Here is a 56763-nt window from a genome sequence, read left to right as displayed (position 1 = left end):
TCCCGCAAGCCCTGCAGGCGGAGTACTGCTTTCGCCCGGGCCAGCATCTGACGCTAAAAGCCCGTCTGGGCGGCGAAGAACTGCGCCGCTGTTACTCCATTTGTCGCAGCCGCACGCCAGGCGAAATTAGCGTCGCGGTCAAAGCCATCGACGGCGGGCGCTTCTCGCGCTACGCCCAGCACGATATCCAGCAGGGTATGGAACTGGAGGTGATGGTGCCGCAGGGGCATTTCGGTTATCAACCGCAGGCTGAACGGCAGGGTGAATATCTGGCGATTGCCGCCGGCTCCGGGATCACGCCGATGATGGCGATCATGAGCGCGACGCTGGCGACCGAGCCGCACAGCCGCTTCACGCTGATCTACGGCAACCGCAGCAGCCATAGCATGATGTTCCGCCAGGCGCTGGCCGATTTAAAAGACCGCTATCCGCAGCGCCTGCAGGTGATACACCTGTTTAGCCAGGAGTCGATGGACAGCGATCTGCTACAGGGGCGCATTGACGGCGACAAATTGCGCCAGCTCGCTGACCATCTGCTGGATTTTAGCCGTTTCGACGAGGCTTTTATCTGCGGCCCGGCGGCGATGATGGATGAGGCGGAAGCGGCGTTACGTGAACTTGGCGTAGCGGAGAAATCGATTCATCTCGAACGCTTTAATACCCCAGGCGGCAATGTGAAGCGGGCCGCCGGCGTGCAGGCGGAAGGGCGCACGGTGACCATCCGCCAGGACGGGCGCGATCGGCTTATCGCCCTCAGCGCCGAAGACGACAGCATCCTGGATGCCGCATTGCGTCAGGGCGCCGATCTGCCGTTCGCCTGTAAGGGCGGGGTATGCGCCACCTGTAAATGCAAAGTGCTACGCGGTGAAGTGGCGATGGCCGCCAATTACAGCCTGGAAGCAGATGAGCTGGCGGCGGGATATGTCCTGAGCTGCCAGTCGTTGCCGACCAGCGGCGATGTGGTGGTCGACTTTGACGCGCGGGGGATGGCATGAGTGACCTGCTGATCCACCGTCATGGCCGGGTGCTTCAGTTGACGCTAAACCGCCCGCAGGCCCGCAACGCGCTGAACAATGCCCTCTTAACCCAGATTGCCGAGGCGCTGGAGGTTGCGGCCACTGATGACAGCGTCGGCGTCTGCGTTATCAGCGGCAACCCGCGTTTTTTTGCCGCCGGGGCCGACCTCAATGAGATGGCGGAAAAAGATCTGCCTGCCACCCTGGATGATATTCGCCCACGGTTGTGGGCACGAATTGATGCTTTCACTAAACCGCTCATCGCTTCGGTCAACGGCTACGCGCTTGGCGCCGGCTGCGAGCTGGCCCTGCTGTGTGACCTGATTGTCGCCGGCGACAACGCCCGTTTTGGCCTGCCGGAAATTACCCTCGGCATTATGCCGGGCGCGGGCGGCACCCAGCGGCTGATCCGCAGCGTTGGCAAGGCGCTGGCCAGCCGGATGGTGCTGAGCGGCGAGAGTATTGACGCCCGCCAGGCGCAGCAGGCCGGGCTGGTCAGCGATATCCATCCGGCGGCGTTAACCGATGAGTATGCCCTGAAGCTGGCCGCCACCATCGCCCGCCATTCGCCGCTGGCGCTCCGGGCGGCAAAACAGTCGCTGCGCCTGTCGCAGGAAGTCAGCCTGCAGGCTGGTCTGCAACAGGAGCGTCAGCTGTTTAGCCTGCTGAGCGCCACCGAGGACCGCCGCGAAGGCATCGACGCCTTCTTACAAAAACGTACACCGGACTTTAAAGGACGCTAATCGTGGAAGCTTTCATTCTCAGCGCAGTGGAACAGGGCGTCATGACCATTACCCTCAATCGCCCGGACCGCCTCAACAGTTTTAACGATCTGATGCATCACCAGCTGGCGGAATGTCTGAAGCAGGCCGAGCGCGATGATGGCGTGCGCTGCCTGCTGATCACCGGCGCCGGCCGCGGCTTTTGCGCCGGCCAGGATTTGAACGATCGCAATGTCGACCCCAGCGGCCCACCGCCGGATCTCGGCATGTCGGTAGAACGCTTTTACAACCCGTTAGTGCGCCGTCTGGCGGCGCTGCCGAAGCCGGTTATCTGCGCGGTCAACGGCGTTGCCGCCGGAGCGGGCGCTACCCTGGCGCTGGGCTGCGATATCGTGCTGGCCGCGCGTTCGGCCAAATTTGTGATGGCGTTCAGCAAGCTCGGCCTGGTGCCGGACTGCGGCGGTAGCTGGTTCCTGCCGCGGGTGGCCGGCCGCGCGCGCGCGATGGGGCTGGCGCTGCTGGGCGATAGCCTCAGCGCGGAACAGGCCGCGCAGTGGGGAATGATCTGGCAGCTGGTGGACGATTCAGAACTGGCGGATACCAGTCTGCAGCTGGCGCGCCATCTGGCGGCGCAGCCGACGTTTGGTCTTGGGCTGATTAAAAAGGCGCTGCTGGCTTCTGAAACCAACAGTCTCGATGCGCAGCTGGATCTGGAGCGCGATTATCAGCGCCTGGCCGGACGCAGCGATGATTACCGCGAAGGGGTCAGCGCGTTTCTGGCCAAACGGCCACCACAGTTCAGCGGGAAATAGATGATGACGACATCCTTAGCCAACGTGGCGGTGATCGGCAGCGGCACCATGGGGGCCGGTATTGCCGAAGTAGCCGCTGCCGCCGGACATCCGGTGCTGATTTACGACATCGATCATCAGGCCATTGCCCGGGCGATCGACGGCATTGCCAGGCGTCTGGCATCACGGGTCGAGCGCGGCAAACTGGCGTCAGAGCAGGCCGACGCGCTGCTGGCGCGCCTGCATCCGGCTCACGATTTAGCCGCGCTTGCCGACGCGGATTTAGTGATTGAAGCGGCCTCTGAACGGCTGGAGGTCAAAACGGCGCTGTTCGCGCAGCTGGCGGAGATCTGCGCGCCGTCAACGTTGTTGACCAGTAACACTTCGTCTATTTCGATTACCGCCATCGCCGCCGGGGTCAAAAACCCGGAGCGGGTGGCCGGGCTGCACTTTTTTAATCCGGCGCCGGTGATGAAGCTGGTCGAGGTGGTCAGCGGCCTGGAGACGTCTGCTGAGGTAGTAGAGCAGCTGTGCCAGTGCGTAAGCGGCTGGGGGAAACAGCCGGTACGCTGCCGCTCAACGCCCGGTTTTATCGTTAACCGCGTAGCGCGTCCGTTCTACGCCGAGGCCTGGCGCGCGCTGGAAGAGCAGGTTGCCGCCCCGGAGGTTATCGATGCCGCTTTGCGTGACGGCGGCGGTTTTCCGATGGGACCCCTGGCGCTGACTGATCTGATTGGCCAGGACGTCAATTTCGCCGTGACCTGTTCGGTGTTTAACGCCTTCTGGCAGGACCGCCGCTACCTGCCATCGCTCCTCCAGCAAGAGCTGGCGCTGGCTGGGCGGCTGGGTAAAAAGAGCGGTTACGGCGTCTATCGCTGGCCCGCTGAGACACTGCCGGACGCGGCGTTGCCGCCGGTTGCCAATGGCGCTCAATCCGTGATGACGATAAGTGACAGTGTCACTGAGCTGGACGAACTGCTGTTGCTGGAGACCGAAGGTGAGACCGCGCTGGCGCTAAGCGTTAAGCATCACCGCCCGGTGGTGGTGTATGACCTGTGCGCCAGCGATACGGTGGTGCTGGCCGCAGCGGCGACCAACGCGCCTGCGGCCACTGATAAGGCCGTGCATTACTTCCAACAGCAGGGCAAGAAAGTCCTGCATATTGCCGATTATCCCGGCCTGCTGGTGTGGCGCACGGTGGCGATGCTGATTAACGAAGCGCTGGATGCGCTGCAAAAAGGCGTCGCCAGCCCGCAGGATATCGATACCGCGATGCGCCTTGGCGTCAATTATCCGCACGGCCCGCTGGCATGGGGAGAACGCCTTGGCTGGCGACGGGTGCTGCAACTGCTGGAGAACCTGCAACACCATTATGGCGAGGAGCGCTATCGTCCCTGTTCCCTGTTGCGCCAGAAGGCGCTGATGGAGAAGCACCATGAGCAATGATGCGTGGCGCAACGCGCGCGTGATGTACGAAAAAGATACCTGCGCCAGAAAGATGGGGATCGAACTTATCGAAATGGACGATGGTTTTGCGCAGATGAGCATGACCGTCTCGGCGGACATGCTTAACGGCCATCAAACCTGTCACGGCGGTCAGCTATTTACGCTCGCCGATACCGCTTTCGCTTACGCCTGTAACAGCCAGGGGCTGGCGGCGGTGGCTTCGGCGGCAAATATTGATTTTCTTCGTCCGGCGTTTGCCGGCGACAGGCTGGTCGCCACCGCAAGAGTCAAACAGCAGGGCAAGCTGACCGGCGTCTACGACATCGAAATTGTTAATCAACAGCAAAAGATTGTGGCCCTGTTCCGCGGCAAATCGCACCGTATCGGCGGCACAATCACGGGAGAAGTGTAATGCGCGACGCCTTTATTTGTGACGGGATCCGCACGCCGATTGGCCGCTACGGCGGAGCGCTGGCCGGCGTCCGCGCCGACGATCTGGCGGCGATCCCGCTACGTGAGTTGCTGAGCCGTAACCCCGGGCTCGACCCGGCAGCAATTGATGATGTGATTTTCGGTTGCGCTAACCAGGCCGGTGAAGATAACCGCAACGTGGCGCACATGGCGACGCTATTGGCCGGTTACCCGCATACCGTGCCGGGCACCACGATTAACCGCTTGTGCGGATCGGGTCTGGATGCAATCGGTTTTGCCGCCAGGGCGATCAAAGCCGGCGATGCCGATCTGTTGATTGCCGGCGGCGTGGAATCGATGTCTCGCGCGCCGTTCGTGATGGGAAAAGCCAGCGCGCCTTATCAGCGTCAGGCGGAACTCTTCGATACCACGATTGGCTGGCGTTTTGTGAACCCGCTCATGGCGCAACACTTCGGAACTGACAGCATGCCGGAAACGGCCGAGAATGTAGCTGAATTGTTAAATATCAGCCGGATCGATCAGGACGCTTTCGCCTGGCGCAGCCAGCAGCGTACGGCGCAGGCCCAGCGTGACGGTATTCTGGCGCAGGAGATCGTGCCGGTGCAGATCATCGGCAAGAAAGGGGCGGTCAGCGCGGTACGCGATGATGAGCATCCCCGCCCGGAAACCACGCTTGAGCAGCTGGCGAAACTGAAAGCGCCGTTCCGCCAGGGCGGCGTCATTACCGCGGGCAATGCTTCCGGCGTCAACGATGGCGCCGCGGCGCTGATCATCGCCAGCGAACAGCAGGCCGCTATCCAGGGGCTCACGCCGCGGGCGCGTATCGTGGCGATGGCGACGGCGGGTGTTGAACCGCGCCTGATGGGGCTGGGGCCGGTACCGGCGGTGCGTAAAGTGCTGGAGCGCGCCGGACTCAATATTAACGATATGGATCTGATTGAGCTGAATGAGGCCTTCGCCGCCCAGGCGCTGGGGGTGCTCAGACAACTCGGCGTGCCGGATGATGCGGCGCATGTGAATCCCAACGGCGGCGCCATCGCGTTAGGCCATCCGCTGGGCATGAGCGGCGCGCGGTTAGCGCTGAGCGCCAGCCTTGAGCTGCAACGCCGGGGTGGGCGCTATGCGCTGTGTACGATGTGTATTGGCGTGGGTCAGGGCATTGCCATGATCCTCGAGCGAGTGTGAGCTAATTTACCTGCGAGTACCCTACAATGATAACTACTACAAAATTAGATCCGATTGAAACCGCATCGCGTGACGAACTGCAGGCCCTGCAAACCCAGCGCCTGAAATGGACGCTGAAGCATGCGTATGACAATGTGCCGATGTATCGCCGCAAATTCGACGCCGCCGGCGTGCACCCTGACGACTTTCGGGAATTAAACGATCTGCAAAAATTCCCCTGTACCACCAAACAAGATCTGCGCGACAACTATCCCTTCGATACCTTCGCGGTGCCGATGGAGCAGGTGGTGCGCATTCACGCCTCTTCCGGCACCACCGGCAAACCGACGGTGGTGGGCTACACGCAGAACGATATTGATAACTGGGCCAATATCGTCGCCCGTTCGCTGCGCGCCGCCGGCGGCACGGCGAAAGATAAAATTCACGTCGCCTACGGCTACGGCCTGTTTACCGGCGGCCTTGGCGCGCACTACGGCGCGGAGCGTTTAGGCGCGACGGTGATCCCAATGTCCGGCGGACAGACCGAAAAACAGGCGCAGCTGATCCGCGATTTTCAGCCGGATATGATCATGGTGACGCCGTCCTACTGCCTGAATCTGATTGAAGAGCTTGAGCGCCAGATGGGCGGTGACGCCCGCGGCTGCTCGTTACGCGTCGGCGTGTTTGGCGCCGAGCCGTGGACGCTGGCGATGCGCGCGGAGATCGAGCGCCGCCTGGGGATCACCGCCCTGGATATTTACGGTTTGTCGGAAGTCATGGGGCCGGGCGTAGCGATGGAATGTCTGGAAACCGTTGACGGCCCGACCATCTGGGAAGACCACTTCTTCCCGGAAATCGTCAACCCGGACGACGGTACGCCGCTGGAAGATGGCGAGCATGGCGAACTGCTGTTTACCACGTTGACCAAAGAAGCACTGCCGGTGATCCGCTATCGTACCCGCGATCTGACTCGCCTGCTGCCGGGAACCGCGCGGACCATGCGCCGCATGGATCGCATCAGTGGACGCAGCGACGATATGCTGATTATCCGCGGGGTTAACGTCTTCCCCTCGCAGCTGGAAGAGGAAATCCTCAAGTTTGAACACCTGGCGCCGCACTATCAGTTAGAGGTCAATCGCCGTGGTCATCTTGATTCGTTGGCGGTACGCGTTGAGCTGAAAGAGAGCGGGCTGGCGTTAAGTCATGAACAACGCTGCCAGATTTGTCATCAGTTGCGTCACCGTATTAAGTCGATGGTCGGGATCTCCACCGATATTACTATCGTCAACTGCGGCAGCATTCCTCGCTCTGAAGGGAAAGCCTGTCGGGTATTCGACCTGCGTAAAGCGGTGGTCAGCGGTTAATTCTCTCCCCGGTTACCCGGCTGAGGCCTTTACGCCGTAAGCCGGGAATTTCCTGTGCTATGATTCATAAAGGAAAAAAATAACAACAGAATGAATCAGATGAGTAAACTCGACGCCTTTATTCAACAAGCGGTGACGGCGATGCCGATCAGCGGCACGTCATTAATTGCCTCGCTGTATGGCGACGCTTTATTGCAGCGCGGTGGGGAAGTGTGGCTGGGCAGCGTTGCGGCGCTGCTGGAAGGATTAGGCTTCGGCGAGCGCTTTGTCCGCACCGCGCTATTTCGCCTCAATAAAGAAGAGTGGCTCGATGTCGTCCGTATCGGCCGGCGCAGCTTCTATCGCCTGAGCGATAAAGGGCTGCGCCTGACCCGGCGCGCGGAACATAAAATTTATCGCGCCAGTGCCCCGGAATGGGACGGTACCTGGCTGCTGCTGCTTTCGGAAGGCCTGGAGAAAAATGTGCTCGCCGACGTCAAAAAGCAGCTGCTGTGGCAGGGCTTTGGCGCGCTGGCGCCCAGCCTGCTGGCCTCGCCGTCGCAAAAACTGGCCGATGTCCAGTCGCTGCTCCACGAAGCGGGCGTCGCCGAAAACGTCATCTGTTTTGAAGCCCATTCGCCGCTGGCGCTCTCCCGTGCGGCGCTGCGCAGCCGCGTGGAGGAGTGCTGGCATCTCACTGAACAAAACGAGATGTATGAATCTTTCATCTCGCTATTCCGACCGTTACTGCCGCTGCTGCGCGACTGCGACCCGGCCGAGCTGACGCCTGAGCGCTGTTTCCAGATCCAGCTGCTGCTGATCCATTTTTATCGCCGGGTGGTGCTCAAAGATCCGCTGCTGCCGGAGGAGCTGCTGCCGGCGCACTGGGCGGGGCAAACCGCCCGCCAGCTGTGTATCAATATTTATCAACGCGTGAATCCCGGCGCGCTGGCGTTCGTCAGCGAGAAAGGGGAAAGCTCGGTGGGCGAGCTTCCGGCGCCGGGCCCGCTCTATTATCAGCGCTTTGGCGGTTTGCCGGGCGCATAAGGAGGTTGCATGCCGATTTATCAGATTGATGGGCTGACGCCAGTGGTGCCGGAGGAGAGCTACGTCCACCCAACCGCCGTGCTGATTGGCGACGTGATCCTCGGCAAAGGGGTCTATGTTGGACCCAACGCCAGTCTGCGAGGCGATTTTGGTCGCATCGTGGTCAAAGACGGCGCCAATATTCAGGACAACTGCGTCATGCACGGTTTCCCCGGCCAGGATACGGTGGTGGAAGAGGATGGCCACATCGGTCACGGCGCTATTCTGCACGGCTGCGTGATTGGCCGCAACGCGCTGGTGGGCATGAGCGCGGTGATTATCGACGGGGCGGTCATTGGCGAAAACAGCATTGTCGGCGCTTCGGCCTTTGTCAAAGCCAACGCCGAGATGCCCGCCAACCATCTGATTATCGGCAGCCCGGCAAAAGCGATTCGCACCCTGAGCGAACAGGAGCTGGCGTGGAAAAAACAGGGTACCCGTGAATACCAGGTGCTGGTGGAGCGCTGTAAGCAGACGCTGCATCAGGTGGAGCCATTACGGGAAGTGGAAGCAGGGCGTAAGCGACTGGAGTTTGATGAAAACCTGCGGCCAAAAACGCAGCGCTAACTTTCCAGGGCAACCCGGAGGGGCTCAGTGGATTAGTGCTCAGCCAGTTCACGAAAGAACGCCGGGTTGGCCTGGATAACCGCCAGTACTTTTGCTGCCAGGCCTGTCGGGTTGCGCCGCCTGGACTCCCAGCTTTTGATAGTATCCACGCTGGTACCCAGCGCTTTTGCCATTTCCGCCTGCGAAACATTAAGCTGCGTGCGGATGGCTTTCACATCAGCAACTTCATAGCGCGTCGCTCGGGCTGGGGCCTTGTTGCCGTCTTTGATCTCAACAGCCTCTTCCAGGGACGCTTTAAGCTCGTCGAAGTAACCCATTTCAAACCTCATTTTTTAGTCGCCGGGTCAGTTTCCTGAGTTCGTTTTTTTCCGCTGCGCCCAGGCTCTCTTTGGTGTGCTTGGGGTAGGCTAAGACGAAATAGATGATCTCGCGGGTTGCCAGAAAATAAATCACCCGCACGCCGCCGCTTTTTCCCTGTGAGCCTGTCGCCATTCTTATTTTCCGTAACCCGCCTGTATCCTGGATAAGATCGCCGAAATCCGGATTGCCTATGAGTTGCCTCTGCAGTGCCCTCAGATCTTCATCGCTGGCCAGCTGTTTTATCTGGCGGGTAAATAGCGACGTTTCGATAAATTCAATGGCATGACACACGAAAACGCTCCTTGCTAAGGTACCATGTACACCATCGAGTGTACATAGTACGCACTCCTGTTTTTGACCATGACAACGGTTGCCGTCAGCGACCGGGAGTGAGCCAGATTCGCGCGGCGACAGCCATGGTACAGGCTGGTGGCTTAAGGCGTTGGAATGATGTGTGAATTTACGAGGCGGCTCGTAAAAGGGGGATGGGCGAGGGGAAAAAACACTCCCGCCGGGCGGCGGGAGTGGAAATCTTAGGCTGCAACCACGCTGTCGATGGCCGCTTTGGCATCGGACTGCGCTTTGGCCGCCACTTCCGGGCCGTAAGCGATACCTTCGGCGAACACGAAGTTCACGTCGGTGATGCCGATGAAGCCGAGGAAGGTGGACAGGTACGGGGTGACCAGGTCGGTCGGGGTATCTTTATGGATACCGCCGCGGCTGGTCACGACGACCGCACGTTTACCGTTCACCAGACCTTCCGGCCCTTTCTCGGTGTAGCGGAAGGTGACGCCGGCGCGAGCCACCAGGTCAAAATAGTTTTTCAGCTGCGTCGGGATGTTGAAGTTGTACATCGGCGCAGCGATAACAATCACATCATTGCCTTTCAGTTCGGCGATCAGCTCGTCGGAAAGGGCCAGCGCTTCCTGCTGACGCGGAGTCAGCGGCGCGTCGCTCGGACGCAGGGCGCCAACCAGTTCACCATCCAGAACCGGGATCGGATTAGCGGCCAGGTCACGCACGGTGATCTCGTCGCCCGGGTGTTTTTCCTGCCATTGTTCAACAAAATAGTCGGAAAGCTGACCAGATTGTGAGTACCCTGCCAGAATACTGGATTTCAGAACTAATACTTTGCTCATGAGTGTTTCCTTTTTTAATGTGATTGACGGGTCAATGCCCTGGTGCTTGTTGACACTGTATTCACAATCGCGCCACAGAGATAGCGCAATATATCGAATCCTATGTTCAGATTTTTTGAACAAGGCACGGATGACACAGATGTGGTACTCTAAGGCAATACATCAAAAGAGATTTTCCCGGCAGAGCTCTGCCCGATAACGCTATGACAGAACAACAAAAAATCACCTTCCCCCAGCTTTATCAACAGCTCGACGGCCTGATGCTGCGCGACAAAACGCGCTTCGCCCGCCGTCTGCACGGCGTGAAGAAGGTTAAAAATCCTGAATCGCAACAGGCCATCCTCCAGGAGATGGCGCAGGAGATAAGCCAGGCAGCCGGTAAAGTCCTGCTGCGCGAAGCGGCGCGTCCGGCCATCACCTATCCGGAAAACCTGCCGGTTAGCCAGAAAAAACAAGAGATTCTCGAGGCGGTGCGCGATCACCAGGTGGTGATCGTCGCCGGAGAGACCGGTTCGGGTAAAACCACCCAGCTGCCAAAAATCTGCATGGAGCTGGGCCGCGGGCTGAAAGGGCTGATCGGCCATACCCAGCCGCGTCGTCTGGCCGCGCGAACCGTCGCCAACCGTATCGCCGAGGAGCTGCAAACGGAGCCGGGCGGTTGCATCGGCTATAAAGTCCGCTTTAGCGATCACGTCAGCGACAACACCATGGTCAAGCTGATGACCGACGGTATTCTGCTGGCGGAGATCCAGCAGGATCGCCTGCTGATGCAGTACGACACCATCATTATCGATGAAGCGCACGAGCGCAGTCTGAACATTGATTTTCTGCTCGGCTATCTGAAAGAGCTCCTGCCGCGCCGCCCGGACCTGAAAATCATCATTACCTCGGCGACCATCGACCCGGAACGTTTCTCAAAGCATTTCAATCATGCGCCCATTATCGAAGTCTCCGGGCGGACTTACCCGGTGGAAGTCCGCTACCGGCCGATAGTGGAAGAGGCGGACGACACCGAGCGCGATCAATTACAGGCGATTTTTGATGCGGTTGACGAACTGGGGCGCGAAGGGCCCGGCGATATTCTGATCTTTATGAGCGGTGAGCGGGAAATTCGCGATACCGCTGATGCGCTGAATAAGCTGGATCTGCGCCATACTGAAGTGCTGCCGCTGTATGCCCGCCTGTCCAACAGCGAGCAGAACCGCGTCTTCCAGCCGCACAGCGGACGACGCATCGTGCTGGCGACCAACGTGGCGGAAACTTCGCTGACCGTGCCGGGCATTAAATACGTTATCGATCCCGGTACTGCGCGTATCAGCCGTTACAGCTACCGCACCAAGGTGCAGCGCCTGCCGATCGAGCCGGTTTCCCAGGCGTCCGCCAACCAGCGTAAGGGCCGCTGCGGCCGCGTTTCGGAAGGGATCTGTATTCGTCTTTATTCGGAAGACGATTTCCTGTCGCGCCCGGAGTTTACTGACCCGGAAATTCTGCGTACCAACCTGGCGTCGGTCATCCTGCAGATGACCGCCCTGGGCTTAGGCGATATCGCCGCCTTCCCGTTTGTCGAAGCGCCGGATAAGCGCAATATCCAGGACGGCGTGCGCCTGCTGGAAGAGCTGGGCGCCATCACCACCGATGAGCAGGCCACCGCCTATAAGCTGACGCCGATGGGCCGCCAGCTCAGCCAACTGCCGGTGGATCCCCGTCTGGCGCGCATGGTGCTGGAGGCGCAGAAGCACGGCTGCGTGCGGGAAGCGATGATCATCACCTCCGCGCTGTCGATTCAGGACCCGCGCGAGCGGCCGATGGACAAACAGCAGGCCTCCGATGAGAAGCACCGCCGCTTCCACGATAAAGAGTCCGATTTCCTCGCCTTCGTCAATCTGTGGAACTACCTTGGCGAGCAGCAGAAGGCGCTGTCGTCGAATCAGTTCCGCCGCCAGTGCCGGGTCGATTTTCTTAACTATCTGCGCGTGCGCGAGTGGCAGGACATCTACACCCAGTTGCGCCAGGTGGTGAAAGAGCTCGGCCTGCCGATCAACAGCGAGCCGGCGGAATATCGCGAGATCCATACTGCGCTGCTGACCGGTCTGCTGTCGCACATCGGCATGAAGGATGCCGATAAGCAGGAGTTTACCGGTGCGCGCAACGCCCGCTTTTCCATCTTCCCGGGGTCCGGTCTGTTTAAAAAGCCGCCGAAGTGGACGATGGTGGCGGAACTGGTGGAAACCAGCCGGCTGTGGGGGCGCATCGCCGCCCGCATTGAGCCGGAGTGGGTCGAGCCGGTCGCGCAGCACCTGATCAAGCGCTCATACAGCGAACCGCACTGGGAGCGGGCGCAGGGCGCGGTGATGGCGACGGAGAAGGTCACCGTCTACGGCCTGCCGATCGTTGGCGCACGCAAGGTCAACTACAGCCAGATCGACCCGGCGCTGTGCCGCGAACTGTTTATCCGCCACGCGCTGGTGGAGGGCGACTGGCAGACGCGGCATGCCTTCTTCCGGGAAAACCTGAAGCTGCGGGCGGAAATCGAAGAGCTGGAGCATAAATCGCGCCGCCGCGACATCCTGGTGGATGACGAAACCCTGTTCGAGTTCTACGACCAGCGCATTAGCCACGACGTCATCTCCGCCCGTCATTTTGATGCCTGGTGGAAGCAGGCCAGCCGCGAAACGCCAGACTTGCTCAATTTTGAAAAGAGCATGCTGATTAAAGAAGGGGCGGAGCAGGTCAGCAAGCTGGACTACCCGAACTTCTGGCATCAGGGCAACCTCAAGCTGCGGCTTAGCTACCAGTTTGAACCGGGCGCCGATGCCGATGGCGTGACGGTGCATATTCCGCTGCCTCTGCTGAACCAGGTGGAGGAGGCCGGATTTGAGTGGCAGATCCCCGGCCTGCGTCGCGAGCTGATTATCGCGCTGATAAAATCGCTGCCGAAGCCGGTGCGGCGCAATTTCGTCCCGGCCCCTAACTATGCGGAAGCGTTTCTCGGCCGGGCGACGCCGCTTGAGCTGCCGCTGCTTGATTCGCTGGAGCGTGAGCTGCGTAAGATGACCGGCGTGACCATCGACCGCGAGGCCTGGCAGTGGGATCAGGTGCCCGATCACCTGAAAATCACCTTCCGGGTGGTGGATGACAAAAACAAGAAGCTTCAGGAAGGGCGCTCGCTGCAGGCGTTGAAAGACGCGCTGAAGGGCAAAGTTCAGGAGACGCTGTCGGCGGTGGCCGATGACGGCATCGAGCAGAGCGGGCTGCATATCTGGAGCTTTGGTACGCTGGCGGAAAGTTACGAACAGAAACGCGGCAACTATAAGGTGAAAGCCTGGCCGGCGCTGGTGGACGAGCGCGACAGCGTGGCTATCAAGCTGTTTGATAATCCACAGGAACAGCAGCAGGCCATGTGGCGCGGTCTGCGTCGCCTGCTGCTGCTCAACATCCCGTCGCCGATTAAGTATCTGCACGAAAAACTGCCGAACAAAGCCAAGCTTGGGCTCTATTTTAATCCGTACGGCAAAGTGCTGGATCTGATTGACGATTGCATCTCCTGCGGCGTTGATAAGCTTATCGACGAGGCGGGCGGTCCGGTGTGGACGGAAGAGGGCTTCAGTCAATTGCACGAGAAGGTTCGCGCCGAGCTCAACGACACGGTGGTGGAGATCGCTAAACAGGTCGAGCAGATCCTCACCGCGGTGTTCAATATCAACAAACGGCTGAAAGGCCGCGTGGATATGACCATGGCGCTGGGGCTGTCGGATATCAAAGCGCAGATGGCGGGTCTGGTGTATCGCGGTTTTGTCACCGGCAACGGTTTCCGCCGTCTTGGCGATACGCTGCGTTATCTGCAGGCGATTGAAAAGCGTCTCGAGAAGATGGCTATCGATCCGCACCGCGATCGCGCGCAGATGCTGAAAATTGAGAGCGTGCAGCAGGCGTGGCAGCAGTGGCTGAATAAGCTGCCGCCGAACCGCCGTGAGGACGACGATGTCCGGGAGATCCGCTGGATGATCGAGGAATTGCGCGTGAGCTTCTTCGCCCAGCAGCTGGGCACCCCGTATCCTATCTCGGACAAACGCGTCCTGCAGGCGATGGAGCAGATCACGCCGTAATCCCTTCCTTCCCCCCGCCCGGTGGCGCTGTGCTTGCCGGGCGGGGGCATATCCTGAGGCTGATACTCATCAGTACGCCGCACCCGATAATCTTCCCGCCCCGGATGTGGCCCATACCGGTTCTCCCGGACGTAAAATTAACGGATTCTGAAAATCAACCCGGTGGCTTGGGGAACCTGCTTTATTGGCGTATGTTTAGCCTCGCTTTGCCGGATAAACAGGACTCGGAGTCTATTTTTACGATGATGGCTATGTACAGACTATTTATGCTGGTGTCGGCCATTCTTGTTATTACGGCGTGTAAGCCTTTCGTTGACGCTTTTTCCTGTGATGAAACCCAGCGGGCGATCAACGATGCCAATTTTTATATTTTGACCTATCTTCCACCGCTCAATGGCGATGTGCAGAGCGTAAAAATTGACGGTAGCCAAAATAACGACGCAGGCACGCTGCGTTTTGCCCGGTGCCGCCGGCTGGAAAGTTACGAGCGAGCAAAAACTTTTAATACCGCGAATGACTCCACGATAGTCAGAGATAATGTTCACTGGCGAAATGATAAAGGATGGATGCGGGAATATATCCGACAGACCCGGAGCGCGGCGGGAAATATCAGAAAAATGGTCATGCGTGAGCAGTTCTACACCGATAATCTCGGGCGCATTGTACGTTCAGAGAATCTACTCGTGTCGCAGCAACCGCCCAAAGCCATGAGCACGACCACCTATCACTATGACGACCGCCACCGGCTGGTGCGTAAAACGGTCAATGGCGGCATGATGGCCATGCTTGCTGTCAATTATCGCTACGCGGAAGGGCATTTAAGCCGCATTGCCGACTCGGATGCGACCACGACGCTGCGTTGGGATGAAAAAGGGCGGTGGTTATCCGAGGAAAGAACCACCACGTATAGTACAAAACACCAGTCGCGCTGTTTAGGCTGGGACCCCGAGGGGAACTGTACCGGGGAATATGGCGAGCATGAAGGATACGGCGGAAAAAGCGACGCGTCTCTGCACTATCAGTATACGTATTATCCCCAATGATCGTCAGCGGACGAATGCCGCTGGTGACGCGTCCCGGCGCGGGTTTTCTCCCTCTCCCTGGGGGAGAGGGCCGGGATGAGGGCATCAGGCCGCCCGGATCTTACCCATTCACCAGCGCCAGCGTAAACCCATCCCATCCCTTGATGCCCACCGTCTGCAGCGCGGTGGCAGTGAGCCGCGGGTTATCCCCGATCATTTCGATAAACCGACGCACGCCCTGCACGCGCGCATCATCGCTTTGTCCGTTAATCACTTCGCCATCGCGCACCACGTTATCGCCCACGATCAGCGTCCCGGGGCGCGAATAGTGCAGCGCCCACTCCAGATAGCGAGGATTATTAGGTTTATCGGCATCAATAAAGATCAGGTCGAACGGCTGCACATTCGCGAAATTTTCCAGCGTGTTCAGCGCCGGTCCTTCAATGAGTTCAATGCGCTCGTTTAGCCCCGCAAGGCGGATATTCTGGCGCGCCACCCCGGCATGGCCAGGATCGGCCTCGAGGGTAATCAGCTTTCCGTCGGCGGGCAGCGCGCGCGCCATCCAGATAGCGCTATAGGCGCCGAGTGTGCCAATTTCCAGGATCCGCCGCGCCTGTGTTATACGCACCAGCAGCGCCAGAAATTGCCCCTGATTGGCCGCAACATCATGTTCAGGTAGCCCGGCGCGTTTGTTGTTTTCCAGTACCTGACTCAGTATGTCATCTTCAGGAATAAGCGAAGAAATCATGAAATTATCGACGGCAGACCACTGTTGTTGCATAGATTGACTCCCTGGTGGTTGTTGCCGGGTAGCGCTGCGCTACACCGGCCTGAATATGGGTTTCTGCGCTCTCCACGGTTGTGGACCGGCGCGCACAGGGGATTCACGCGTTCATCCAGCCGCCTCCCAGCGCCCGGTAAAGATCGATCTGCGCCAGCAGCAGGTTGTTCTTCACCTGCACTACGCTAAGCTGGGTGGAGAACAGCGTTCGCTGGGCATCGAGCACATCCAGATACGAAGAGTAGCCGTTACGGTAGCGATTCTGCGCAATGCGTAATGTTTCCACCGCCACCGCCACCTGCCCCTGCAGTTCGGTCAGCTGTTCGCCGTAGCGGCTAATGGCGTCAAGGCTGTCATTCACCTCTTTAAACGCGCCGCGCACCGTTTTCTCGTAGCTATAGAGCGCCTGGTTGCGCTGGGCCATGGAGACATCCACCTGGGCATTTAACGCCTGGCGGTTAAGCAGCGGCGCCAGAATACTGCCGCCGACGCTCCACAGCCGCAGCGGGTTGTCCAGCAGGTCCGGCAGTGTACGATCCTGCAGGCTGCCGGTGGCGGTGAGGTTGATAGACGGCAGCAACTGCGCCTGCGACGAGGCCAGGGTGGCATCGGCGGCCACCAGCTGACGCTGAGCCTGTACGATATCCGGGCGGCGGTTGAGTAAGGTGGACGGCAGTTGCGACGGCAGACGCAGCGTAGTGAGCTGGGCGAACTCGCCGCGTTTTACCGCGCCGGGGTTATCACCCAGCAGCACGCTGAGCGCATTTTCCTGCTGCGCAATCTGGTGCTGTAGCGGCGGGATCTGCGCCCGCGTTGAGCGCAGCTCCGAATCTGCCTGCATCAGCTCAAGGCGTGAAGTATACCCGGTTTCAAACTGACGCTTCGCCAGGCGCCACGCGTCTTCCCGTGATTTCAGCGTCTGTTGGGTAACCCGCAGCTGCTCATCCAGCGACAACAGGGTCACGTAGCCGACGGCCACCGAGCTGGCGACGCTCAAATTGGCCGCGGCTGCAGCGGCTTTTTGCGCCTCGAGGCTGGCCCCGGCGGCGCTGGCCGCGCTGCGATTCGCTCCCCAGATATCGACGTCATAGCTGGCGGTCAGGCCGCCTTTGTACAGCGTGCTGTGGATCGGCAGGCCGGTGGCGGCGGACTGCGCGCGGGCGCGGGTGCCGGTCAGGCTGGCGTCCAGCGAGGGGAAAAGGCTGCTGTCGGCGGCATAGGCCCGCGCCTGATACTCATTCACCCGCTCCCGGGCGATCAGCACATCGCTGTTATAGCGCAGCGCCCGGTCGACATACTGGTTGAGCGTGCTGTCATGGAAATTACGCCACCAGACGCCTTCCACCGGGCTGGCAGGGCCAACGTCGGCCCGCCAGGCGGCAGGGATGGTCAGGGTCGGCTGCGCCCGCTGCACGTCGGCGGACTGACAGCCGACCAGCGCCAGGGCGAGGGCAAGGGTGACCGGGCGGATCATGGCTGTTTCTCCGCGCGGGTATCAATGGTCACCTGCACCGACATACCGGGACGCAGGTGTTCGCTGTACTTCTGCCCGTCGTTGACCGTAATGCGCACCGGGATCCGCTGGGCGATCTTGACGAAGTTGCCGGTGGCGTTGTCCGGTGAGATGGCGCTGAATTCCACCCCGGTCGCCGGGGAGATGCTCTGCACCTTGCCATGGAAACGCTCACCGTTAAGCGCGTCGACGGTGAAGGTGACCGGCTGGCCGATACGCACCTCGGCAAGCTGGGTCTCTTTCAGGTTGGCGATCACCCAGTGCTGCGGCGGGACCAGCGAGGTCAGATGGGTTCCGGCGCTGACGTAGGCGCCAAGACGTACCGAGATCTGCCCCAGCTGGCCGCCGGTGGGGGCGATGATCTGCGTATTCTGCAGGTCGATCTGCGCCAGCTCGAGGGCGGCTTTGGCGCTGGCCACGTCGGCTTCCAGCGAATCGCGATTGACGATGGTCGATTCACGGTCCTGGCGCGACATCTCCAGCGCCGCTTTCGCCTGTTCAATATCCGCAGCCCCTTGCGCCGCGCTGGCGCGCGCCGAATCACGCTCGCGGATCGACAGCGAACCATCGGCAGTCAGCTCCTGTACCCGTTTTAAATCGGCCTGGATTTTCAGATTCTGCGCGCGGGCGTTTTGCAGCGCGGCTTCATTTTTGGCGATCGTCGCCTCGGCGCTTTTGCGCTGCTGCAGATTGTTGCGCAGCGCGGCCTCCTTCATCGCCAGGGTAGCCTGGGCCTGATGCACCCGCTGCTTATAGATGCGATCGTCTATCTGGAACAGCACCTCGCCCGGCTGGACAATTGCGAAATCTTTGACGTTGACGGCGGTGATGTAGCCGTTGACCTGCGGGCTGATAAAGGTGGTCTGCCCGCGCACATAGGCGTTATCGGTAAACTGGCTATGCCGGGTGAACGGCGGCAGTTGCCAGGCGTAGAGGATCACTAATACGCCGACGAGGCCTATCGCTGCGGCGGTAAAAATGGAGACCACGCGAATGTTGTTCCGGGTGTTGGCCTGTTGTTTGGCCGCATCCTGCTGACTCATAACGACTCCAGAGATGAAATGATGATAATTATTTGCTGCCGGTGGCGCGTTTTAAGGCGATACGGGCGGTCAGTCGTAAGCGAATTAAGCGCCAGAAAACCCACACTAATGTGCCGGCGGAGATGGCCGCCGTCAGCAGATAGGTGTCATTCCAGGCGAGAATATTGGCCTGCAGCGTCGCGGCGTTTTGCAGCAGGGTGGTGGCCTGAACGTTAAGCAGGGTGCTGTCGCCGATCTGGCTCTGATACATCTGGCTATACTGCTGCAGCCGCTCGACGATCAGCGGGTTCAGGGTGGTGATCTGGTCCGCCAGCTGGCTGGAGTGAAATTTTTCCCGCCAGGTCTGGAAGGTGCCGAGGATCGCCGACCCCAGCAGACCGCCGATGTTCTGGCTCATGCCGAATAGCACCGAGAAGCTGACCAGGTTGCGCGGATCGGCAAACACGCCGCCAATGCCGGCGAGCATCGCCGGGGCCAGAAAGAAGGCGCTGCCGAAGCCGAGTAAAAACTGGCTGAACATTAATTGTTCCGGACGGGTGAGGGCGTTGGACTGGCTGTCGAGCAGCGAGGCTACCATGATCAGCGCCAGGGCGGTGGCGGTCGGCCAGTAGAGCTTCTGCGGGTTGAGCGTCAGACAACTGGCGATGATCCCGCACAGAATGCCGGCGAAAATTGACCATGCGAGGTTAGTCATCTGTTCGTTTTGCAGACCAACGTACTGCAACCAGCCGATGACCCCGGTGTTTTGCTCCGCCAGCACGATGCGGATCAGCAGCATAATCAAGCCGAGGCGTACGATGCTGCCGCTGGAGAGCCACTTGGTATTGAGCAGGGGATTGCTGCGGTTATGCTCAAAGGCGATAGCGGCGACGATCAGCACCACCGCTGCCGCCAGCGACCAGCCGATCCACGGCGCTTCAAACCACCACTCGAGCCGCCCCAGCGACAGCACGGCGCACACCAGCGCCATGCCGGGCGCCAGCAGAAAGAAGGTGATAAAATCCTTCTTCTCGAACACCTTTTTACGATCGCTCGGCGGCAGTTTCAGCGCGATGACGCAGGCCAGCGACACCAGCGCCAGCCCCAGTTCAAAGAAGTAAAGGCCGCGCCATTCATCGATCTGCAGCAGTTCGGTGGAAAAGAGACGCGCCAGCGGAATGGCCAGCGACGAGCCGGTGATGCCGATGGTTAGCCCTTTCAGGCGGTGGCGTGCGGGCCAGGCCTGCACCTGGTAGTAGATCCCCAGCGAGCTGAGCGCTGCGGCCACCATGCCGTGGGCGGCGCGGACCATCATCGCCGAGCTGAGATCGTTGACGAACAGGTGGAAAAAGGTGACCAGCACATAGAGCACCAGAAAGCCTTCGGTAAAGGCGCGCAGCCCAAACTGCTGGCGAAATTTCACCAGCAGCAGGTTGATGGAGACGTTGGTCATGACGTACACCGCCGGCAGCCAGGCGATCTCGGTCGACCAGGCGGCGAAGGTGCCCTGCAGCAGCTGCAGGTTGGCGGTGACCACCGCGTTGCCCAGCGCGCCGGTGAGGCACACCAGCAGGCCGACCACGCCATAGGCGAGACGTTTCTGCGGACTGTGCAGCGGCGTCGAGGGCGAGCCAAGCAGGGCTGGTTTTTCATGCGGCGCCCAGTTATGCGGGGCATAGGGGTTATCCTGGCGACGGGGCATTATTTCTTCTCCACTTCGCGCAGCAGTTTTTCCAGCACCCGCTGAGTTTGCTCCCGCTCCTGCGGGGTAATCGCCGTCAGGATCTCTTCGCGCAGATCGTCCGCCACCGTTTTGACCTGCTCATACAGCGCCATTCCCTGCTCGGTGGCGACCAGCAGCCGCTTACGTTTATCGCTGGCGGTGGTGACACGCTCCACCAGGCCGAGGGCGACCAGCCGGTTGATCAGCGGCACAATGGTCGGACTCTCTACCCCCAGCTCCTGCGCCAGTTCGCTTTGCGACAGCGGCTGTGGCTGGCGGGCAATGGCCGCGACCGCCACCCAACTGGCCTGGCTCAGGCCAAGGTCCTTTAGCCGACGGTTGACCGCCAGCCGCCAGTGATGGGCGGTGAGGTATAAAAGATGGGAGAAGTTAAGCTGTCGATTGTCCATAGGTCGTCTGTCAATATCGTTAGAGCTCTAACGAGTTTATGTCGGGCGACCGCCATAATTCAAGGCGAAGGAAAAAAATTGGTTAACGGTATGTGCGTTTATTGTGGCAAATAGCGATGGGTTAACCCGCGAGCCCTCTACTCACTGAGGATGCTCTTATTCTGCGCCATGACCCAGGTGATAAAGGCCCGTAGCGGCACCGGTATATGTTTCCGGCTCGGGTAGTAGACGCAGAAATGGTCGGCAGGATAGTGGTAGTCGGGTAACAAACGGACCAGGCTGCCCGCGCTCAACTGCTGCGTCACCAGCGACTGATAGACAAAGGCGATGCCTAATCCGCTCTCCGCCGCCTGGATCATCGCCGTATCGGAATCAACGACCAGATCGCCTCTGACCGCGACTTCGCTTGGCTCACCGCTGGGGCTAATAAACTCCCAACGGTACTTTTCGCCGCTGGGAAAACAGCGGTTGATGCAGCGGAAATTGACCAGCGACTGCGGGGTGTCGGGCTCGCCGGCCTCGCGGATATAGGCCGGGCTGGCCACCGGGATCAGCGACAGCTTCTCGCCAAAGGGGATGGCAATCATATCTTTGGGCACATCCTGCGAATAGCGAATACCGGCGTCAAAACCGGACTCAATAATATTGACTTTCCGATCGGTGGTATACAGTTCGAGCGTTACATCGGGATAGGCGGTTTTAAAGGCAATAAAATAGTGTTGAAAAAACAGGTCAAGAACAATACGCGGTAAATTGACTTTCACCACGCCTTCCGGCGTCAGGCGATGATAATTCAGGCTGTCAACCACCCGGCGATAATCATTGACCACCGGCGTCATATTATTAAGAAATTCCTCACCCACGGCAGTTAATGACAAACTGCGCGTCGAGCGATTCAGCAGGCGTACGCCTAACTTTTCTTCCAGATGATTAATAGCGCTGGTGAGGGCCGGTGGTGAAAGATTTAATGCCCTGGCGGCCTGGCGAAAACTGCCATGTTTCACTATGAGTATTAATATTTCAATTTGTTGCAAATCCGGCAAGGTTTTCATTGTTAATTTCCAGCTAACACCGCGTTCGGAATAGATTAATTGTTATCAATGTAAAAGGGAAGTATATATTTAATAACATTCAGCACGTAAGGAAAATAAGGTGAAAACACGTTATCTCGGAAAAGAGAAGTTCCAGGTTTCCGCATTGGGTCTCGGGTGTATGGGAATGAGTTTCGCCTACGGCGGCGCCGAGGAGTCGCAGGCGATTAATACGATTCATGCCGCGGTGGACATGGGCGTGACCTTCCTGGATTCTGCCGAAGTGTATGGTCCTTTCGATAATGAAGTTCTTGTCGGGAAAGCGATAAAAGGTATCCGCGATAAGGTGCAGATTGCCACCAAGTTTGGTTTTCGTATTTTGCCGACCGGCCAGGGACTGGAGCGGATGGCCGGCGTCGACAGTCGTCCGGAACATATTCGCGAGTCAGTGGAAGGGTCGCTGAAGCGGCTGAATATCGAAACCATCGATCTGCTCTATCAGCACCGCGTCGATCCGGCGGTGCCGGTGGAAGACGTGGTGGGCACCATGGCCGACCTGGTTAAAGAGGGGAAAATTCGCCATATCGGACTGTCGGAAGTCTCAGCCCAGACGCTGCGCCGGGCCTGCAAGGTGTATCCGATTACCGCCGTGCAGACGGAATACTCGCTGTGGACCCGCGAGCCGGAGGCCGGTATTCTCAACGCCTGCCGCGAGCTGGGGGTGGGCTTTGTCCCATACAGCCCGCTGGGGCGCGGCTTCCTGACGGGAAAAATCACCGATCCTGGCGTCTTCGCTGAGGATGATTTCCGCCGCAATCTGCCGCGCTTCCAGACCGAGACCATGCGCAAAAACCAGCTGCTGCTTGAGCGCCTGCAGCAGGTGGCCACGCGCTATGACGCGACCCTTGCGCAGATTGCCCTTGCCTGGGTCATGAGCAAAGGCGAGGATATCGTGCCTATCCCGGGGGTGAGAAAAATTGCCCATCTGCGTGATAATGCCGGAGCCGCGAATATTACCCTCTCTCCTGAGGATATTCTCACCATCGAAGATATTTTCACTCCCGATAACGTCACTGGCTTACGCTATAACCAGGGCGACTTTAACTTAATCGAAAAATAACTCCCTGAATACTATTCTCCCGCCGTCCTGGCGGGAGATGAGGTTACTTATGACTATTGCTGTTTCCCGTTCGACGGGATTGCCTGCGGCAGTTTATGCGCTTTCCGTGGGCTCATTTGGTATTGGTACCACCGAATTTGTGATTATGGGATTATTACTTGATGTGGCCCATGATTTTCATATATCCATTACGCTTGCCGCCTGGTCTATTACCGCTTATGCCTGTGGGGTGGTGATTGGCGCGCCGCTCCTCACACCGCTATTAAGCCGCTACCCCAAAAAACCGGCGTTGTTATTTCTGATGATCTTATTTTCCATCGGTAATTTAGGTTGTGGTATTGCCGGTAATATGACCATGCTAATTATTTTTCGGGTAATAACCGCCTTAGCCCACGCCTCATTCTTCGGCATCAGTTCGGTTTATGCCGCGGAGCTGGCGCCGGTGGATAAACGGGCTTCGGCGGTCTCCGCCGTCTTTCTCGGCGCCACCCTGGCCAATATTCTGGGCGTGCCCCTCGGCGCCTGGGTAGGGCAATATCTTGGCTGGCGCTACACCTTCTTTATGGTCACGCTGATTGGCATTCTTTCCGCCCTGGCAGTCATTGCCCTGGTGCCCGGCCGTCAGGCCCAACCGGCGGTGCAGAGTCGGATCCGCGACGAGCTGAAGGTGCTGCGCCATCCGACGGTGCTGCGCAGCCTGCTGATCACCGCGCTCGGGTTTTCCGGCGTCTTCGCCGCCTTTACCTACATTGCGCCCATGCTGAAAACCGTCACCGGGATGAGCGACCATCTCATTCCACCGGTGCTGGTGCTGTTTGGCGTCGGGATGGTCGCCGGGAATCACCTCGGCGGCCGCCTGACCGACGGTGGGGTCCGCCGGGCGCTGCTGCTGACCCTGGCCTTGCTTATCGTCGTCCTGTGCCTCTTTCCGTTCGCCATTCAGACGCTACCCGGCGCCTGCGCGGCGGTGTTTCTGCTGGGGGCGGCGATGTTCTCCACCATTCCGCCGCTGCAGATGCAGGCGCTGGACAGCAGTGAGACCGGCAAAAGCATGGTCTCCTCGTGCAATATCGCCGCCTTTAACCTCGGCAATGCCGCTGGCGCCTGGTTTGGTGGGCTGTTGCTCACCGCCGGCGTCTCCCTCTCGCATATTCCCCTGGCCGGTGCATGCCTGACCGCCAGCGGATTTGTTATCGCTAGTGTGACGTTGTCACCTTTAAAAGGAAGTCAAGCATGAAGTATCGGTATTTAGGTTCCACCGGGCTGTCGGTGTCGGAGCTCTGTTTTGGCGCCATGACGTTTGGTGAAAAAGGGGCCTTTCTCGGCGCGCCGGGACGCAACTGGTCGGAATTCGGCGTGGTGCCTGAGCATACGGCATACGATCTGGTGTACAAAGCGCTGGACGCCGGGATTAACTTTTTTGATACCGCGGACTGTTATAAAAACGGCCAGGGCGAAGAGCTGCTCGGTAACGCGCTGAAGGGGAAACGCCAGCAGGTGATTATCGGCACCAAAGGACGCTGGCAGACCGACCCCAATCCGAACGCGCTGGGGGCGTCGCGCTACCATATTATTAATGCCGTCGACGCCAGCCTGCAGCGGCTGAAAACGGATTATATCGATATCTATCATCTCCACGGGTTCGATCCGCGCACCGCGCTGGAGGATACCCTGCGGACGCTGGATGCGTTGATTCGCGCCGGGAAAATTCGCTACATCGGGGTCTCCAACTACGCGGCCTGGCAGCTGGCGAAGGCGCAGGGGATCTCAGAGCGCCTCGGACTGGAAAAATTCTGCGTCTATCAGGGCTATTACAATATCGCCGCGCGAGAACTGGAGCATGAGATTATCCCGCTCAGCGTCGATCAGAACGTCGGCATCACCGTCTGGAGCCCGCTGGCCGGGGGCTTCCTCACCGGTAAATACCCTCGCAATCAGGCGTTTCCTGAGGGCAGTCGGCTGGCGAACGCCACCCCGTTTGAGTCGGCGCCGATCGCCAATCGCGAACAAGCCTGGCAGACTCTGGAAGTGATGCAGGAGATTGCCCGTCAGCGCAACGCCAGCGTGGCGCAGGTGGCGCTCAACTGGTTGCGTACCCGCCCGGGGATCACATCGCTGGTGATCGGCGCGACCAAACTCGCCCAGCTGGAGGATAACCTGGCGGCACTGAACTGGACGCTGAGCGACGAGGAGGCGGCGATCCTCAACAGCGTGAGCGAAAAAGAGAAGCCTTATCCCTACTGGCATATCTGCAATGTCGCCGGCGATCGCCGTCTGGCCGACGATATCTACCCCTAACTCACCCTGCACCCAGGCAACACGCGTATGCCCCCCTGGGGGCATACAGAGAGGCTCGATCGTGAAAAAAGTACTCATTGTTGGCGCCGGCCCGGTAGGGTTAATCATTGGCTGCTATCTGAATAAGTATGGAATTGATTTTGATATTATTGATAAAAATACACACAGCACCACCTGGTCCAAAGCGCTGAGCGTCAGTCCGGCGACGATTAAAGCCTTCCACGGCTTAGCCCTTGCCGGGGAGCTGACCGCCCAGGGCAAGCAGGTTCCGTCAATTTACGCCTGGTATAAAAACCGCAAGTTTCTGCATATTGATAACCGCCATCTCCCCACCTGCTATCCCTTCCATGTCAGTATCCCGCAGCCGCGGACGGAGAAGATCCTTGAAACGGCGCTGGCCGAGGCCGGTCAACTGGTGAAACGCGGACATCAGCTGGTCTCCTGGCGGCGGGAGGAAGGGCGCTATCACGTCTCTCTGCTCGACGATGCCCGCCGGGCCTGTTCCGCTACCTATGACTATATTATCGGCGCCGACGGCGCGGCCAGCACCGTCCGGGAGCTGGCCGGGATTGGCTTTAGCGGCCATGATTACCCGCTGCATTTTGTAATGGCGGACGTGCAGTTCGCCAGCGCGGCGACGCTCCCGGGAACCTCTTACTATATTGACGAGCTGGGCTTTCTGATCTTTCTGCCCATGCCGGACAATCAGGTCAGGATCGTGATTAAAAGAGCCGGTCGATTACCGTCGCCGCGTCCGGTGCCGGATCTGCAGGAGATCAACGTGGCGCTGGCGCGCTTCTGCCCCGAGGTTCCTCCGGCGCAGGCGCTGACCTGGTCCTCCAGCGCCAACTTCTATAACCGGATCGCCGATGACAATCTGCAGCACAATATCATGCTGGCAGGCGATGCTTTCCATCTGTTCAGTCCGATTGGCGGGCAGGGGATGAATACCGGTATTCAGGATGCGATTAACCTGGCCTGGAAGCTGGCCTTTTACCTGCATGGCGTCGCCAGCGACCGGCTGCTGGCATCCTATCGCACCGAGCGCTTCGCCGCGGTGAGCGGCGTGCTGCATGCCACCGATCACGATACCGGCCTGATCGCCGGTCTGGTGCCGAAAAATCATATCGACGCGGTCTACTTTCCGGAGTTTTGCAATCGTCACTATTATCGCCACCAGCTGCCGCTGCAGTACGCCGGCTTTGCCGCGCCGCAGTGCGCTCACCCGAACGGCCTGATGGGCCACCATGTTCCGTGGTACGTCTTTACCTCGCCGCAGGCAACGTTTCGCAACAGTTATGACGCCTTCGCCAGCGGTAAGGTCGTGGTCTTTTCCGCGCGCGTCGACTGTCCTCCCTTATCCCGCCTGAAACCTGGCGGCTGGTTTATATTCTGCGCCCTTGACCCGGCGGACGAGGCGTTTCTCGAGGCGCTACAGATTGGCCGCGATGACTATGCGGTGATCAATCCTGATGGCTATGTGGGCTTTACCGGTGGCGAAGCCGGGACCTCGCAGTATCTTTCCTCGCTCTACGTAATGGAATAATCATGAATAAAGTGTATATCGTCGCGGCCTGCCGTACGCCGGTGGGGCGTTTTCTTGGCGCCCTGAAAACGGTCTCTGCGGTGGAACTGGCCGCGCTCACCGTCCGCCACAACCTGCAGCAGGCCGGGATTGACCCGGCGTGGATTGACGAAGTGATCTGCGGCTGCGTCCTCGCCGCCGGGCAGAGGATGGGGCCGGCGCGTCAGGTCGCGCTGCGGGCGGGGATCCCGGTGCAAAAGCCGGCTTACACCCTGAATATGATCTGCGGTAGCGGCATGAAAAGTATTACCGAGGGGGCGATCCATATCCAGAGCGGTTATGCCGACCTGGTCGTCGCTGGCGGGATGGAAAACATGAGCCAGGCGCCGTTTTTGCTGCGGGGAGAGATAAGGGGCGGCATGAAATTTGGCGCGTTCAGCAGTGAGGATCTGATCCAGAGCGATGGCTTAACCGATCCGCTGTTGCATATTCCGATGGGGGAAACGGCGGAGGCCATCGCCGCGCATGAGCAGATCTCGCGCGCAGAACAGGACCAGTACGCGCTGGACAGCCATCAAAAAGCCTCCGCCGCCAGCCGCGCCGGCCATTTTGCCGAGGAGATCGTGCCGGTGACGGTCAGCGGGAAGCGGGGCGTCAGCGTGGTCCGCGAGGATGAGCAGATCCGCCATGACCTTAGCGCCGACCAGCTGGCGGCGCTGAAACCGGCTTTTCGTCGCGACGGGAGCGTCACGGCGGGCAACGCCTCGGGGCTGAACGACGGCGCGGCGTCAGTGATCCTCGCCTCGGCGCGCGCCGTTGCGCAGTACGGCCTGCGGCCGCTGGCTGAGATAGTCTCCTTCGGCGAGGGCGGCGTCGACCCGGCGATGATGGGGCTTGGGCCGCTGCCGGCCATGACGTGCGCCCTGCGCCGCGGGCGTTTTCAGCTCAGCGATATGGCGCGACTGGAAATTAACGAAGCCTTTGCCGCGCAGGTGCTGGGGGTGGTCAAGGGGCTGGCCCGAGAGCATCAGATGACGGCGGAGGAGATAGCCGCCCGCCTGAACGTCAACGGCGGCGCGATTGCCCTCGGGCACCCGCTTGGCAGTTCCGGAACCCGGATTGTCGTGAGCCTCCTGCACGCGCTGCGCCGGGAGAATAAGCCGACCGGCCTGGCCTCGCTGTGTATCGGCGGCGGGATGGGTATTGCGTTAATTATGAAAGCGATCTGAGGAGACAAGCGCCATGGAAAAATTAATTGTGGTGGGTGAGAAATTTACCGATTTTGCCCGGCGGCATCAGAACGTGCTGACCGTCAACGAGTTTGAGCGTTTTGTCTGGAGCGGCGAGCTCGCCGGCGTCGATAAAATCGTCATTGGTCAGGGCGTGCAGCTCGACGACATCTCCCGCACGGTCTGCATTATTCGTCAGCACTATCCGGATAAAATCCGCCAGATCGTCAATCTGCAGGATCTCTATTATCAAAACAACCGCGATCATCAGCGGCTGGTGCATAAACGTAAAAAAGAGAACATCCTCATCACCTCGCCGGAAAAACGCGATGAAGATAGCTATTGCGCGCGTCTGATCCTGCAGGACGCCTCGGAGCTGCTCTGCGACCACCAGACCGGGCAACACATCCAGGGGATGGTGCTGATCGAGGCGGCGCGGCAAACCATCATCGCCACCTCGGAGAAATTTCTGCTGGCGGAGGCGGGCGTGGCGATGGACGAGAAGTACTTCACGCTGAGCTCGCTGCAGGTAGCTTTTTCCAGCTTTGTTTTCCCGCTGCCGGTGACCATTGTGCTGAATGTGGTGTCGCGCAAAAGCTCAGCCCACGGCCGCTTTACCTGCGAGTGTTCGGTCGGTTTTGACCAGACCGGCACCCGCAAAGCGGAAGTCGGCTTTAGCTTCAGCGTCTATGACCTGAACTACATTACTCGTAAGGAGTGTGAGCAGGCGGCGCTCTGCCATCAACATTATCTGGTCAGTATTGAGCAGGGGGACGGGGATGAGCATCGCCTTTTTTGACGTGGATGAAACGCTGATTACCGGCAAAAGTATGTTCCTGTTTCTGCACCGCTATGCCGAGGAATATCCGCTGCAGTGCGGTTTGACGGCCGCGGCGATTGTCCGCCAGCTCCAGGCGCTTAGCAAAGCGGGTCAACCGCGGGAGGCAATCAATCGCTACTACTATTCGCTGTTTCGCCATGAGCCGCGCGCCCAGGTACGGGCGGTTGCTGAGGCACTGTATCGCGAAGGTGGGTACGGTTTTCACCGTGAGGTGGTGGCGATCCTCCGGCAACATCAGGCGCGCGGGGATGACGTGGTGTTTGTCTCCGGATCGATGACCGACATTCTCTGGCCAGCGATGGCGGCGCTGGGGGTGGAGCATGCCCTGTGTTCAGAGCCGGTGGTGGTTGACGAACACTATACCGGGGAACTCTGGCGGACCGCCATTGGCGAACATAAGGCGTTGCATGCTCAACGCTACGCGCAGGAACGGGGCCAGCCGCTGGCGGCGTGCTATGCCTTTGGGGACCATATCTCGGATCTGCCGCTGCTCGCGCTGGTTGGCAACCCCTGCGCGGTCAATCCGTGCGCGGCGCTGCTGGCGGAGTCGCAGCGTCGGGGATGGCCGGTGCTGTGGTCTAACGGCGGTTGACGGCACGATAGCGAAAAAAAGGGGGCGGCGCTACGCCACCCCCTGATTCACACCCTGACGGGGATCAGCCCGGGTAGATGCCGCGGTCTTTACGCGCCATCAGGATGCGCTCGCAGGCCACGATATAGGCGGCGGTACGCAGCGTACACGCTTTCTCGGCGGCTTTATCGCAGACGTGAATAATGGCGTCGGTCATGATGCGGTCCATCTTGGCGTTGATCTCTTCTTCGCTCCAGAAGAAGCTGGCCATATCCTGCACCCACTCAAAATAGCTGACGGTCACCCCACCGGCGTTACAGATAACGTCCGGCACTACGATCACGCCGCGCTCGGCCAGCACGTCGTCCGCTTCCGGATAGGTTGGGCCGTTGGCCCCTTCCAGCACCAGTTTGCAGGTCAGCTTCTCCGCGCGCTCGCGGGTGATTTGCCCTTCCAGTGCCGCCGGGATCAGAATGTCCATCGGGGTGGTCCAGAAGGCGTCTTTATCGATCTCCTGGGCGCCAGGGAAACCGGCAATCTGCTTTTTCTCCGCCTGCCAGGCGGTGAGGGCGGCCATATCAATCCCGCCTTCGTTATACAGGGTCGCGGTATGATCCTGAATGACCACCACGCGGGCGCCGACGCCGGCGAACAGGCGGGCTGCTTCGCTACCGACGTTACCAAAGCCCTGCAGCGCGACTTTGGCGCCTTCAATTTCGATACCGGCGCGACGAGCCACTTCCCGGCCGGTGACAAATACGCCACGCCCGGTGGCCTTTTCACGGCCGAGGGAGCCGCCGAGGTGGATCGGTTTGCCGGTGACCACGCCGGTAATGGTGGTGCCATGGTTCATGGAGTAGGTGTCCATCATCCATGCCATCACTTTACCGTTGGTGCCGACGTCCGGCGCCGGAATATCTTTCTGCGGCCCGATAATAATGCCGATTTCGCTGGTGTAGCGGCGGGTCAGACGCTCCAGTTCACCTTCTGACAGTGAGAAGGGGTCGACGCGAATGCCGCCTTTGGCCCCGCCGTAAGGAATATTGACCGCGGCGCACTTAATGGTCATCCAGGCAGAAAGTGCCATGACTTCGTTAAGATCGACATCCGGATGGTAGCGAACACCACCTTTACCCGGTCCACGCGACAGATTGTGCTGAACGCGATAGCCCTCGAAGTGGCGGATGGTGCCGTCGTCCATTTGCACAGGAATGTCGACGATCAGCGCACGCTTCGGATGGCGCAGGGTTTCCACCCAGTAGGCAAGATCGCCGAGATAAGGCGCGACACGGTCGATCTGGCGCAGGTAGGTGGTCCATGGAGATGTACTACTTTCAGATGCGTAAGATAACTTTTCCATAAGAGTCCTGTTTCTCAGTGTTATTTATGTCGTGTAAAACCGTGGAATAGCTACAGCAGTAAACTCTGTGCAATGAATGGTATCACCAATTTTATAAAGCGGTATTTGACGGCAATTCCGATTTTTAAATTTTTGTTAGATTTTTTATTTTTTAAGTGAATAACTACGCACGCCAACCACCTGCAAGCTGTGCATTTTAATTCACTTTTTATTCACTTAAGTGCATAGAAAAATATTTTTTCTATGTTTTTCATTATCTTGATGATCTTCAAAAAGTGAATAAATTGCTTCCACCCGTATTGACAATCTTATTGTTCACAGGCCAGCATTAGCCCACACAACAACATGACGTTAACCATGAATTAACAAATACCCGCAAAATAAATAGGGCTTATTTTTCCTGTGGTGAATATTTTTGCCATCACAGCGGGCGCGCTCGTGTCCAAAATAAGCCGAGGGTCAGGGTTAATGTCGATTGTCCAACGCGGCGGGAGCGTTTTCCGTCGTCTTACGTTCCGGAGATGAATGATGTCAGGCACTATGACTCGCGAAGATTTTGACGCTTACCTGGTTCCCTGTTTTGCCCCCGCGCCGTTTATTCCGGTCAGGGCGGCGGGTTCCCGCGTCTGGGACCAGCAGGGGAAAGAGTATATCGATATGGCGGGCGGCATTGCGGTGAATGCCTTAGGCCATGCCCATCCGGCGCTGGCTCAGGCCCTGCAGGATCAACTGGCGAAACTGTGGCATATCGGCAATGGCTATACCAACGAGCCGGTGCTGCAGCTGGCGAAAACCCTCGTGCAGTCGACCTTTGCCGATAAGGTGTTTTTCTGCAACTCCGGCGCCGAAGCCAACGAGGCCGCTCTCAAACTGGCGCGGAAATACGCTCACGATAAGTTTGGTGGTGAAAAAAGCGAAATCATCGCCTTCAACCATGCCTTCCATGGCCGGACGCTGTTCACCGTCTCCGTCGGCGGCCAGCCGAAATATTCCAGCGATTATGCTCCGCTGCCGCAGGGCATTACCCATCTGCCCTATAACGACATCGAGGCGGTCACCGCGGCCATCTCTTCGCGCACCTGTGCGGTGATCGTCGAGCCGATCATCGGCGAAGGCGGCGTGATACCCGCTGACCCGGCGTTCCTCCAGGCGCTGCGCACCCTCTGCGATCGCCATCACGCGACCCTGATATTCGATGAGGTGCAGACCGGGGCGGGCCGTACCGGCCATCTCTACGCCTACCAGCACTACAACGTCGTCCCGGACATCCTCACCAGCGCCAAAGGGCTGGGGGGCGGCTTCCCAATCGGCGCGATGCTGGCGAAAGAGGCCTGGGCGCAGGTCTTCCAGCCCGGCACCCATGGCACCACCTTCGGCGGCAACCCGCTGGCGGCGACCGTCGCTAACGCCGTGCTGGCCCATCTCGATGCGCCGCTGCTGGCGGGCGTTGGCGAGCGCCATGCGCTGATTGTTGACCAGTTGAATGCGATCTCTGCCCGTTACGATGCGTTCAGCGCCGTGCGCGGCACCGGTCTGCTGATCGGCGCTGAGCTGGCGGGGCCGCTGCGCGGCAAGGCCAAAACGTTGACCAACCTGGCGGCGGAAGAGGGGCTGATCGCCCTGATTGCCGGCCCGGACGTGCTGCGCTTCGCGCCGGCGCTCAATATCCCGCTGGCGGATATTGCGGAAGCCTTCGTGCGCCTTGATCGCGCCGTTGCTCGCTTAACCCGCTAACCGGGAGGACGGCCTGTGATGCTATTTCGTCCCGTACGGGAAAACGATCTCGACGACATCGTCCGCCTTGCCGCGCGGGCGGGGGTCGGCATGACCTCCTTACCGCATGATGCCGGGCGCCTGGCCGCCCGTATCCAGCGCAGTATCGAGACCTTCGCCGGCGAACTGCCGCGCGGCCAGCAGGGTTTCCTGTTTGTGCTGGAAGACACCGCGCTGGCGCGGGTGGTGGGGGTGAGCGCCATTGAGGTCGCGGTGGGCCTGGACGAGCCGTTTTACAATTTTCGCATTCAGAAAACGGTTCGCGCCTCGAAAGCGCTGGGAGTCTATAAGCCTCAGGAGCTGCTTAATCTCAGCTATGACCACACCGGGCACAGCGAACTGTGTACGCTGTTTCTCGACCCGGCCTATCAGCGCAACCGCAATGGTCTGCTGCTCTCCAAGGCGCGCTTTTTATTTATCGCCGCCTTCCGCGAGTGGTTTTCCCCGTACCTGTTTGCCGAACTGCGCGGCTGCAGCGATGAGCAGGGGCAGTCGCCGTTCTGGGATGCGCTGGGCCATCACTTCTTCGACATCCCGTTTGCCGATGCTGACCGGCTGACCGGCACCGGCATGAAAACCTTTATTGCCGAACTGATGCCGGCTTACCCGATCTATATATCACTGCTGCCGGAAGCGGCCCGCGAGGTCATCGGTCAGGTGCATCCCAATACCGCCCCGGCGCGGGCGATCCTCGAGAAAGAGGGATTCAGCTGGCGCGGCTCGGTGGATATTTTCGATGCCGGACCGGTGCTGGAGGCGAACACCGATCAGATCCGCGCCGTGCGCGATAGCCAGTGCCTGCCGGCCCAGCAGCTGATGGGCGCCCTGCCGGCGCCGACGCTCGTCGCCAACGGTCAGTTCGACAATTTCCGGGCGCTGCTGGTGGCCCACGAAGAGCAGGTCTCACTGGACGCCGCCGCGCTGGACGCGCTGCAGGTCAGTGAAACCGACCGCGTTTATACGGTAACCCTGAATCCAGAGGAAAACAGATCATGGCGGTAAAAGCACAGTTTATAGCCGGGCAGTGGCAGGCGGGCAGTGGGGCAACGATGAGCAAACTGGCCCCGGAGGATCAGTCGCTGCTGTGGCAGGCGGCCAGCGCGGGTGCCGACGACGTCCAGGCGGCCTGCGCCGCGGCGCGCGCGGCATTTTACCCCTGGTCGCACCGGCCGCTGGCCGAGCGTATTGCCGTGGTGGAGCGTTTTGCCGCGCTGCTGGAGACACATAAAGAGGCGCTGGCGACCCTGATTTCCCGCGAGACCAGCAAGCCGCTGTGGGAGACCCGCACCGAAGTACAGGCGATGATCGGCAAGGCCGCGATCTCCATCGAGGCCTATCACCAGCGGACGGGCTTTCATGAGTCGACGCTGCCGGACGGAAAAGCACAGCTGCGCCACAAACCGCATGGCGTGATGGCGGTCTTTGGTCCCTACAACTTCCCGGGCCACCTGCCCAACGGGCACATCATTCCGGCACTGATTGCCGGGAATACCATCGTGTTTAAACCCAGCGAGCTGACGCCGGCCACCGCCGAAATGACCGTCCAGCTGTGGCAGCAGGCGGGCGTCCCTGACGGGGTGATCAATCTGCTGCAGGGCGGAAAAACCACTGGCCAGGCGCTGCTGGAAAATCGTGATATCGACGGCGTACTGTTCACCGGCAGCGCGGCGGCGGGTTTCCACTTCCATCGCTATTTCGGCGGCCAGCCGGAGAAGATGCTGGCGCTGGAGATGGGCGGCAACAACGCGCTGATCGTCGCCGACGTGGCCGATGTCGATGCGGCGCTGCATGTGATTATCCAGTCGGCGTTTATCTCCGCCGGGCAGCGCTGCACCTGCGCGCGCCGGCTGATCGTGCCGCGCGGCGAGCAGGGGGATGCGCTGCTGCAGCGGCTGGTCGCGGCCAGCGCGCAGATCCGCGCCGGCAAGTGGGATGACCAGCCCGCGCCGTTTATGGGCGGAGTGATTTCTCTCGACGCCGCGCAGAACATGCTGGCGGCGCAGCAAAAACTGGAGGGGCTCGGCGGCAAGGTGCTGCTGCGCATGCGCCAGCCCGACCCGCACTCCACGGTGCTGACGCCGGGGATCGTCGACGTCACCGGTATCGAGGTGCCGGATGAAGAATACTTTGGCCCGCTGCTGACGGTTATCCGTTATGACGATTTCCCGGAGGCCATTCGCCTCGCCAACCAGACCCGCTATGGCCTGGCCGTCGGGCTGATCTCCAGCGATGCGGCGCAGTTTGAACAGCTGGCGGACGAGGCGCGGGCCGGGATCGTCAACTGGAACAAGCCGCTGACCGGCGCCTCGAGTAAAGCGCCGTTTGGCGGGGTGGGCGCCTCCGGCAACCATCGCGCGGCAGCGTGGTACGCCGCTGATTACTGTGCCTGGCCGATGGCCTCTCTGGTCAGCGATACGCTGACGCTCCCGGCGACGGTATCGCCGGGCCTGCCATTCTGATAACGGATCCTGTGAGGACATATGTCTGGTTTTGAAGCAAACTTTGATGGCCTGGTCGGCCCGACGCACCACTACGCCGGACTCTCCGTCGGCAATGAAGCCTCGCAAAATAACCGCGATGGTCTCTCTAACCCTAAAAAGGCGGCGCTGCAGGGGCTGTATAAAATGAAAGCCCTTGCCGATCGCGGATTCGTGCAGGGCATTCTGCCGCCGCAGCCGCGTCCGAATCTACGTCTGCTGCGCGAAGTCGGTTTCCAGGGCAGCGATGAGCAGGTCATCCGGCAGGCGGCCCACGCGGCGCCGCAGCTGCTCTCCGCCTTCAGCTCCGCCTCGTCGATGTGGACCGCCAACGCGGCGACCGTCTCACCGTCGGCGGACAGCGCCGATGGCAAAGTTCATTTCACCGTCGCCAACCTGAACAATAAGCTGCACCGTATGCAGGAGGCGCCCACCACCTCGGCGATCCTGGGCGCCACGTTCGCCGATCCGCGCTACTTCGCCCACCATGCGGCGCTGCCGCAGCATGGCGACCTCGGCGATGAAGGCGCGGCCAACCATAACCGCTTCTGCCGGGAGTATGACCGACAGGGGGTGCAGTTTTTTGTCTACGGTCGACGCGCCAGCGGCGGGATCGCCCCGGTGAAGTATCCGGCGCGGCAGACCCTCGAGGCCAGCGAGGCGGTGGCCCGCCTGCATCAACTGGATCCGCGCTACACGGTGTTTGCCCAGCAGGCGCCGCAGGCTATCGATCGCGGCGTGTTTCACAACGACGTCATCGCGGTCAGCAATCGCTATGTGCTGTTCCACCATCAGCAGGCGTTTGTCGATCAGGCGACGGTGCTGGCGACGCTGCGGGATAAAAGCGACAGTCTGGATATCCCGTTCACCAGCGTGGAAGTGCCGGACGAGCGGGTGTCGCTCGATGACGCGGTGGCCTCATATCTGTTCAACAGCCAGCTGCTGAGCAAACCTGACGGCAAGATGCTGATCGTGGTCCCGGAGGAGTGCCGCCAGCGGGAAAACGTCTGGCGCTATCTGAGCGACCTGGCCGCCGACAGCGCATCGCCGATCGATGAAGTGGCGGTCTTTGACCTGCGGGAAAGCATGCGCAACGGCGGCGGCCCGGCCTGTCTGCGGCTGCGGGTGGTGCTCAACGAGGCTGAACGCCGGGCGGTCAACGCGCATAGCCTGATGAACGACGAGCGTTATCAGCAGCTGACGGCATGGGTGGAAAAACACTATCGCGACCGGCTGCACGCCCGCGATCTGGCGGACCCGCAGCTGCTGCGCGAGGTTTATCAGGCGCTGGATGAGCTGACGCAGATCCTGCGCCTGGGCGCGGTCTATGATTTTCAGCGTTAAGGAGCGGCAGATGGAGCACCTGGTTAACGATTTACTGCACTGCCGCCTGCAGGAGTGGAGCTTCCCGGCGGGCATCGAGGCCCGCTGGCTGGGCGAGGGGATCCTGCAGTTGCTGCCGACGGCGCCGTGGCGCCAGGCGACGATCCTCTCCGCGGGCGTGCATGGCAATGAGACCGCGCCGACGGAGCTGCTGCTGCAGTTGACCCACGATTTGAGTCAGGGGCGGCAGCCGCTCACTCAGGCGCTGCTGATTGTCTTTGGTAACCTGCCGGCGATCCGCGCCGCGCGTCGCTATCTGCACAACGACCTGAATCGCCTGTTCGGCGGCCGCCATCTGGCGGTCACCCCGGGGAATGAGTCGCGGCGGGCTTTTGCGCTGGAGCAGGCGGTGCAGGCCTTCTATCGCGCCGCCGATGCGGCGGGTCCGGTCAACCGTAGCCATCTCGATATGCATACCGCCATTCGCGGGTCGCTGTATCGCCAGTTTGCGCTGCTCCCGGCCCACGCCGGGGATTTTTCGCCTGGCTTCTACCAGCTGTTGCAGGCCAGCGGGATGGATGCCATCGTGCGGCATACCGAAGCGGGCGGCACCTTCACCCATTTCACCTGCGAAAAGTTCGCCGCGCAAAGCGCCACCCTGGAGCTGGGGAAAGTGATGCCGTTCGGCGCCAACGATCTCAGCCTGTTCGCCGCTACCGACGCGGCGATCCGGGCCTGGATTTCTGACGCGCCGCTACCGCCGCGCGACAAAGCGCCAGTGGACTACTTCCTGGTCGAGGAGAGCATCATCAAGCGCGAGGGGGAATTTACGCTTAATCTCGCGGCCAACGTTGAGAACTTCACCGCGCTCCCGGCGGGATACGAAATCGCTCGCCAGGCGGAGAAACGGTGGGTGGTGCAGGCCCGGGCCCCCTATATCCTCTTTCCCAATGCCGGGGTCGCCACCGGTCAGCGCGCCGGGCTGCTGCTGCGCGCCGCGGCTCTTCGCCTCCCACAACCAGCCTGAGGAAACACCATGACTGAACATCAACATCAGGCGTCTCCTGCCGCCGGAGGTGAGGGCGCGTCACAGCTTAAACGCGGGCTCGGCGCCCGCCACATTCAAATGATTGCCCTCGGGGGCGCCATCGGCACCGGGCTGTTTATGGGGGCGGGGCGCAACATCGCCGTCGCCGGCACCTCGATTCTGGTGATCTATGTGCTGGTCGGGTTCTTTACCTATATGGTGATGCGGGCGATGGGGGAGCTGCTGCTCACCCGCCATGACTACCGCTCGTTTGCCGACTTTGTCGGCGAGTATCTCGGGCCGCAGGCCAGCTTTTACCTCGGCTGGACCTACTGGCTAAGCTGGGTAGTGACCTGCATTGCCGACGTGGTGGTCTGCGGGAGCTATATGCAGTACTGGTTCCCGGAACTGTCGGCATGGATGCCGGCCCTCAGCATGCTGGCGATCCTGTTCCTGCTTAACCTGCTGTCGGTGAAAATGTTTGGCGAGGCGGAGTTCTGGTTCGCCCTGATCAAGGTGATCACCATTATCGCCCTGATCGGCACCGGCGGCTGGATGATTGCCACTGGCTGGACTTCTCCGGACGGCGTGACGGCTTCTCTCAGCCATCTTACCGACCCGACGGCTTTTATGCCTCACGGTATCACCGGTTTTTTCGCCGGCTTCCAGATAGCGATCTTCTCCTTTACCGGCATTGAGCTGCTGGGCACCATGACGGCGGAGACCCGCGATCCGCAGCGCATTTTGCCCAAGGCGATCAATGCTCTGCCGCTGCGGATTATCATCTTCTATCTGCTGTCGATGGTGGTGATTATCGCCGTCGCCTCCTGGCCGGGGGTATCGGCGGAGACCAGTCCGTTCGTGACGCTGTTTGCCAAGGCCGGGCTGCCTGCCGCCGCGGCGGTGATTAACTTCGTGGCGCTGACCTCGGCGATGTCCTCGGCCAACAGCGGCGTCTTCTCCAGCACCCGCATGCTGTACGGCCTGTCGGTGGAGAAGCATGCGCACTGGCAGTTTCGCATCCTGTCGCGCAATACCCGCATCCCGGTGCGTAGCCTGCTGTTCTCCTGCTTCTGCATGCTGATCGGTACGCTGCTGCTATTCCTGGTACCGAATGTGATGACCCTGTTCACCATCGTCTCGACCCTGGCGGCGATTATGGTGGTGTTCAGCTGGGGGATGATCCTCGTGGCCTATCTGGTCTATCGCCGTCAGCGTCCGGACCTGCACGCCGGGTCGATCTTTAAGATGCCTGCCGGGGTGGTGATGAGCTGGGTGAGCCTGCTGTTCTTCGCCTTCGCCATCTTCATCATGATCTTTGACCCGGACACGCTGCTGGCGCTGTTGGCTTCTCCGCTGTGGTTTATTGCCCTGTGGGGCTTCTGGAAGCTGAAGCAGCGGCGTGAGGGGCAGCTGACACTGGATAACCAGAGCGCCTGACACTCGCCGGCCAACCTGGCCGGCTAAGCAGGAGGTGAAGACGTTACGTCTGTTTCTGCCCGGTGGCGGCTGGCGCTTTACCGGGCCTACATGCTTACCGGACCTGGGATGAGCGGTATCCCCCGCGGCGTGATCTCCCTCTGTAGGCCCGCGCAAGCGCAGCGCCGCCGGGCGGGATAGTCGGCACGCTACCTGCCCAGACGGCGGCGGTTAGGCGCTTTCCGCCCGGGAAGGGGCCGCACCCGGCGCGGACTTCATCCGGCTGGCGCAGAAAATTGCCAGCAGCGAAATCACCACCGTTACGCCCAGATAAACGGCCACCGGCCGCCAGTCCCCGTCATATTTTGCCAGCAGACCGGTGGCGATAAGCGGCGCGGTGCCCCCGGCCAGCGCGGCACCCAGTTGGTAGCCGAGGGTGATCCCGGTATAGCGCACATTGGCGCTGAAAATCTCAGAGCACAAGGTGCCGAGCACCGCAGTTACCGGCGCCCACAGGATGCCGAAGGCAACGACCGTCGCCAGCATGATGCCCCAGCTGGTGCCGGTGTCGAGCAGCAGGAACCACGGAACGATAAACAGCCCCAGCAGCACCACGCTCAGGGTATACATCTTTTGCCGCCCCACCTTGTCTGACAGCAGCCCCATCAGCGGGATCATCACGGTGGCCACCAGCGCGCCCAGGGTCACGGATTCCAGCGCCTGCGACTTCTGGTAGCTCAGGGTGGTGGTGGCATAGCTGACCACAAAGGTGGAGAAGATATAGAATGGGGCGGTCTCCACCACTTTCAGACCGGCGGCAATCAGCACTTCCCGCCAGTGGTGCTTGAGCGTTTCGCGCAGCGGGGCCTTCGCCACCTGGCCGGATTTTTTCACCTGCTTAAAGGCGGGCGTTTCGTCGATATCTTTGCGGATCCACAGGCCGAGAAAAACGAGGACGGAGCTGAGCAGGAACGGTATACGCCAGCCCCAGGCGAGAAACTGTGTCTCGTCAAACAGGGTCATCAGCGAGACGATAAACGTCGCCATCAGCATGCCGATGGTCACGCCGGCCTGGGGAATGCTGCCGAAAAAGCCTTTCCGCTTCTCCGGCGCGTATTCGTAGGCCAGCAGTAGCGCACCGCCCCATTCACCGCCGATACCCATGCCCTGAATAATGCGCAGGGTTATCAGCAGGGCGGGCGCCCAGAGGCCCACCATCTCATAGGTGGGAAGCAGGCCGATCGCCACCGTGGCGCTGCCCATCAGCGACAGGGTCAGCACCAGCGTCTTCTTGCGGCCGATGCGATCGCCGATATGAGCGAAAATGACGCCGCCGATGGGGCGGATAAAAAACGTCAGCGAGAAGGAGAGCCAGGAGAGGATCAGGCCGATGACCGGGTCGACCATCGGAAAGAAGATTTTGTTGAACACCAGCGCGGCGGCGGTGCCATAGAGAAAATAATCGAACCATTCGATGGCGCTGCCTGTCAGGCTGGCGATCAGGACCTTCTTGTTTTTCTGCAGAATGGATGCAGTGTTGTCTTGTGGATTGCTCATTACGAAACGTTCTCCCGCCACGGTAAATAGGTCAGGTGTCACTCTGTGTAAACAGGGTGCAACCTGGTGTGAAAAGGTTGTGTAATTGTTAAGCAACTTAGGGTTGAAGGTTACAATTGGCAAGTTCATCGCTGGCAAACTGGGCGTTATGACGCGGTTTGGACTGGTGTAACCGCGACGCTATTTTTTATTTTCCACCTGATTTTGCTGTTTTTTGTTATTTTCATAGTGAGTTGTTCAGGTGCAACCCGCCTGTTTTTAGATGTTTCTTGTTATTTCAAAATGGTTACAAATTAACACCGCTTTGCCTCCCGCGAGGCGGCGTTTATGATGGCGAAAGCATCCTCTCCGATCGGCTGAGAGGGAATTAAGGAGACAGAATGGCAGAACAATTTCCCCCGTTGTCGGCGGCGACGCTGGCGGCGGCTAACCAGGTCGGCGCCTGGCTGGCGCAGGACGATCTGGCGACGCTGCCCGCGCTGCCGCAGGTGGACGTGGTGGTGCTGGCCGGCAACGCCGTGATCCCGACCATCGACGCCGCCTGCCGGCTGGCGGCGGAACGGGAAGTCCCGCTGCTGATCAGCGGCGGCGTGGGACATTCTACGAACTATCTCTACGAGGCGGTGCGCCAGGATCCCCGTTACCGTATGTTGCCGGTGGTGGGGCGTCCGGAAGCGCATATTCTGGCCGATATTGCTCATGACTACTGGCACATTCCGCGCTCGCGGCTGGTGGTGGAGGACCAATCGACCAACTGCGGCGAGAACGCCCGTTTTACCCGGGCCACGCTGGAGAACGGGGGGATCCCTCATCGTCGCGGGATCGTCATTCAGGACCCCACCATGCAGCGGCGAACCATGGCCACCTTCGCCCGCGTCTGGCAGGGGGCGACGACGCCGCCACAATGGCTGAGCTTTCCCGGCTGCTCGCCGCAGCTGGAGCAGGCCGAGGGTCAGCTGGGGTTCGCGGGCGGCGGGACGGGGCTGTGGCCGGTCGCCCGCTACCTGGGGCTGCTGCTGGGCGAGCTGCCGCGCCTGCAGGATACGCCTGAAGGATACGGTCCGCGGGGGAAAGACTTCATCAGCCACGTCACCTTCCCGCCGGAGATCATCGATGCCTGGCGACAGCTGCGGGAGGACGGCCAGCTTGCCGGGGCGCTGCAGGCCCGCACCCTCAGCTGAAAACTGCCCGTTTGCGGCAGATTTATCGCAAACGGGCAGTTTGTGTTATTGGAATGTAACCTCAACCGGGCATTTTTGGCCCGGTTTTATGAATCAGCTCACAGAACGGCGCCAACGTGCTGCGAAGCCACGGCTTATCCGCCCGATATTTAACAAAAAAATCACTTGTTAAATACAAACGCACTACAGGAGCAGCCATGACAGCACCCGTTCAACACCAAATGTATATTGATGGCCAGTTCGTTTCCGGTCGCGGCGACGGCTGGATCGACGTGCTTAACCCGGCGACCGAAGCGCTGCTGTCGCGGATCCCGGACGGGACTGCCGAAGAGGCGCGGCTGGCGATTGACGCGGCTGAGCGCGCCCAGCCCGCCTGGGAGGCACTGCCGGCGATTGAGCGCGCGGGCTGGCTGCGCAAGATTGCCGCGGGTATCCGCCAGCGTGCTGAAGAGATTGCCGGGCTGATCGTGGCTGAAGGCGGCAAGATCCAGCAGCTGGCGGCGGTGGAAGTCGCATTCACCGCTGACTATCTCGACTATATGGCCGAATGGGCGCGCCGTTACGAAGGCGAGATCGTGCAGAGCGATCGCCCGGGAGAGAATATCCTCGTCTTTAAACGCGCGCTGGGGGTGACCACCGGGATCCTGCCGTGGAACTTCCCGTTCTTTCTTATCGCCCGCAAGCTGGCGCCGGCCCTGATCACCGGGAATACCATCGTCATTAAGCCCAGCGAATTTACGCCCAATAATGCCATCGCCTTTGCCGAGATTGTCCATCAGGTAGGGTTGCCGAAAGGGGTCTTTAACCTGGTGCTTGGCCGCGGAGAAACCGTTGGTCAGGAGCTGGCCGGCAATCCGAAGGTGGCGATGGTTAGCATGACCGGTAGCGTGGCGGCAGGAGAGAAAATTATGGCCGCTGCGGCGAAAAATATCACCAAAGTGTGCCTCGAGCTCGGCGGCAAAGCGCCTGCCATTGTGATGGACGATGCGGATCTGGAGCTGGCGGTGAAAGCGGTGGTGGACTCGCGGTTGATTAACACCGGGCAGGTGTGTAACTGCGTCGAGCGGGTCTATGTTCAGCAGGGCATTTACGACCGCTTCGTCAACCGCCTCGGCGAGGCGATGAAGGCCGTGCAGTTTGGCGAGCCGGCGACGCGGGATGACATCGCGATGGGGCCGCTGATCAACGCGGCGGCGCGGGACCAGGTGGCGGGCAAAGTGGCGAAGGCAGTGGCGCAGGGGGCGCGGGTGGCGCTGGGCGGCCAGCCGCTGGAGGGCAAAGGCTATTTTTATCCGCCGACCCTGCTGCTGGATGTGCGTCAGGAGATGGACATTATCCACGAGGAAACCTTCGGGCCGGTGCTGCCGGTGGTGGCGTTTTCGACCCTTGATGAGGCGCTGGCGATGGCCAATGACAGCGACTATGGCCTGACCTCCTCGATCTATACCCGCGATCTGAACGTGGCGATGAAGGCGATTAAGGGACTGAAGTTCGGCGAAACCTATATCAACCGGGAAAACTTTGAGGCGATGCAAGGTTTCCACGCCGGCTGGCGCAAATCGGGGATCGGCGGCGCTGATGGTCGCCACGGGCTGAATGAGTACCTGCAGACCCAGGTGGTCTATCTGCAGGCCTGAGGTACTTAACTCCGAGCCGGCGGGCAGCTCAGGCGGCCCGCCGTTCGCTTAGCGGGCGAATTTCTCCAGCACGCGGATCAACTGGGTGACGAAGCCGTATTCGTTATCATACCAGGCGACGGTTTTCACCAGCTGTACGCCGCCGGCCTCCACAATCTCCAGCTGGGTGGCATCGTAGATCGAGCCGAAATGGCTGCCGATGATGTCGGAAGAGACAATCTCTTCTTCGGTGTAGCCGAAGGATTCATTGTCCTCAGCCGCCTGCTTCATCGCCTGATTGACCTCATCCGCAGTCACTTTTTTCTCCAGCACTGACACAAGCTCTGTCACCGAACCCGTTTTTGTCGGCACACGCTGGGCATGGCCCTTCAGTTTACCGCTCAGGGCGGGGATCACCAGGCCGATGGCCTTTGCCGCACCTGTGGTGTGCGGGATGACGTTTTCTGCCGCCGCTCTGGAGGCGCGCAGATCTTTGCCGCGCGGCCCGTCCACCAGCGACTGGGTGCCGGTATAAGCATGGATGGTGGTCATGGTGCCCACGGTGATGCCGAAGGCATCCTGGAGGACTTTGGCCATCGGCGCCAGGCAGTTGGTGGTGCAGGAGGCCACGGAGATGATGGTGTCATCCGGGGTCAGGGTGTCATCGTTGACGTTGTAGACGATGGTTTTCATCTCGCCAGCGGGGGCGGAAATCAGCACTTTGCGCGCGCCGGCCTGGAGATGGGCCTGCGATTTCTCGGCCGAGGTGTAGAATCCGGTACACTCCACAATCACCTCGGCGCCTGCCGCCTGCCATGGAATATGCTGCGCCTCTTTTTCGGCATACACCGTAATGGTTTTGCCGTTGACGATCAGCGCATCTTCTGTAAAGTCGACGCTCCACGGGAAGGGGCCGTAGTTTGAATCATGCTTTAACAGGTAGGCCAGCACCTTTGGCGAGGTGAGGTCGTTGATAGCCACCACTTCCAGGCTGCTGTCGACTTCTAATAAACGGCGTAACACCAAACGTCCGATACGACCAAACCCATTAATCCCAAGTTTACTCATGGACATTCTCCGGTTGGTAAAACGACTCGATGTGATAAAACTCCTCCAGGCTTAGTCCTGTCCCCCTGATTGGTCAACTGACAATCTGTGCGGTATGCCAGCGCTTGCGGGCCGGGGAGGAAAAAAGTGGATGTTTTCCCGGCCTTTTTTAGCGCTGACGGCAGGGAATAATTTTTGTTACCGGAGATGAGGGGGCCGCCTGCTGGCGAAGCGGTGAAAAGCGTCTATGCTTAACTATTGAATAGCTTAGTAAAATATTGACGTTAGACGAAGGGAGAGGTTATGGGATTCTGGAGAATCGTTTTCACTATTATTCTGCCGCCGCTGGGCGTACTGCTGGGGAAAGGCTTCGGCTGGGCGTTTATTCTCAACATTATTCTGACCCTGCTGGGCTATATTCCTGGCCTGATCCACGCTTTCTGGGTGCAGACCCGCGACTGAGGGGCGAGCAGATAACCACGCCTCCCCCCTGGGACCCGCTCAGGGGGGCATCAGGCTCTCTTTATACAGCAGCGTATTATCCTTCGACCAGTAGTGCCGGGTCTCCTCTTCCAGATCAACAATCCACTTAAACACGCCGGCGCTGGCGAGATCCTTGCAGTACTGTTCAAAGTTGATGGCGCCGGCAAAATGGCGGATGACCGCGGCCGAGGTCAGTCGATGGCTGGGGGCGCTGCGCACGCGTAGCAGGCCGCGGGCGCTTTTTATCGAAATCACCTCGTCGTTTGCCATCACGAAATTCATATTGCCGGTGGAGACAAAATAGATGTAGTAGGAGACCTGATGCCGGCGGAGTTCACTGGCGAAGGTGGTAAAATCGGCATCCGCGCGAACCTGTTCGAAAAAGTGACCCAGCCTTGCCAGCAGTTCCATTTCAATCCTTGTTGTGTTGTTGCTGCGCATGGTTTCGGCGTCTGTCGGCATAAACCATTCACACGTTTACTTATTCGTATTTTAATAATATAGGCACGTTATATTAATGGTTATTATGTAACTGGAACACCGTTTCAAGTGTTACAAGCTATTGCAAAGGTTCGCAGGGGATCCTCGAGGCAGGCAGAAGGTGTGGTAAGACGGGAAGGGGCGAAATTAGCGCCGGCGATGTTCGTCGCCGGCGGGGTCATGAGCCGCGGCTATTTCTGGATCAGATAGCGAATGGTTGGGCCATCCTGCTGAATATCCAGCACCGTATAGCCGTGGTTCCTGACATCGAGTGGAATGTTATTGATCGACTGCGGACAGTCGCTGACCACTTCCAGGATCTCGCCTTTTTGCAGGGAGGGCATCGCTTCCAGAGTGGCCACGGCCGGATAGGGACAGGGTTCGCCGACCATATCCAGGCGATAATCAGGGATGATGTTTTTCATGCGCTCTCCTTCACGGTCCGGACCGCCGTCGACTGGCGGCGGAAAAAATGTCTTTCCCAGGCGATCACCAGCAGCAGGGCGATCAGCAGCAGCAGATAGGTCGCCAGCAGCCCGCCGAAGGGACCGAAGGCGTTCAGCAGGTTGATTTTTTGCCAGTGGGTGGCGAGCGGAGCGGCGATATCGTCCCAGCACCAGGCGAGCAGCGTTGAGCCAATGACATTGCCCAGCCCAACCCACCAGTAGTGAACCTGGCCCTCCACCGCACGATACATCCAGCCGGTTTCACAGCCGCCGGCCAGCACGATGCCAAAGCCAAACAGCAGCCCGCCAATCGCCGCATTGGGACCGGCCCACATAATTTTCGGCGCCATCCCCAATTGCACATAGCTAAAGATACCGATGGCGCTCGCCGCCATGCCGAAGATAATCGCCTTCGCCATCACCGTCCGGCCGGTGATCCACATATCGCGAAAGGCGGAGGTAAAGCAGATCTGCGCGCGCTCGATAAGCAGACCGAAGCCGATGCCGAACAGCATCGCCAGACCGAGCGCCGGGTGGTCTGCGGCGGTGAGCAGGCCCCAGCCGATCATGGCGAAAAAGATCACCATCCCCAGCCGGAAACGGCGGCGCGCCTGCTGCGGTTTTTGGGTTAACGGCGAGGCGGCGGACACCTTTTGCATTTTTACCGGAATGCGAAAAAGGGGCAGCAGCGTGAAGCGGGCGCCAAACCAGGAGCCGATGGCGGTGGCGATGGCAAACAGCCAGGCGTGCAGGGAGAACTGCGGAATACCGGTGAAAAAAGCCGCCAGATTGCAGCCCATCGCCAGACGTGCGCCGAACCCGGCGATGATGCCGCCTGCCACGGCCTGCACAATGCGGATCCGGCTGCGTGGAAAGCGCAGTTTGACGTTATTGGCCCATAGCGCGGCGGCCAGGCAGCCGCCGAACATGCCGATGATCATCCTGCCATCGATGCGGGTCAGCGGCGTCCCTTCGAGATGAATCAGCTGGTAATAGCCCCACTGTTCGCTGTGGACGCCCAGCAGTTGCAGCAGTTGACCACCCCAGCGGGTGAATTCGCCGGTCACCGCCCAGAAGGTGCCGGTGATGCCAAAATAGTAGGTGGAGAGGATGCCCGCCGCGATGACCGCCGGGACAGGGGACCAGAACCGGATAAGCCAGGCCTGTTTGAAGGATTGCCATGTCATAAAAATGCCTCTGAACTCAGAAGGTATTAAAGGTCGATGACCGACCGAAGGGGGCAAATAGTACCCGCCTCAGCGCCTGCTTTCTCTGTTTTGGATCAAGGCCCTACGCTTGCGCCACCACGGCAAGCAGCGCCAGCAGTGCGGGCAGCGCCTGAATATAGAGAATTTTGCGGCTGGCGGTTAGCGCGCCGAAAATCCCGGCGACCAGCACGCAGGCCAGGAAAAAGATAACCACCTGCACCCCCGGCGCCCCCAGCCACAGCCCCCACGCCAGGCCGGCGGCCAGAAAACCGTTATACAACCCCTGGTTGGCCGCCAGCACCCGGGTCTCCCGGGCGAAATCGGCGCTGAGGTTAAAGGCCCGGCGCCCGGCGGGGGCTTCCCAGAGAAACATCTCCAGCACCAGGATGGCGAGATGAATAATAGCGACCAGCGCAACGAGGAGAGTGGCTAACACAGCAGTCCTTAATCAATAAGATGAATGTGTCTGCAGTATAGCTGCAAGCGCTAACGAAGCGGGAGCGCCGCTGCTATAGTGCAGATAGGGTCATGTTTTCTGCCGCGACCAGCGTCGGTTATCTGATTGCCCTTCGGTTTAGTTTAGCGGTGCTAGTATGCCGGGTTCTTTTTTACGGGTGTGGTGTAGGTTGCTGAATGTTAAATAAATCATGGATTTTGTTATCAGGGCTACTGGTGGTTGCCATGCCGTCGGCGCAGGCCGGGGAATTAAACCTCTATTCGATGAATACCGGCTCCTATGTTTATCATATGACCGGTAACCACGGACAATATAACGAGCATTTCAATAACAATTTTTTCTCGGTGGAGCGCAAGTTTTCTCAGGATTCAAAATACAGCGTGCTGGTCGGAACGATGAAAAACAGCTTTGACGATCGCTGTTTGACCCTCGGCGTGCGCCGCGACTGGCTGAAAAACGATACCGGCTGGGTGCTGAAAGGGGTGTATGCCTATACCGGGGAATTTTTCTTTGACGCCTTCAGCCACTGTGGGGATTCCGGCACCTACCGCACCGCCAAAAAAATCACCGGCGTCGGTTTTTCGCCCTACCTCTATCATGGTCTGCAATATAACTTCACCGATTATTTCGGTGTGGAAGGCGGCATTATTGTGCCGGCGATCTTTGTGATGAGTATTCAGTGGAGCTTTCGCTAGCCGCTTTATTATCCGGGAAAAGAGCAGGCCGCCTCAGGTGGCCTGCTACTGATGACCTGGCGGCAGGAATTAATGGAAGCCGAGACGGATCAGATCTAACGGGCAAAAGCGGCCCTCGCAGCCGTCGATTTCAACGCAGTCCGCCCGGCGAAGCTGCTCGGCGGTTTTCCCTTCACCATGGATAGCTTTAATCACGCCTGTTGTGCCGTTACCGGCGATCATTACCATGCTGCCGGTAGCAATAGCGTTACGATTACGGTCATAGGTTTTCATGGTCTCCTCCTCAATAAACCAGGGTAAGCAATGATTAAGCGGCTAAAGTAATACGCTTTTTTGCCTAAAAAAGTTTTGAGGATAATCAAATTTATTTTAATAACCCCGGAGCGAAAAGGGCCACAAGTCCCCTCTATTCGCGCCGATCGCATCGCCTGCGTGGCGCGCGACACTGACGGCAATATGTCATTCAGGTTACTGTTTTATGACCAGATTATTAACCTTGCCAGCCCGCGGAAAATAGCGAAAGATGGCGCTATTCGGGTATCAACAGTGCCAGTGCGTGTCCTGAGGGAGCCATGAGTCAAGACGTCACCGCGAAGATGTTAAAGCCCGATTTTGATAGTGAAGTTTCCGGTCTGGTGCATGGTTATCTGTTTCATGAACAGCGCCCCCCGCAGCCCATCGCCTCTGGCGAGGTGTGCGCCCGTTATCAGGCGCTCGCCGATGACAAGGCGTTTATCTGGTTACACCTGAATCTCAATCATGCCACCGCCGAAAAATGGTTAACCAGCCACTTTCCGGTGGCGGACTTTTTCTTCGAGGAGATCCGCAGCGGCTCGCACACCACCCGCATTGAGCGACAGGGGGAGAATCTGTTCGCTGTGCTCAACGATGTGCTGTTTCGTCCGCAGGATACCAGTGCGGAAACCGCCACGCTGTGGCTCTACTGTAGCCCTAAGCTGGTGGTGACGGCGCGCTTCAAACCGTTGCGGTTTATCGAATGGATGCTGCCGCGTCTGCAGACGCTCAGGGTGAATACCTCTACCGAGCTGCTGGCTTTTCTGCTGGAGGAGCAGGAGGAGGTGCTGGAGCAGGTCGTCCGCCAGGCCAGCCGCCATGTCGACCTTATTGAAGAGCGTCTCCTGAGCAATCACGTGCAGCGCAACCGGGCCGATCTGGCACGGCTGCGGCGGATGCTTTTGCGTTTTCAGCGGCTGCTGGCGCCGGAGCCGGCGGCGATGTTCCGTCTGCTTAACCGGCCGCCGGCGTGGATGGATCGTGCAGTGGTGCAGGCGTTTCGTCAGTTCACCGAAGAGTTTAGCGTGGTGCTCAACGACCTGTCCGGCCTGATCGAGCGTATCAGTCTGCTGCAGGAGGAGATTGGCGCCCGCCAGCTGGAGCAGAGCAACCGCACCCTCTACACCCTGACGGTGATCACCGTTCTCGCGCTGCCGATTAACATCGTCGCCGGTTTCTTCGGCATGAACGTCGGCGGGATCCCGCTGGCGAGCAACCACCACGGGTTTATTCTGCTGGTGGTGATAGTCGCCATCTTTACCCTCGGCGCCGGCTACCTGGCATTCCGCCGGCGCGATGACCTGTAGATTGCGCGTCGAATCAGCTGAGGCTGCGCAGGGCGGCAATCAGTCCTTCGACACCGCGTTCCAGCTTCTCGCGCGGGCAGCCGACGTTGAGGCGCAGAAAGCCGTTGCCCTCAGGACCATAGGTATAACCCGGCATAATCGCCACCTTCTGTTCGGCGATCAGCGCCTGCTGTAGCGCGTGGTCGTCGATGTTCAGGGGGCGCAGGTCGATCCACGCCAGGTAGGTGGCCTCCGGCGGCTGCCAGCAGAGTGCGGGGAAGGCATTGTTAAGCGTAGCGGCGACATAGCGCATATTCGCCTGCAGATAGTCACGCAAGGCGTCGAGCCAGGGAGCCCCGTCGCGGTAGGCGGCGATATGGGCGACCAGCGCCGGCACGGAGGGAGAAGAGAGCCCGTCGCGGGCCTTCAGCGCCTGCAGGTAGCTGTCGCGCGCGTTCGCCTCGGGGATAAAGCCATAGGCCCCGGTAAAGGCCGGAATATTAAAGCTCTTTGAACCGGAGGTGAACAGCGCCCATGGCCCCTGAGCGACCTCGCTCCACGGGATATGGCGGTGTTCGCCCCAGGTCATGTCCATATGAATTTCGTCGCTAATCACCCTGACGCCATGTTTTTGACACAGGGCCGCCATGGTTTGGAGCTCCTCGCGACGCCAGACTTTCCCCGTTGGGTTGTGCGGGCTGCACAGCAGCAGCAGGGTATTCTTCGGTTCCGCCAGCGCGGATTCCAGGCGGGCCATATCGCAGTGCCACTGATTATCCGTCAGGGTCAATGGCACCGGGGCAATCTCCCGGCGGTTAGCGGTGATGGTCTTATAGAATGCATCGTAGGCAGGGGTATGGACGACGACGCCGTCGCCTTCGCTCGACCACTGGCGGATGGTTTCCGCCACCATGTAGATAACCGACGGCCCGTAGACCACCGTTTGCGGATCGATGACGCTGTTAAACCGGCTGGTGTACCAGTGGGCAATCGCCCCGAGAAACGCCTCGTTCTGCCAGCGACTGTAGCCGAACACCCCGTGGGCCAGCCGCTGGCTGACGGCGTCGAGAATGCAGGGCGCGGTGGCGAAATCCATATCGGAGATGGTGAACGGCAGCAGGTCGGCGGCGCCAAACCGGTCGGCGACATAGTCCCACTGTGTGCACCAGGTACCGTGGCGGTCGATGGGGGTGGCAAAATCAAACATCGGAACTTCCTTAGCGAATGTCCCCCTCCGCGCGGAAGGGGGACCAGTGGGGTCAGGCCTGAACAGTATTCATCAGTACGGCCATTTCATCTTTTACCGACTGCACCTGCGGGCCAATAACCACCTGCAGGTTATGCTGATTGAGCTGAACCACCCCGATGGCGCGATGGGCTTTCAGCGCAGCGGCGTCCACTTTGCTCATATCGTGTACCGACAGACGCAGACGAGTAATGCAGTTATCCAGCGAAACAATGTTCTCGGCGCCGCCGAGCGCCGCCAGAATCGCCGGCACGTTATAGCCGGATTTGCCGATGGTACCGGCGACGGCTTTCTCCACGCTGTCGGCGGTGTCGATATCGCGGCCCGGCGTTTTCAGATTGAAGCGGGTAATGGCGAAGCGGAAGATGGCATAGTAGACCGCGAACCAGATAGCCGCTACCACCGGCACCAGATACCACTTGGTCGCAAGGCCATGCAGGATGCCAAACACCACGAAGTCGATGATATTGCCGTCGGTGTTGCCGATGGTCACCCCGAGCACCGCCATGATGGTAAAGCCGAGACCGGTCAGCAGCGCGTGGATGACATACAGCACCGGCGCGACGAACAGGAACAGGAACTCCAGCGGCTCGGTGGTGCCGCCGACCACGCAGGCGATGACCCCGGAGATCAGCAGGCCTTTAATTTTATGCCGGTTTTCCGGACGGGCGCAGTGGTACATCGCCAGCGCGGCTCCCGGCAGGCCGCCGAGGAAGGCCGGCATTTTACCCTGCGACAGGAAGCGGGTGGCGCTTTCGGAGAAGCCGTGGGTGGTTGGGCAGCTTAGCTGCGCCTGGAAGATGGTCAGTGCGCCGCTGACGCTGTGGCCGCAGACGTCGAGGGTACCGCCGGCTTCAGTGAAGCGGATCAGCGCCACCAGAATGTGGTGCAGGCCAAACGGCAGCAGCAGTCGCTCGCCGGTGCCGAAGATCATCGGGCCAAAATCCCCGGCGCTGTTGATCATCTTCCCGAGGGCGTTGATCCCCATGGCGAAGACTGGCCACACCAGCGGGATCGCCAGCCCGACCAGACCCAGCACCACGGTGGTGATGATCGGCACGAAGCGGGTGCCGCCGAAGAAGGCCAGGGCGTCCGGCAGGCGAATGTTATGGAAGCGTTCATGCAGCAGCCAGACGATAATCCCGGCGATAACCGCGCCGAGGATCCCGGTATCGATCGACGGAATACCGATGATGTTCTGGATATTGTTGGCCTTCAGGATCGCGGCGTCGGTGGTGGGCAGAATGCCTTTCGCCGTCAGCCAGAAGTTGACCGCCAGGTTCATGACCGCGTAGCCGACAAAGCCGGCGAAGGCGGCGACGCCTTTGTTCTCCCGCGCCAGTCCCAGCGGGATGGCGATACAGAACATGACCGGCAGGAAGCTGAAGGCAAAGGAGCCGACTTTGCTCATCCAGATAAAGATGGCCTGCAGCAGCGGCATATCCAGCCACGGCAGCAGCGTCAAAACATCGTGACTGCTTAACGAACTGCCGATCCCCAGCATGATCCCACAAAACGAGAGCAACGCTACGGGCAGCATAAAGGTTTTTCCGAGCTGCTGGAAAAACTCCCATAAAGTGATTTTTGGTGCTGTTTTCGCCGTCATAACACGGTTCCTGATTCTCAAGTGGTCGGGAAGAACTAACGCCACGGCAAGATAAAACGTTTTACCACTTTTTAGTGCGATAAAAATCACATAATCAAGCGATAATAAGGTTTATAAAGATCGCACAATGATAAAACGTTTTATCGACAGGCAAGGGAGTCAGCCAGCACGTTATGGCTATCGCAAAAAAGATCACCATCAATGATGTGGCGCAGGCCGCCGGGGTCTCCGTGAGCACCGTCTCGCTGGTGCTGAGCGGTAAAGGGCGCATCTCCAGCGCCACCGGCGAGCGGGTTAATCAGGCCATCGAACAGCTGGGATTTGTGCGCAACCGCCAGGCCGCCTCGCTGCGTGGCGGGCAGAGCGGGGTGATTGGCCTTATCGTTAGCGATCTGTCAAAACCGTTTTACGCCGAATTAACCGCCGGCCTCACCGACGCCCTGGAAAGGCAGGGGAAAATGGTGTTCCTCACCCAGGGCGGGCGCAGCGGCGAGAAGATAGACCAGCGGTTTGATACCCTCGCGGCGCAGGGGGTCGACGGGGTGATCATCGCCGGGTCGATCGATCGCGGGAGCGAACTGCGCGAGCGGGCCGCGCAGGCCGGCGTGCCGCTGGTGTTTGCTTCCCGCGCCAGCTACCTTGACGATGTCGACCTGATCCGCCCGGACAACATGCAGGCGGCGCAGCTGGTGACCGAGCATCTTATCCGCCGCGGCCATCAGCGGATCGCCTGGCTTGGCGGGCAGAGCTCGTCGCTGACGCGCGCCGAGCGGGTCGGCGGCTATTGCGCCACCTTGCTGAAATACGGTCTGCCGTTTCACAGCGAATGGGTGCTGGAGTGCGAGTCGAGCCAGAAGCAGGCGGCGGAGGCGATGGCGGGGCTATTGCGCCAGAACCCGACCATCACCGCGGTGCTGTGCTACAACAACGTGGTGGCCACCGGCGCGTGGTTTGGTTTACTGCGGGCCGGAAGGCAGAGCGGAGAGGATGGCGTCGAGAGCTATTTCGAACAGCGGGTGGCGCTGGCGGCCTTCGCCGACGTGCCGGAGGCGGCGCTGGATGACCTGCCGCTCACCTGGGTAACGACCCCGGCGCGCGAGATGGGGAAAACCCTGGCAGAGTCGATGCTGCGACGGCTGGAGGAAGGCACCGGCGAGGCGCGAAACCAGATTATGCCGCCGCGGCTGGTGACACGGAAATGAGGGAGACGGCGCGCGATGGCCGTCTCCTGAGACGATAAGTTACGGCTGCGGGGCGGCGTCGTCCTGCTGAGGAGCGGCGTCATCCTGTTGCGGCTGGCCTTCCTGCGGCGCCGCGTCCGGTTGAGCAGGCGCTTCCAGACCAAACATCGCGGCAAAATCCTCCAGCGGCATTTTCTGTCCGTTCAGCGTCACCTGGCCGTTAGCGTACTGCAGGCTGCTGCTGATGGCGTTATCTTCCATGGTGGTGATGCGGAACATCTGGCCCATCGCCGCCAGGCCTTTGACCTGCTGATCGGCGAGTTTGGCCGCATCGGCTGGCTGGTAACCTTCCAGACCGGCGATTTTGGTCATCAACTCCGTCGCCATATCCACCGGGATCACCACCTTGCCGTCAAGGGACTGCACCACGCGATCCAGACTGTCCGCCAGGGTCTGCGGTGGGGTGGTCACCTGGGCCGGATCCTTCAGCAGAACCGACAGATTCAGGGTACTTTCCCCTTTGGCATTGCGCCAGCTCAGCGGAGAGATGGTCACCGATGGGTTGCCTTTAAGCAGGATCGGCAGCGCATTGAACAGGGTTTCGGTTAACGCCTGCTGGTACAGTTCCGGGTTTTGCGCCAGTTCCGGTTTTGCCAGCAGCGCCTGAGACTGTGCACTGTACTGCTGACTAAACTGGTGCCACGCCTGACCGTCGACATTATCCACTTTCAGCGTCAGTTTGCCGCTGCCCATATCCTGCCCCTGCAGCTTGAGGCTGTTCACGGTGTAGTTCACCTGGCTGTTCACGCCTTTGCCGTCCTGGGTCAGCGTCGAGCCGCCGTCCAGCGCCATCCCGTCAACCAGCGCCAGCTCTTTGCCTTCGACGCTGATGGCCAGTTTATCGAGGGTCATTTTTTGCTGGCCGATACGTTCGTTGAAGCTGGCCAGTTCGGTGGCGCCGTCGGTGGTCAGGTTGACGAAGCGCAACTGTACCTTCTGATTATATTCGTTGAGCGCATCGATCTGCCCGCTGCCGGCCTGGCCCTTCAGGCTGATGTTTTTGCCGTCGCGGTCGGCGTCGAGCTGGAACTGACCGCCGCTGAAGGTGACTTTCTCATCACCTTTGGCATAGTCGAGGGCATTGAGCACGATCGCCGACTGGCTGTCGCCGCTGTAGGCGATGCGTGTATCGACGGTAAAGGGAGTGTTGCCTTTGGCGATCTCGAACAGCGCCTGGCTGGCATCATTTTTCACCAGCGTGGTGTGGACCGAGGCCATCGCCGGGGCCAGATTAAAGGTTTTTAATGAGACCAGCGGGAAGGGTCCATGATCGACCACCTCGTCAAGTACCACGCTCTGTCCGGCGGCCAGCCAGCTGTTGGCCTGACCGGCGATCGGCTTAACCACCAGCTGCAGATGGCTGCTGAACAGCCCGCGCTGGTAATTCTGATAGCTCAGCTCCAGACCTGATTCCGGCGCGCTGCTGCGTAGCTGCGCGTTAGCCTGCTGCACCATATCGGCGATCCGGCCTTCCAGCTGTTTGCCGGTGTACCAGGCGCCGCCTGTCCATACCACGCCCAGCGCCACGATGATGCCTGCTGCGACCAGCGATTTTTTCATAGCATTTGTCCATAAATGAAGCCAGGCGGAGAGACCGCCTGGCTGAGTTGTCATCATTCAGTAAGCGCGACCTGAAAGGTCAGTCACTTACCGGAGCTTATTGAACACGCGCGCCACGCGGCCGCGTCCGCTGACCTGCACCGGTGATTCGTTGGCGGCCACGAAAGCCGACTCGCCCGGCTTGAGCGTCAGGCTCTGGTCACCTTTGTGCAGCACGGCTTCGCCGTCGACGCAGAAAATAATCGCCGCGCTCGCCTGAGCCAGATCGCTGGCCTCGGCGGAGAGGTCGTGCAGCGAGAAGGCAAAATCTTCCACCGGGATCGGGAAGTCCAGCTCTGCGCCGTGCTGCTGCGGCTGGGTCAACAGCTCACCCGCCGGTTTGGCTTCGAACTTGACGTTAGCGACCAGCTCAGGAATATCAATGTATTTCGGCGTCAGACCGGCACGCAGTACGTTATCCGAGTTGGCCATCACCTCCAGCGCCACCCCCTGCAGATAGGCATGCGGCGTTTCGGCGAACAGGAACATGGCTTCGCCAGGGTTCAGCTTCACCACGTTCAGCAGCAGCGGCGAGAAGAGGCCGCTGTCGTCCGGATAGAATTCCGCGATCAGGCGGATAGTCTGCCACGGTTCGCCTTGTTCACGGGCCAGTACGTCGCGCAGCACCTGCAGCGCCTTGGCTTTTTCCTCGCCCTGCATATTGAGCAGGCTGGCAAACAGCTGGCTCAGATGAGCCGCATCCGGCTGCTGCAGGAAGGCGCCAATCGCCGGATGCGCGCTAGCCACCGGCTGCAGCAGGGTGACAATCTCGCTGAACTCGCGAAACGCATTCATCGCCAGGAACGGCGTCAGGGCAAAAACCAGCTCCGGCTTGTGGTTTGGATCTTTATAGTTACGCTCGGCGGCGGAGAGCGGGATGCCGGCGGCGTTCTCGCGGGCGAAACCTTCTTCCGAGGCCTGCTTGTTGGGATGGACCTGAATAGAGAGCGGCTGAGCGGCGCACAGCACTTTAAACAGGAACGGCAGCTCACCAAAGCGGGCGGCAACCTTGTCGCCGAGCAGGGCGGTTTTATCCGCGTCAATCACCTCGCGCAGCGAACGCGGCTGGCCGTCGGCCGCCAGGATCTGCGAGCTGCTCTTCGGATGCGCCCCCATCCACAGCTCCGCCATCGGCAGGTTGTCCGGGTTGGCAATGCCATACAGTTCAGTTAAAGCGGTGTGGCTTCCCCATGCGTAGTTCTGTACGGCGTTGATCAGCTTTTGCATTCTCATTCCCTGTATCAATCAAAGTAAAAATTATTGCTCTATTAAACCAGTAAACCGTGGAGAAGCAACTGCTGAAAGAAAAAGTCGTCCCTGTCTCAGTTTTTGTTAAAAAATTGTGTAAGATTGATCGACTCGCTTTTCTACAGGCACATGGAGTCCCTGCCTGAAACATAATCAGCCAAAGCAGTAAGTGAGAGTACAATGTCGAATAAACCGTTTGTTTACCAGGATCCTTTTCCCCTCAAAAAGGATGACACCGAGTATTATCTCCTCAGCAGTGATTACGTCTCCGTCGCCGAATTTGCCGGCCAGGAAGTGCTAAAAGTCGACCCTCAGGCGCTAACCCTTCTGGCGCAGCATGCTTTCCACGACGCCTCCTTTATGCTTCGCCCGGCGCATCAGCAGCAGGTGGCGGATATCCTTAACGACCCGGAAGCCAGCGAAAACGACAAATACG

51 protein-coding genes and 3 pseudogenes (1 of these 54 only partly in view) are annotated in these 56763 nt (G+C 59.8%); 31 read left to right on the top strand and 23 right to left on the bottom strand.

The genetic code is table 11. The annotated features are described in order from the left end of the window. From paaE to paaY, 9 genes are all read left to right on the top strand, one after another. Positions 1–995: the 3' portion of a 1,2-phenylacetyl-CoA epoxidase subunit PaaE gene (gene paaE, locus HMPREF3096_RS23265; RefSeq protein WP_032730220.1), read on the top strand. 76 nt of this gene lie to the left of the window's left edge; the window shows 995 of its 1071 coding nt (coding positions 77–1071); the start codon falls outside the window, past its left edge; it ends in the stop codon at positions 993–995. Further along, positions 992–1759: a 2,3-dehydroadipyl-CoA hydratase PaaF gene (gene paaF, locus HMPREF3096_RS23260; RefSeq protein WP_032730222.1), complete on the top strand. Its 768-nt coding sequence runs from the start codon at positions 992–994 to the stop codon at positions 1757–1759. Before paaE ends, paaF begins: the two co-directional genes overlap by 4 nt. Before the next feature lie 2 nt (positions 1760–1761). Then, the gene (paaG, locus tag HMPREF3096_RS23255; protein WP_008805120.1) at positions 1762–2550 is read left to right on the top strand and encodes a 2-(1,2-epoxy-1,2-dihydrophenyl)acetyl-CoA isomerase PaaG; all 789 of its coding nucleotides are present in this window, start codon (positions 1762–1764) and stop codon (positions 2548–2550) included. Further along, entirely contained in the window at positions 2551–3975 is a 1425-nt protein-coding gene (locus tag HMPREF3096_RS23250; protein ID WP_162708827.1) for a 3-hydroxyacyl-CoA dehydrogenase, read from the top strand. It begins immediately after the preceding gene. Continuing rightward, the gene (gene paaI, locus HMPREF3096_RS23245) at positions 3965–4387 is read left to right on the top strand and encodes a hydroxyphenylacetyl-CoA thioesterase PaaI (RefSeq protein WP_016160912.1); all 423 of its coding nucleotides are present in this window, start codon (positions 3965–3967) and stop codon (positions 4385–4387) included. Before HMPREF3096_RS23250 ends, paaI begins: the two co-directional genes overlap by 11 nt. Further along, positions 4387–5592, top strand: a complete 1206-nt coding sequence (gene pcaF / locus HMPREF3096_RS23240; RefSeq protein WP_032730224.1) for a 3-oxoadipyl-CoA thiolase — start codon at positions 4387–4389, stop codon at positions 5590–5592. Before paaI ends, pcaF begins: the two co-directional genes overlap by 1 nt. A gap of 26 nt (positions 5593–5618) precedes the next feature. Then, positions 5619–6935, top strand: a complete 1317-nt coding sequence (paaK, locus tag HMPREF3096_RS23235; RefSeq protein ID WP_008805116.1) for a phenylacetate--CoA ligase PaaK — start codon at positions 5619–5621, stop codon at positions 6933–6935. Positions 6936–7034: 99 nt separating this feature from the next. After that, positions 7035–7961, top strand: coding sequence for a phenylacetic acid degradation operon negative regulatory protein PaaX (gene paaX / locus HMPREF3096_RS23230; RefSeq protein ID WP_162493262.1), 927 nt, complete (start codon positions 7035–7037; stop codon positions 7959–7961). 9 nt (positions 7962–7970) lie between these two features. After that, positions 7971–8567, top strand: a complete 597-nt coding sequence (gene paaY / locus HMPREF3096_RS23225) for a phenylacetic acid degradation protein PaaY (protein WP_008805114.1) — start codon at positions 7971–7973, stop codon at positions 8565–8567. A 32-nt stretch (positions 8568–8599) separates the two neighbouring features. Here the strand turns inward: paaY and nadS are convergent, their stop codons facing one another. From nadS to azoR, 3 genes are all read right to left on the bottom strand, one after another. Beyond that, the gene (gene nadS, locus HMPREF3096_RS23220) at positions 8600–8884 is read right to left on the bottom strand and encodes a NadS family protein (protein ID WP_023297513.1); all 285 of its coding nucleotides are present in this window, start codon (positions 8882–8884) and stop codon (positions 8600–8602) included. 1 nt (position 8885) lies between these two features. Beyond that, the gene (locus tag HMPREF3096_RS23215) at positions 8886–9218 is read right to left on the bottom strand and encodes a type II toxin-antitoxin system RelE/ParE family toxin (protein ID WP_012968359.1); all 333 of its coding nucleotides are present in this window, start codon (positions 9216–9218) and stop codon (positions 8886–8888) included. 242 nt (positions 9219–9460) lie between these two features. Next, entirely contained in the window at positions 9461–10066 is a 606-nt protein-coding gene (azoR, locus tag HMPREF3096_RS23210) for an FMN-dependent NADH-azoreductase (RefSeq protein ID WP_032730227.1), read from the bottom strand. Between the two features lie 203 nt (positions 10067–10269). Here azoR and hrpA point away from each other — a divergent pair, with 203 nt between their 5' ends. Both hrpA and HMPREF3096_RS23200 read left to right on the top strand, forming a co-directional pair. Beyond that, positions 10270–14172, top strand: coding sequence for an ATP-dependent RNA helicase HrpA (hrpA, locus tag HMPREF3096_RS23205; RefSeq protein WP_032730228.1), 3903 nt, complete (start codon positions 10270–10272; stop codon positions 14170–14172). Between the two features lie 251 nt (positions 14173–14423). Further along, positions 14424–15215, top strand: coding sequence for a hypothetical protein (locus HMPREF3096_RS23200; protein ID WP_224224388.1), 792 nt, complete (start codon positions 14424–14426; stop codon positions 15213–15215). A gap of 100 nt (positions 15216–15315) precedes the next feature. On the opposite strand, the gene HMPREF3096_RS23195 is transcribed toward HMPREF3096_RS23200, so the two are convergent. From HMPREF3096_RS23195 to HMPREF3096_RS23170, 6 genes and pseudogenes are all read right to left on the bottom strand, one after another. Next, complete coding sequence (locus HMPREF3096_RS23195) at positions 15316–15975, bottom strand: O-methyltransferase (protein WP_012968357.1); 660 nt, start codon at positions 15973–15975, stop codon at positions 15316–15318. Positions 15976–16078: 103 nt separating this feature from the next. Continuing rightward, positions 16079–17449 (bottom strand): efflux transporter outer membrane subunit, encoded by a 1371-nt coding sequence (locus tag HMPREF3096_RS23190; RefSeq protein WP_032730230.1) that lies wholly within the window; start codon positions 17447–17449, stop codon positions 16079–16081. After that, the gene (locus tag HMPREF3096_RS23185) at positions 17446–18531 is read right to left on the bottom strand and encodes an HlyD family secretion protein (RefSeq protein ID WP_008805107.1); all 1086 of its coding nucleotides are present in this window, start codon (positions 18529–18531) and stop codon (positions 17446–17448) included. The genes HMPREF3096_RS23190 and HMPREF3096_RS23185 overlap by 4 nt, the downstream gene beginning before the upstream one ends. A gap of 28 nt (positions 18532–18559) precedes the next feature. Continuing rightward, positions 18560–20212 (bottom strand): annotated as a pseudogene (locus HMPREF3096_RS23180) (MFS transporter). Further along, entirely contained in the window at positions 20212–20643 is a 432-nt protein-coding gene (locus HMPREF3096_RS23175) for a MarR family winged helix-turn-helix transcriptional regulator (RefSeq protein WP_008805105.1), read from the bottom strand. The pseudogene HMPREF3096_RS23180 and the gene HMPREF3096_RS23175 overlap by 1 nt, the downstream one beginning before the upstream one ends. Before the next feature lie 137 nt (positions 20644–20780). Continuing rightward, entirely contained in the window at positions 20781–21695 is a 915-nt protein-coding gene (locus tag HMPREF3096_RS23170; RefSeq protein ID WP_022065672.1) for a LysR family transcriptional regulator, read from the bottom strand. 100 nt (positions 21696–21795) lie between these two features. Here HMPREF3096_RS23170 and HMPREF3096_RS23165 point away from each other — a divergent pair, with 100 nt between their 5' ends. The 7 genes from HMPREF3096_RS23165 to HMPREF3096_RS23135 all read left to right on the top strand — a co-directional run bounded on the left by HMPREF3096_RS23165 (position 21796) and on the right by HMPREF3096_RS23135 (position 29279). Beyond that, complete coding sequence (locus HMPREF3096_RS23165) at positions 21796–22794, top strand: aldo/keto reductase (protein ID WP_032730234.1); 999 nt, start codon at positions 21796–21798, stop codon at positions 22792–22794. Positions 22795–22843: 49 nt separating this feature from the next. Next, positions 22844–24031, top strand: coding sequence for an MFS transporter (locus tag HMPREF3096_RS23160; RefSeq protein ID WP_032730236.1), 1188 nt, complete (start codon positions 22844–22846; stop codon positions 24029–24031). Further along, on the top strand, positions 24028–25092 hold the full coding sequence (locus HMPREF3096_RS23155) for an aldo/keto reductase (protein ID WP_032730237.1): 1065 nt from the start codon (positions 24028–24030) through the stop codon (positions 25090–25092). The genes HMPREF3096_RS23160 and HMPREF3096_RS23155 overlap by 4 nt, the downstream gene beginning before the upstream one ends. A gap of 61 nt (positions 25093–25153) precedes the next feature. Further along, a complete protein-coding gene (locus tag HMPREF3096_RS23150) occupies positions 25154–26638 on the top strand; it encodes an FAD-dependent oxidoreductase (protein ID WP_032730238.1) in 1485 nt (494 codons plus the stop codon). A 2-nt stretch (positions 26639–26640) separates the two neighbouring features. Continuing rightward, positions 26641–27846 (top strand): acetyl-CoA C-acyltransferase, encoded by a 1206-nt coding sequence (locus HMPREF3096_RS23145; RefSeq protein WP_070544652.1) that lies wholly within the window; start codon positions 26641–26643, stop codon positions 27844–27846. 13 nt (positions 27847–27859) lie between these two features. Beyond that, the gene (locus HMPREF3096_RS23140; RefSeq protein WP_012541915.1) at positions 27860–28645 is read left to right on the top strand and encodes an AfsA-related hotdog domain-containing protein; all 786 of its coding nucleotides are present in this window, start codon (positions 27860–27862) and stop codon (positions 28643–28645) included. Continuing rightward, positions 28626–29279 carry an HAD family hydrolase gene (locus HMPREF3096_RS23135; protein WP_016160925.1) on the top strand — a complete coding sequence of 218 codons (654 nt, stop codon included), beginning with the start codon at positions 28626–28628 and terminating at the stop codon, positions 29277–29279. The genes HMPREF3096_RS23140 and HMPREF3096_RS23135 overlap by 20 nt, the downstream gene beginning before the upstream one ends. A gap of 64 nt (positions 29280–29343) precedes the next feature. Here the strand turns inward: HMPREF3096_RS23135 and HMPREF3096_RS23130 are convergent, their stop codons facing one another. Together HMPREF3096_RS23130 and HMPREF3096_RS31080 are read right to left on the bottom strand one after the other, a co-directional pair. Beyond that, the gene (locus HMPREF3096_RS23130; RefSeq protein WP_008805096.1) at positions 29344–30618 is read right to left on the bottom strand and encodes a Glu/Leu/Phe/Val family dehydrogenase; all 1275 of its coding nucleotides are present in this window, start codon (positions 30616–30618) and stop codon (positions 29344–29346) included. Between the two features lie 212 nt (positions 30619–30830). Continuing rightward, positions 30831–30977 (bottom strand): annotated as a pseudogene (locus tag HMPREF3096_RS31080) (hypothetical protein). Between the two features lie 169 nt (positions 30978–31146). Here HMPREF3096_RS31080 and HMPREF3096_RS23125 point away from each other — a divergent pair. The 6 genes from HMPREF3096_RS23125 to HMPREF3096_RS23100 are packed head-to-tail and all read left to right on the top strand — an operon-like array spanning position 31147 to position 38658. Next, the gene (locus tag HMPREF3096_RS23125; RefSeq protein WP_012968351.1) at positions 31147–32352 is read left to right on the top strand and encodes a bifunctional succinylornithine transaminase/acetylornithine transaminase; all 1206 of its coding nucleotides are present in this window, start codon (positions 31147–31149) and stop codon (positions 32350–32352) included. Between the two features lie 18 nt (positions 32353–32370). Beyond that, entirely contained in the window at positions 32371–33393 is a 1023-nt protein-coding gene (astA, locus tag HMPREF3096_RS23120; protein ID WP_012968350.1) for an arginine N-succinyltransferase, read from the top strand. After that, positions 33384–34850: a succinylglutamate-semialdehyde dehydrogenase gene (gene astD / locus HMPREF3096_RS23115; RefSeq protein WP_012541912.1), complete on the top strand. Its 1467-nt coding sequence runs from the start codon at positions 33384–33386 to the stop codon at positions 34848–34850. Before astA ends, astD begins: the two co-directional genes overlap by 10 nt. Positions 34851–34871: 21 nt before the next feature. Then, a complete protein-coding gene (gene astB, locus HMPREF3096_RS23110; protein ID WP_032730243.1) occupies positions 34872–36212 on the top strand; it encodes an N-succinylarginine dihydrolase in 1341 nt (446 codons plus the stop codon). Between the two features lie 10 nt (positions 36213–36222). After that, positions 36223–37218 (top strand): succinylglutamate desuccinylase, encoded by a 996-nt coding sequence (gene astE / locus HMPREF3096_RS23105; RefSeq protein ID WP_008805092.1) that lies wholly within the window; start codon positions 36223–36225, stop codon positions 37216–37218. A gap of 9 nt (positions 37219–37227) precedes the next feature. Then, complete coding sequence (locus tag HMPREF3096_RS23100; protein WP_008805091.1) at positions 37228–38658, top strand: amino acid permease; 1431 nt, start codon at positions 37228–37230, stop codon at positions 38656–38658. A gap of 210 nt (positions 38659–38868) precedes the next feature. Here the strand turns inward: HMPREF3096_RS23100 and HMPREF3096_RS23095 are convergent, their stop codons facing one another. After that, positions 38869–40194 (bottom strand): MFS transporter, encoded by a 1326-nt coding sequence (locus HMPREF3096_RS23095; RefSeq protein ID WP_012968347.1) that lies wholly within the window; start codon positions 40192–40194, stop codon positions 38869–38871. Between the two features lie 380 nt (positions 40195–40574). On the opposite strand from HMPREF3096_RS23095, the gene HMPREF3096_RS23090 reads away from it, so the two are divergent. Then, on the top strand, positions 40575–41375 hold the full coding sequence (locus HMPREF3096_RS23090) for a YdcF family protein (RefSeq protein ID WP_032730244.1): 801 nt from the start codon (positions 40575–40577) through the stop codon (positions 41373–41375). Positions 41376–41436: 61 nt separating this feature from the next. Here HMPREF3096_RS23090 and HMPREF3096_RS31075 read toward each other — a convergent pair whose 3' ends face one another. Further along, positions 41437–41574: a hypothetical protein gene (locus HMPREF3096_RS31075; protein ID WP_012541908.1), complete on the bottom strand. Its 138-nt coding sequence runs from the start codon at positions 41572–41574 to the stop codon at positions 41437–41439. On the opposite strand from HMPREF3096_RS31075, the gene aldA reads away from it, so the two are divergent. Next, positions 41573–43012 carry an aldehyde dehydrogenase gene (gene aldA / locus HMPREF3096_RS23085; protein ID WP_032730245.1) on the top strand — a complete coding sequence of 480 codons (1440 nt, stop codon included), beginning with the start codon at positions 41573–41575 and terminating at the stop codon, positions 43010–43012. The two genes, HMPREF3096_RS31075 and aldA, sit on opposite strands and share 2 nt — an antisense overlap. 48 nt (positions 43013–43060) lie before the next feature. Here the strand turns inward: aldA and gap are convergent, their stop codons facing one another. After that, a complete protein-coding gene (gene gap / locus HMPREF3096_RS23080; RefSeq protein ID WP_032730246.1) occupies positions 43061–44059 on the bottom strand; it encodes a type I glyceraldehyde-3-phosphate dehydrogenase in 999 nt (332 codons plus the stop codon). Between the two features lie 282 nt (positions 44060–44341). Here gap and HMPREF3096_RS23075 point away from each other — a divergent pair, with 282 nt between their 5' ends. Next, positions 44342–44500 carry a YqaE/Pmp3 family membrane protein gene (locus HMPREF3096_RS23075; RefSeq protein WP_002903230.1) on the top strand — a complete coding sequence of 53 codons (159 nt, stop codon included), beginning with the start codon at positions 44342–44344 and terminating at the stop codon, positions 44498–44500. A 39-nt stretch (positions 44501–44539) separates the two neighbouring features. Here the strand turns inward: HMPREF3096_RS23075 and HMPREF3096_RS23070 are convergent, their stop codons facing one another. The 4 genes from HMPREF3096_RS23070 to HMPREF3096_RS23055 all read right to left on the bottom strand — a co-directional run bounded on the left by HMPREF3096_RS23070 (position 44540) and on the right by HMPREF3096_RS23055 (position 47091). Further along, complete coding sequence (locus HMPREF3096_RS23070) at positions 44540–44932, bottom strand: DUF1398 domain-containing protein (protein WP_008805086.1); 393 nt, start codon at positions 44930–44932, stop codon at positions 44540–44542. Between the two features lie 260 nt (positions 44933–45192). After that, a complete protein-coding gene (gene yedF, locus HMPREF3096_RS23065) occupies positions 45193–45426 on the bottom strand; it encodes a sulfurtransferase-like selenium metabolism protein YedF (RefSeq protein WP_022066006.1) in 234 nt (77 codons plus the stop codon). Next, the gene (gene yedE, locus HMPREF3096_RS23060) at positions 45423–46634 is read right to left on the bottom strand and encodes a selenium metabolism membrane protein YedE/FdhT (protein WP_012541906.1); all 1212 of its coding nucleotides are present in this window, start codon (positions 46632–46634) and stop codon (positions 45423–45425) included. Before yedE ends, yedF begins: the two co-directional genes overlap by 4 nt. A gap of 103 nt (positions 46635–46737) precedes the next feature. Then, a complete protein-coding gene (locus HMPREF3096_RS23055) occupies positions 46738–47091 on the bottom strand; it encodes a DUF1304 domain-containing protein (RefSeq protein ID WP_022066007.1) in 354 nt (117 codons plus the stop codon). Positions 47092–47327: 236 nt separating this feature from the next. Here HMPREF3096_RS23055 and HMPREF3096_RS23050 point away from each other — a divergent pair, with 236 nt between their 5' ends. Continuing rightward, complete coding sequence (locus HMPREF3096_RS23050) at positions 47328–47807, top strand: hypothetical protein (RefSeq protein WP_162493319.1); 480 nt, start codon at positions 47328–47330, stop codon at positions 47805–47807. A 69-nt stretch (positions 47808–47876) separates the two neighbouring features. Here the strand turns inward: HMPREF3096_RS23050 and ydfZ are convergent, their stop codons facing one another. After that, positions 47877–48080, bottom strand: a complete 204-nt coding sequence (gene ydfZ / locus HMPREF3096_RS23045) for a putative selenium delivery protein YdfZ (protein ID WP_004151566.1) — start codon at positions 48078–48080, stop codon at positions 47877–47879. 299 nt (positions 48081–48379) lie between these two features. Between ydfZ and HMPREF3096_RS23040 the strand changes: the two genes are divergently transcribed. Continuing rightward, positions 48380–49408, top strand: a complete 1029-nt coding sequence (locus HMPREF3096_RS23040; RefSeq protein WP_008805082.1) for a CorA family divalent cation transporter — start codon at positions 48380–48382, stop codon at positions 49406–49408. 13 nt (positions 49409–49421) lie between these two features. Here the strand turns inward: HMPREF3096_RS23040 and HMPREF3096_RS23035 are convergent, their stop codons facing one another. After that, a complete protein-coding gene (locus HMPREF3096_RS23035; protein ID WP_032730248.1) occupies positions 49422–50594 on the bottom strand; it encodes a MalY/PatB family protein in 1173 nt (390 codons plus the stop codon). Between the two features lie 52 nt (positions 50595–50646). Then, positions 50647–52239, bottom strand: coding sequence for a maltose/glucose-specific PTS transporter subunit IIBC (malX, locus tag HMPREF3096_RS23030; RefSeq protein ID WP_070544651.1), 1593 nt, complete (start codon positions 52237–52239; stop codon positions 50647–50649). Between the two features lie 173 nt (positions 52240–52412). Between malX and HMPREF3096_RS23025 the strand changes: the two genes are divergently transcribed. Beyond that, positions 52413–53441: a Mal regulon transcriptional regulator MalI gene (locus tag HMPREF3096_RS23025; RefSeq protein ID WP_008805079.1), complete on the top strand. Its 1029-nt coding sequence runs from the start codon at positions 52413–52415 to the stop codon at positions 53439–53441. A gap of 39 nt (positions 53442–53480) precedes the next feature. Here the strand turns inward: HMPREF3096_RS23025 and HMPREF3096_RS23020 are convergent, their stop codons facing one another. Both HMPREF3096_RS23020 and manA read right to left on the bottom strand, forming a co-directional pair. Further along, a complete protein-coding gene (locus HMPREF3096_RS23020) occupies positions 53481–55040 on the bottom strand; it encodes a YdgA family protein (protein ID WP_032730252.1) in 1560 nt (519 codons plus the stop codon). A gap of 87 nt (positions 55041–55127) precedes the next feature. Further along, entirely contained in the window at positions 55128–56306 is a 1179-nt protein-coding gene (gene manA, locus HMPREF3096_RS23015) for a mannose-6-phosphate isomerase (protein ID WP_032730253.1), read from the bottom strand. Positions 56307–56507: 201 nt separating this feature from the next. Here manA and HMPREF3096_RS31625 point away from each other — a divergent pair. After that, positions 56508–56763: pseudogene (locus HMPREF3096_RS31625) on the top strand (fumarate hydratase); the annotation flags it as partial.

Origin of the sequence: Klebsiella sp. HMSC25G12 (assembly GCF_001807705.1) — a bacterium.
Classification (GTDB): domain Bacteria; phylum Pseudomonadota; class Gammaproteobacteria; order Enterobacterales; family Enterobacteriaceae; genus Klebsiella; species Klebsiella variicola.
Note: the sequence above shows the minus strand (reverse complement) of the source record. Positions and strands in the feature narration are given on the sequence as shown.

What these genes read in the sequence shown, in the direction of transcription:
- paaF (WP_032730222.1), top strand. Translation starts at nt 992, where the DNA reads ATGAGTGACCTGCTGATCCACCGTCATGGCCGGGTGCTTCAGTTGACG.
- HMPREF3096_RS23250 (WP_162708827.1), top strand. Translation starts at nt 2,551, where the DNA reads ATGATGACGACATCCTTAGCCAACGTGGCGGTGATCGGCAGCGGCACC.
- paaI (WP_016160912.1), top strand. Translation starts at nt 3,965, where the DNA reads ATGAGCAATGATGCGTGGCGCAACGCGCGCGTGATGTACGAAAAAGAT.
- pcaF (WP_032730224.1), top strand. Translation starts at nt 4,387, where the DNA reads ATGCGCGACGCCTTTATTTGTGACGGGATCCGCACGCCGATTGGCCGC.
- paaK (WP_008805116.1), top strand. Translation starts at nt 5,619, where the DNA reads ATGATAACTACTACAAAATTAGATCCGATTGAAACCGCATCGCGTGAC.
- paaX (WP_162493262.1), top strand. Translation starts at nt 7,035, where the DNA reads ATGAGTAAACTCGACGCCTTTATTCAACAAGCGGTGACGGCGATGCCG.
- paaY (WP_008805114.1), top strand. Translation starts at nt 7,971, where the DNA reads ATGCCGATTTATCAGATTGATGGGCTGACGCCAGTGGTGCCGGAGGAG.
- nadS (WP_023297513.1), bottom strand. Translation starts at nt 8,884, where the DNA reads ATGGGTTACTTCGACGAGCTTAAAGCGTCCCTGGAAGAGGCTGTTGAG.
- azoR (WP_032730227.1), bottom strand. Translation starts at nt 10,066, where the DNA reads ATGAGCAAAGTATTAGTTCTGAAATCCAGTATTCTGGCAGGGTACTCA.
- hrpA (WP_032730228.1), top strand. Translation starts at nt 10,270, where the DNA reads ATGACAGAACAACAAAAAATCACCTTCCCCCAGCTTTATCAACAGCTC.
- HMPREF3096_RS23200 (WP_224224388.1), top strand. Translation starts at nt 14,424, where the DNA reads ATGTACAGACTATTTATGCTGGTGTCGGCCATTCTTGTTATTACGGCG.
- HMPREF3096_RS23195 (WP_012968357.1), bottom strand. Translation starts at nt 15,975, where the DNA reads ATGCAACAACAGTGGTCTGCCGTCGATAATTTCATGATTTCTTCGCTT.
- HMPREF3096_RS23190 (WP_032730230.1), bottom strand. Translation starts at nt 17,449, where the DNA reads ATGATCCGCCCGGTCACCCTTGCCCTCGCCCTGGCGCTGGTCGGCTGT.
- HMPREF3096_RS23185 (WP_008805107.1), bottom strand. Translation starts at nt 18,531, where the DNA reads ATGAGTCAGCAGGATGCGGCCAAACAACAGGCCAACACCCGGAACAAC.
- HMPREF3096_RS23175 (WP_008805105.1), bottom strand. Translation starts at nt 20,643, where the DNA reads ATGGACAATCGACAGCTTAACTTCTCCCATCTTTTATACCTCACCGCC.
- HMPREF3096_RS23170 (WP_022065672.1), bottom strand. Translation starts at nt 21,695, where the DNA reads ATGAAAACCTTGCCGGATTTGCAACAAATTGAAATATTAATACTCATA.
- HMPREF3096_RS23160 (WP_032730236.1), top strand. Translation starts at nt 22,844, where the DNA reads ATGACTATTGCTGTTTCCCGTTCGACGGGATTGCCTGCGGCAGTTTAT.
- HMPREF3096_RS23155 (WP_032730237.1), top strand. Translation starts at nt 24,028, where the DNA reads ATGAAGTATCGGTATTTAGGTTCCACCGGGCTGTCGGTGTCGGAGCTC.
- HMPREF3096_RS23145 (WP_070544652.1), top strand. Translation starts at nt 26,641, where the DNA reads ATGAATAAAGTGTATATCGTCGCGGCCTGCCGTACGCCGGTGGGGCGT.
- HMPREF3096_RS23140 (WP_012541915.1), top strand. Translation starts at nt 27,860, where the DNA reads ATGGAAAAATTAATTGTGGTGGGTGAGAAATTTACCGATTTTGCCCGG.
- HMPREF3096_RS23135 (WP_016160925.1), top strand. Translation starts at nt 28,626, where the DNA reads ATGAGCATCGCCTTTTTTGACGTGGATGAAACGCTGATTACCGGCAAA.
- HMPREF3096_RS23130 (WP_008805096.1), bottom strand. Translation starts at nt 30,618, where the DNA reads ATGGAAAAGTTATCTTACGCATCTGAAAGTAGTACATCTCCATGGACC.
- HMPREF3096_RS23125 (WP_012968351.1), top strand. Translation starts at nt 31,147, where the DNA reads ATGTCAGGCACTATGACTCGCGAAGATTTTGACGCTTACCTGGTTCCC.
- astA (WP_012968350.1), top strand. Translation starts at nt 32,371, where the DNA reads ATGCTATTTCGTCCCGTACGGGAAAACGATCTCGACGACATCGTCCGC.
- astD (WP_012541912.1), top strand. Translation starts at nt 33,384, where the DNA reads ATGGCGGTAAAAGCACAGTTTATAGCCGGGCAGTGGCAGGCGGGCAGT.
- astB (WP_032730243.1), top strand. Translation starts at nt 34,872, where the DNA reads ATGTCTGGTTTTGAAGCAAACTTTGATGGCCTGGTCGGCCCGACGCAC.
- astE (WP_008805092.1), top strand. Translation starts at nt 36,223, where the DNA reads ATGGAGCACCTGGTTAACGATTTACTGCACTGCCGCCTGCAGGAGTGG.
- HMPREF3096_RS23100 (WP_008805091.1), top strand. Translation starts at nt 37,228, where the DNA reads ATGACTGAACATCAACATCAGGCGTCTCCTGCCGCCGGAGGTGAGGGC.
- HMPREF3096_RS23095 (WP_012968347.1), bottom strand. Translation starts at nt 40,194, where the DNA reads ATGAGCAATCCACAAGACAACACTGCATCCATTCTGCAGAAAAACAAG.
- HMPREF3096_RS23090 (WP_032730244.1), top strand. Translation starts at nt 40,575, where the DNA reads ATGGCAGAACAATTTCCCCCGTTGTCGGCGGCGACGCTGGCGGCGGCT.
- aldA (WP_032730245.1), top strand. Translation starts at nt 41,573, where the DNA reads ATGACAGCACCCGTTCAACACCAAATGTATATTGATGGCCAGTTCGTT.
- HMPREF3096_RS31075 (WP_012541908.1), bottom strand. Translation starts at nt 41,574, where the DNA reads ATGGCTGCTCCTGTAGTGCGTTTGTATTTAACAAGTGATTTTTTTGTT.
- gap (WP_032730246.1), bottom strand. Translation starts at nt 44,059, where the DNA reads ATGAGTAAACTTGGGATTAATGGGTTTGGTCGTATCGGACGTTTGGTG.
- HMPREF3096_RS23075 (WP_002903230.1), top strand. Translation starts at nt 44,342, where the DNA reads ATGGGATTCTGGAGAATCGTTTTCACTATTATTCTGCCGCCGCTGGGC.
- HMPREF3096_RS23070 (WP_008805086.1), bottom strand. Translation starts at nt 44,932, where the DNA reads ATGGAACTGCTGGCAAGGCTGGGTCACTTTTTCGAACAGGTTCGCGCG.
- yedF (WP_022066006.1), bottom strand. Translation starts at nt 45,426, where the DNA reads ATGAAAAACATCATCCCTGATTATCGCCTGGATATGGTCGGCGAACCC.
- yedE (WP_012541906.1), bottom strand. Translation starts at nt 46,634, where the DNA reads ATGACATGGCAATCCTTCAAACAGGCCTGGCTTATCCGGTTCTGGTCC.
- ydfZ (WP_004151566.1), bottom strand. Translation starts at nt 48,080, where the DNA reads ATGAAAACCTATGACCGTAATCGTAACGCTATTGCTACCGGCAGCATG.
- HMPREF3096_RS23040 (WP_008805082.1), top strand. Translation starts at nt 48,380, where the DNA reads ATGAGTCAAGACGTCACCGCGAAGATGTTAAAGCCCGATTTTGATAGT.
- HMPREF3096_RS23035 (WP_032730248.1), bottom strand. Translation starts at nt 50,594, where the DNA reads ATGTTTGATTTTGCCACCCCCATCGACCGCCACGGTACCTGGTGCACA.
- malX (WP_070544651.1), bottom strand. Translation starts at nt 52,239, where the DNA reads ATGACGGCGAAAACAGCACCAAAAATCACTTTATGGGAGTTTTTCCAG.
- HMPREF3096_RS23025 (WP_008805079.1), top strand. Translation starts at nt 52,413, where the DNA reads ATGGCTATCGCAAAAAAGATCACCATCAATGATGTGGCGCAGGCCGCC.
- HMPREF3096_RS23020 (WP_032730252.1), bottom strand. Translation starts at nt 55,040, where the DNA reads ATGAAAAAATCGCTGGTCGCAGCAGGCATCATCGTGGCGCTGGGCGTG.
- manA (WP_032730253.1), bottom strand. Translation starts at nt 56,306, where the DNA reads ATGCAAAAGCTGATCAACGCCGTACAGAACTACGCATGGGGAAGCCAC.